74 protein-coding genes and 1 pseudogene (2 of these 75 cut by a window edge) are annotated in these 52,652 nt (G+C 60.5%); 44 read left to right on the top strand and 31 right to left on the bottom strand.

What is annotated here, in order from left to right; genetic code table 11:
- Window positions 1-67 carry the 3' portion of an endonuclease III gene (gene nth / locus KR49_RS01205; RefSeq protein ID WP_043690911.1) on the top strand. The gene continues 587 nt to the left of window position 1, outside the view, so only the last 67 of its 654 coding nucleotides appear in the window; its start codon lies beyond the left edge, outside the window; the stop codon is at window positions 65-67.
- Here the strand turns inward: nth and KR49_RS01200 are convergent, their stop codons facing one another.
- A complete protein-coding gene (locus KR49_RS01200) occupies window positions 68-352 on the bottom strand; it encodes a 2Fe-2S iron-sulfur cluster-binding protein (RefSeq protein ID WP_043690908.1) in 285 nt (94 codons plus the stop codon).
- Window positions 353-395: 43 nt separating this feature from the next.
- Window positions 396-992 (bottom strand): nucleoside kinase, encoded by a 597-nt coding sequence (locus tag KR49_RS01195; RefSeq protein ID WP_043696428.1) that lies wholly within the window; start codon window positions 990-992, stop codon window positions 396-398.
- A 153-nt stretch (window positions 993-1,145) separates the two neighbouring features.
- Between KR49_RS01195 and KR49_RS01190 the strand changes: the two genes are divergently transcribed.
- Window positions 1,146-1,391, top strand: a complete 246-nt coding sequence (locus tag KR49_RS01190) for a DUF4278 domain-containing protein (protein WP_253912784.1) — start codon at window positions 1,146-1,148, stop codon at window positions 1,389-1,391.
- Here the strand turns inward: KR49_RS01190 and KR49_RS01185 are convergent.
- The gene (locus tag KR49_RS01185; RefSeq protein WP_043690902.1) at window positions 1,385-2,092 is read right to left on the bottom strand and encodes a response regulator transcription factor; all 708 of its coding nucleotides are present in this window, start codon (window positions 2,090-2,092) and stop codon (window positions 1,385-1,387) included. The two genes, KR49_RS01190 and KR49_RS01185, sit on opposite strands and share 7 nt — an antisense overlap.
- A gap of 26 nt (window positions 2,093-2,118) precedes the next feature.
- Window positions 2,119-2,298 carry a hypothetical protein gene (locus KR49_RS01180; protein WP_043690899.1) on the bottom strand — a complete coding sequence of 60 codons (180 nt, stop codon included), beginning with the start codon at window positions 2,296-2,298 and terminating at the stop codon, window positions 2,119-2,121.
- 68 nt (window positions 2,299-2,366) lie between these two features.
- On the opposite strand from KR49_RS01180, the gene KR49_RS13705 reads away from it, so the two are divergent.
- Window positions 2,367-2,507 (top strand): hypothetical protein, encoded by a 141-nt coding sequence (locus KR49_RS13705; protein ID WP_156957070.1) that lies wholly within the window; start codon window positions 2,367-2,369, stop codon window positions 2,505-2,507.
- Between the two features lie 45 nt (window positions 2,508-2,552).
- Here KR49_RS13705 and KR49_RS13700 read toward each other — a convergent pair whose 3' ends face one another.
- Window positions 2,553-2,699 (bottom strand): hypothetical protein, encoded by a 147-nt coding sequence (locus KR49_RS13700; protein WP_156957069.1) that lies wholly within the window; start codon window positions 2,697-2,699, stop codon window positions 2,553-2,555.
- Between the two features lie 244 nt (window positions 2,700-2,943).
- On the opposite strand from KR49_RS13700, the gene KR49_RS01175 reads away from it, so the two are divergent.
- Together KR49_RS01175 and KR49_RS14170 are read left to right on the top strand one after the other, a co-directional pair.
- Entirely contained in the window at window positions 2,944-3,147 is a 204-nt protein-coding gene (locus tag KR49_RS01175) for a hypothetical protein (protein ID WP_043690896.1), read from the top strand.
- An 88-nt stretch (window positions 3,148-3,235) separates the two neighbouring features.
- A complete protein-coding gene (locus KR49_RS14170; protein WP_173402112.1) occupies window positions 3,236-3,403 on the top strand; it encodes a hypothetical protein in 168 nt (55 codons plus the stop codon).
- 16 nt (window positions 3,404-3,419) lie between these two features.
- Here the strand turns inward: KR49_RS14170 and KR49_RS01170 are convergent, their stop codons facing one another.
- Complete coding sequence (locus tag KR49_RS01170; RefSeq protein ID WP_253912783.1) at window positions 3,420-3,632, bottom strand: hypothetical protein; 213 nt, start codon at window positions 3,630-3,632, stop codon at window positions 3,420-3,422.
- 102 nt (window positions 3,633-3,734) lie between these two features.
- Between KR49_RS01170 and KR49_RS13695 the strand changes: the two genes are divergently transcribed.
- From KR49_RS13695 to KR49_RS14455, 3 genes are all read left to right on the top strand, one after another.
- Complete coding sequence (locus KR49_RS13695; RefSeq protein WP_156957068.1) at window positions 3,735-3,908, top strand: hypothetical protein; 174 nt, start codon at window positions 3,735-3,737, stop codon at window positions 3,906-3,908.
- Window positions 3,905-4,252 (top strand): ribbon-helix-helix protein, CopG family, encoded by a 348-nt coding sequence (locus tag KR49_RS12970; protein ID WP_052378122.1) that lies wholly within the window; start codon window positions 3,905-3,907, stop codon window positions 4,250-4,252. Before KR49_RS13695 ends, KR49_RS12970 begins: the two co-directional genes overlap by 4 nt.
- A gap of 346 nt (window positions 4,253-4,598) precedes the next feature.
- Window positions 4,599-4,727 (top strand): hypothetical protein, encoded by a 129-nt coding sequence (locus KR49_RS14455; RefSeq protein WP_256381026.1) that lies wholly within the window; start codon window positions 4,599-4,601, stop codon window positions 4,725-4,727.
- A 60-nt stretch (window positions 4,728-4,787) separates the two neighbouring features.
- Here KR49_RS14455 and KR49_RS01160 read toward each other — a convergent pair whose 3' ends face one another.
- Both KR49_RS01160 and KR49_RS01155 read right to left on the bottom strand, forming a co-directional pair.
- Complete coding sequence (locus KR49_RS01160) at window positions 4,788-4,979, bottom strand: hypothetical protein (RefSeq protein ID WP_043690890.1); 192 nt, start codon at window positions 4,977-4,979, stop codon at window positions 4,788-4,790.
- Between the two features lie 27 nt (window positions 4,980-5,006).
- Window positions 5,007-5,375 carry a hypothetical protein gene (locus tag KR49_RS01155; protein ID WP_043690888.1) on the bottom strand — a complete coding sequence of 123 codons (369 nt, stop codon included), beginning with the start codon at window positions 5,373-5,375 and terminating at the stop codon, window positions 5,007-5,009.
- A gap of 14 nt (window positions 5,376-5,389) precedes the next feature.
- Here KR49_RS01155 and KR49_RS01150 point away from each other — a divergent pair, with 14 nt between their 5' ends.
- On the top strand, window positions 5,390-5,776 hold the full coding sequence (locus tag KR49_RS01150; protein WP_043690886.1) for a DCC1-like thiol-disulfide oxidoreductase family protein: 387 nt from the start codon (window positions 5,390-5,392) through the stop codon (window positions 5,774-5,776).
- A 168-nt stretch (window positions 5,777-5,944) separates the two neighbouring features.
- On the top strand, window positions 5,945-6,142 hold the full coding sequence (locus tag KR49_RS01145) for a hypothetical protein (protein ID WP_156957067.1): 198 nt from the start codon (window positions 5,945-5,947) through the stop codon (window positions 6,140-6,142).
- Window positions 6,143-6,145: 3 nt separating this feature from the next.
- On the opposite strand, the gene KR49_RS01140 is transcribed toward KR49_RS01145, so the two are convergent.
- Window positions 6,146-6,418: a hypothetical protein gene (locus tag KR49_RS01140; RefSeq protein ID WP_043690881.1), complete on the bottom strand. Its 273-nt coding sequence runs from the start codon at window positions 6,416-6,418 to the stop codon at window positions 6,146-6,148.
- Between the two features lie 328 nt (window positions 6,419-6,746).
- Between KR49_RS01140 and KR49_RS13690 the strand changes: the two genes are divergently transcribed.
- Entirely contained in the window at window positions 6,747-6,887 is a 141-nt protein-coding gene (locus KR49_RS13690) for a hypothetical protein (protein ID WP_156957066.1), read from the top strand.
- Window positions 6,888-6,926: 39 nt separating this feature from the next.
- On the opposite strand, the gene KR49_RS01130 is transcribed toward KR49_RS13690, so the two are convergent.
- Window positions 6,927-7,148 carry a hypothetical protein gene (locus KR49_RS01130; RefSeq protein WP_043690876.1) on the bottom strand — a complete coding sequence of 74 codons (222 nt, stop codon included), beginning with the start codon at window positions 7,146-7,148 and terminating at the stop codon, window positions 6,927-6,929.
- 216 nt (window positions 7,149-7,364) lie between these two features.
- Here KR49_RS01130 and KR49_RS01125 point away from each other — a divergent pair, with 216 nt between their 5' ends.
- Window positions 7,365-7,544, top strand: a complete 180-nt coding sequence (locus KR49_RS01125) for a hypothetical protein (RefSeq protein WP_156957065.1) — start codon at window positions 7,365-7,367, stop codon at window positions 7,542-7,544.
- On the opposite strand, the gene KR49_RS14165 is transcribed toward KR49_RS01125, so the two are convergent.
- The 4 genes from KR49_RS14165 to KR49_RS01110 all read right to left on the bottom strand — a co-directional run bounded on the left by KR49_RS14165 (window position 7,545) and on the right by KR49_RS01110 (window position 9,460).
- The gene (locus KR49_RS14165) at window positions 7,545-7,712 is read right to left on the bottom strand and encodes a hypothetical protein (protein ID WP_173402111.1); all 168 of its coding nucleotides are present in this window, start codon (window positions 7,710-7,712) and stop codon (window positions 7,545-7,547) included. It abuts the gene before it with no gap.
- Between the two features lie 15 nt (window positions 7,713-7,727).
- Window positions 7,728-8,591, bottom strand: a complete 864-nt coding sequence (locus KR49_RS01120) for an SDR family oxidoreductase (RefSeq protein ID WP_043690871.1) — start codon at window positions 8,589-8,591, stop codon at window positions 7,728-7,730.
- A 78-nt stretch (window positions 8,592-8,669) separates the two neighbouring features.
- Window positions 8,670-9,023: a hypothetical protein gene (locus KR49_RS01115; RefSeq protein ID WP_043690869.1), complete on the bottom strand. Its 354-nt coding sequence runs from the start codon at window positions 9,021-9,023 to the stop codon at window positions 8,670-8,672.
- A 191-nt stretch (window positions 9,024-9,214) separates the two neighbouring features.
- On the bottom strand, window positions 9,215-9,460 hold the full coding sequence (locus KR49_RS01110; RefSeq protein ID WP_043690867.1) for an RNA-binding protein: 246 nt from the start codon (window positions 9,458-9,460) through the stop codon (window positions 9,215-9,217).
- Window positions 9,461-10,186: 726 nt separating this feature from the next.
- Between KR49_RS01110 and KR49_RS01105 the strand changes: the two genes are divergently transcribed.
- From KR49_RS01105 to KR49_RS01080, 6 genes are all read left to right on the top strand, one after another.
- Window positions 10,187-11,143, top strand: a complete 957-nt coding sequence (locus KR49_RS01105) for an orange carotenoid-binding protein (protein WP_043690864.1) — start codon at window positions 10,187-10,189, stop codon at window positions 11,141-11,143.
- Window positions 11,133-11,867, top strand: coding sequence for a fatty acid desaturase (locus KR49_RS01100; protein ID WP_043690862.1), 735 nt, complete (start codon window positions 11,133-11,135; stop codon window positions 11,865-11,867). The genes KR49_RS01105 and KR49_RS01100 overlap by 11 nt, the downstream gene beginning before the upstream one ends.
- Window positions 11,868-11,911: 44 nt before the next feature.
- Complete coding sequence (locus KR49_RS01095) at window positions 11,912-12,232, top strand: hypothetical protein (RefSeq protein ID WP_043690858.1); 321 nt, start codon at window positions 11,912-11,914, stop codon at window positions 12,230-12,232.
- Window positions 12,233-12,884: 652 nt separating this feature from the next.
- A complete protein-coding gene (locus tag KR49_RS01090; protein ID WP_043690856.1) occupies window positions 12,885-13,088 on the top strand; it encodes a DUF4278 domain-containing protein in 204 nt (67 codons plus the stop codon).
- A gap of 166 nt (window positions 13,089-13,254) precedes the next feature.
- Window positions 13,255-13,443, top strand: coding sequence for a hypothetical protein (locus tag KR49_RS01085; RefSeq protein ID WP_043690853.1), 189 nt, complete (start codon window positions 13,255-13,257; stop codon window positions 13,441-13,443).
- Window positions 13,444-13,471: 28 nt separating this feature from the next.
- Window positions 13,472-13,672: a hypothetical protein gene (locus KR49_RS01080; RefSeq protein ID WP_156957063.1), complete on the top strand. Its 201-nt coding sequence runs from the start codon at window positions 13,472-13,474 to the stop codon at window positions 13,670-13,672.
- Between the two features lie 20 nt (window positions 13,673-13,692).
- On the opposite strand, the gene KR49_RS01075 is transcribed toward KR49_RS01080, so the two are convergent.
- The gene (locus KR49_RS01075; RefSeq protein ID WP_043690848.1) at window positions 13,693-13,911 is read right to left on the bottom strand and encodes a hypothetical protein; all 219 of its coding nucleotides are present in this window, start codon (window positions 13,909-13,911) and stop codon (window positions 13,693-13,695) included.
- A 196-nt stretch (window positions 13,912-14,107) separates the two neighbouring features.
- Between KR49_RS01075 and KR49_RS14450 the strand changes: the two genes are divergently transcribed.
- Together KR49_RS14450 and KR49_RS01070 are read left to right on the top strand one after the other, a co-directional pair.
- On the top strand, window positions 14,108-14,242 hold the full coding sequence (locus tag KR49_RS14450) for a hypothetical protein (RefSeq protein WP_256381025.1): 135 nt from the start codon (window positions 14,108-14,110) through the stop codon (window positions 14,240-14,242).
- Between the two features lie 34 nt (window positions 14,243-14,276).
- Window positions 14,277-15,167, top strand: a complete 891-nt coding sequence (locus KR49_RS01070) for a GNAT family N-acetyltransferase (protein WP_043696421.1) — start codon at window positions 14,277-14,279, stop codon at window positions 15,165-15,167.
- Here the strand turns inward: KR49_RS01070 and KR49_RS01065 are convergent.
- The 3 genes from KR49_RS01065 to KR49_RS01055 form a co-directional block, all read right to left on the bottom strand.
- Window positions 15,137-15,403 carry a DUF3136 domain-containing protein gene (locus KR49_RS01065; protein WP_043690845.1) on the bottom strand — a complete coding sequence of 89 codons (267 nt, stop codon included), beginning with the start codon at window positions 15,401-15,403 and terminating at the stop codon, window positions 15,137-15,139. The two genes, KR49_RS01070 and KR49_RS01065, sit on opposite strands and share 31 nt — an antisense overlap.
- An 81-nt stretch (window positions 15,404-15,484) precedes the next feature.
- Entirely contained in the window at window positions 15,485-16,171 is a 687-nt protein-coding gene (locus tag KR49_RS01060; protein WP_043690842.1) for a response regulator transcription factor, read from the bottom strand.
- A 62-nt stretch (window positions 16,172-16,233) separates the two neighbouring features.
- Window positions 16,234-16,452: a CP12 domain-containing protein gene (locus KR49_RS01055; protein ID WP_043690834.1), complete on the bottom strand. Its 219-nt coding sequence runs from the start codon at window positions 16,450-16,452 to the stop codon at window positions 16,234-16,236.
- A gap of 147 nt (window positions 16,453-16,599) precedes the next feature.
- On the opposite strand from KR49_RS01055, the gene KR49_RS01050 reads away from it, so the two are divergent.
- Window positions 16,600-16,827 (top strand): DUF3136 domain-containing protein, encoded by a 228-nt coding sequence (locus KR49_RS01050; protein WP_043690829.1) that lies wholly within the window; start codon window positions 16,600-16,602, stop codon window positions 16,825-16,827.
- Window positions 16,828-17,014: 187 nt separating this feature from the next.
- On the top strand, window positions 17,015-17,242 hold the full coding sequence (locus KR49_RS13685) for a hypothetical protein (RefSeq protein WP_156957062.1): 228 nt from the start codon (window positions 17,015-17,017) through the stop codon (window positions 17,240-17,242).
- 46 nt (window positions 17,243-17,288) lie between these two features.
- Here KR49_RS13685 and rimK read toward each other — a convergent pair whose 3' ends face one another.
- The 4 genes and pseudogenes from rimK to KR49_RS01035 all read right to left on the bottom strand — a co-directional run bounded on the left by rimK (window position 17,289) and on the right by KR49_RS01035 (window position 20,158).
- Entirely contained in the window at window positions 17,289-18,239 is a 951-nt protein-coding gene (gene rimK, locus KR49_RS01045) for a 30S ribosomal protein S6--L-glutamate ligase (protein WP_371257663.1), read from the bottom strand.
- 57 nt (window positions 18,240-18,296) lie between these two features.
- A pseudogene (locus KR49_RS14550) lies at window positions 18,297-18,689 on the bottom strand (ATP-dependent zinc protease); the annotation flags it as partial.
- A 77-nt stretch (window positions 18,690-18,766) separates the two neighbouring features.
- Window positions 18,767-19,474, bottom strand: coding sequence for a response regulator transcription factor (locus KR49_RS01040; RefSeq protein ID WP_043690819.1), 708 nt, complete (start codon window positions 19,472-19,474; stop codon window positions 18,767-18,769).
- 36 nt (window positions 19,475-19,510) lie between these two features.
- Window positions 19,511-20,158, bottom strand: coding sequence for a ParA family protein (locus tag KR49_RS01035; RefSeq protein ID WP_043690816.1), 648 nt, complete (start codon window positions 20,156-20,158; stop codon window positions 19,511-19,513).
- A gap of 448 nt (window positions 20,159-20,606) precedes the next feature.
- Here KR49_RS01035 and KR49_RS01030 point away from each other — a divergent pair, with 448 nt between their 5' ends.
- Window positions 20,607-21,308, top strand: coding sequence for an FkbM family methyltransferase (locus KR49_RS01030; protein ID WP_052378121.1), 702 nt, complete (start codon window positions 20,607-20,609; stop codon window positions 21,306-21,308).
- 80 nt (window positions 21,309-21,388) lie between these two features.
- Here the strand turns inward: KR49_RS01030 and KR49_RS01025 are convergent, their stop codons facing one another.
- Window positions 21,389-21,892: a DUF411 domain-containing protein gene (locus tag KR49_RS01025; RefSeq protein WP_043690812.1), complete on the bottom strand. Its 504-nt coding sequence runs from the start codon at window positions 21,890-21,892 to the stop codon at window positions 21,389-21,391.
- 256 nt (window positions 21,893-22,148) lie between these two features.
- Here KR49_RS01025 and KR49_RS01020 point away from each other — a divergent pair, with 256 nt between their 5' ends.
- From KR49_RS01020 to KR49_RS00965, 12 genes are all read left to right on the top strand, one after another.
- Complete coding sequence (locus KR49_RS01020) at window positions 22,149-22,367, top strand: hypothetical protein (protein WP_043690806.1); 219 nt, start codon at window positions 22,149-22,151, stop codon at window positions 22,365-22,367.
- A 55-nt stretch (window positions 22,368-22,422) separates the two neighbouring features.
- Window positions 22,423-22,905 (top strand): hypothetical protein, encoded by a 483-nt coding sequence (locus KR49_RS01015; protein WP_043690804.1) that lies wholly within the window; start codon window positions 22,423-22,425, stop codon window positions 22,903-22,905.
- A complete protein-coding gene (locus tag KR49_RS01010; protein ID WP_043690802.1) occupies window positions 22,889-23,260 on the top strand; it encodes a hypothetical protein in 372 nt (123 codons plus the stop codon). The genes KR49_RS01015 and KR49_RS01010 overlap by 17 nt, the downstream gene beginning before the upstream one ends.
- Complete coding sequence (locus tag KR49_RS12965) at window positions 23,257-24,771, top strand: 3'-5' exonuclease (protein ID WP_084187912.1); 1,515 nt, start codon at window positions 23,257-23,259, stop codon at window positions 24,769-24,771. The genes KR49_RS01010 and KR49_RS12965 overlap by 4 nt, the downstream gene beginning before the upstream one ends.
- On the top strand, window positions 24,758-25,603 hold the full coding sequence (locus tag KR49_RS01000; protein WP_043690796.1) for a hypothetical protein: 846 nt from the start codon (window positions 24,758-24,760) through the stop codon (window positions 25,601-25,603). Before KR49_RS12965 ends, KR49_RS01000 begins: the two co-directional genes overlap by 14 nt.
- A gap of 100 nt (window positions 25,604-25,703) precedes the next feature.
- Window positions 25,704-26,192, top strand: coding sequence for a hypothetical protein (locus KR49_RS00995; protein WP_043690794.1), 489 nt, complete (start codon window positions 25,704-25,706; stop codon window positions 26,190-26,192).
- Window positions 26,193-26,239: 47 nt separating this feature from the next.
- Window positions 26,240-26,704, top strand: a complete 465-nt coding sequence (locus KR49_RS00990) for a hypothetical protein (protein WP_156957061.1) — start codon at window positions 26,240-26,242, stop codon at window positions 26,702-26,704.
- Window positions 26,705-26,716: 12 nt separating this feature from the next.
- Window positions 26,717-30,295 carry a TM0106 family RecB-like putative nuclease gene (locus KR49_RS00985; RefSeq protein WP_043690790.1) on the top strand — a complete coding sequence of 1,193 codons (3,579 nt, stop codon included), beginning with the start codon at window positions 26,717-26,719 and terminating at the stop codon, window positions 30,293-30,295.
- Entirely contained in the window at window positions 30,292-33,339 is a 3,048-nt protein-coding gene (locus KR49_RS14345) for an ATP-binding protein (RefSeq protein ID WP_052378119.1), read from the top strand. Before KR49_RS00985 ends, KR49_RS14345 begins: the two co-directional genes overlap by 4 nt.
- A complete protein-coding gene (locus KR49_RS00975; RefSeq protein ID WP_043690788.1) occupies window positions 33,336-33,788 on the top strand; it encodes a hypothetical protein in 453 nt (150 codons plus the stop codon). The genes KR49_RS14345 and KR49_RS00975 overlap by 4 nt, the downstream gene beginning before the upstream one ends.
- Before the next feature lie 10 nt (window positions 33,789-33,798).
- Entirely contained in the window at window positions 33,799-36,783 is a 2,985-nt protein-coding gene (locus KR49_RS00970) for a DUF1156 domain-containing protein (RefSeq protein WP_043690786.1), read from the top strand.
- A gap of 6 nt (window positions 36,784-36,789) precedes the next feature.
- Entirely contained in the window at window positions 36,790-40,020 is a 3,231-nt protein-coding gene (locus tag KR49_RS00965) for a DEAD/DEAH box helicase (protein WP_052378118.1), read from the top strand.
- 18 nt (window positions 40,021-40,038) lie between these two features.
- Here KR49_RS00965 and KR49_RS00960 read toward each other — a convergent pair whose 3' ends face one another.
- Together KR49_RS00960 and KR49_RS14355 are read right to left on the bottom strand one after the other, a co-directional pair.
- Window positions 40,039-41,238, bottom strand: coding sequence for a DNA recombination protein RmuC (locus KR49_RS00960; RefSeq protein WP_253912782.1), 1,200 nt, complete (start codon window positions 41,236-41,238; stop codon window positions 40,039-40,041).
- Window positions 41,239-41,268: 30 nt separating this feature from the next.
- Window positions 41,269-41,448 (bottom strand): hypothetical protein, encoded by a 180-nt coding sequence (locus KR49_RS14355; RefSeq protein WP_253912781.1) that lies wholly within the window; start codon window positions 41,446-41,448, stop codon window positions 41,269-41,271.
- Between the two features lie 174 nt (window positions 41,449-41,622).
- Here KR49_RS14355 and KR49_RS00955 point away from each other — a divergent pair, with 174 nt between their 5' ends.
- The 5 genes from KR49_RS00955 to KR49_RS00930 all read left to right on the top strand — a co-directional run bounded on the left by KR49_RS00955 (window position 41,623) and on the right by KR49_RS00930 (window position 45,982).
- Window positions 41,623-42,204 carry a MerR family transcriptional regulator gene (locus tag KR49_RS00955; protein WP_043690782.1) on the top strand — a complete coding sequence of 194 codons (582 nt, stop codon included), beginning with the start codon at window positions 41,623-41,625 and terminating at the stop codon, window positions 42,202-42,204.
- A 23-nt stretch (window positions 42,205-42,227) separates the two neighbouring features.
- Complete coding sequence (locus KR49_RS00950) at window positions 42,228-43,481, top strand: VWA domain-containing protein (protein ID WP_052378117.1); 1,254 nt, start codon at window positions 42,228-42,230, stop codon at window positions 43,479-43,481.
- Between the two features lie 241 nt (window positions 43,482-43,722).
- Complete coding sequence (locus KR49_RS00945; RefSeq protein WP_052378116.1) at window positions 43,723-44,553, top strand: M20/M25/M40 family metallo-hydrolase; 831 nt, start codon at window positions 43,723-43,725, stop codon at window positions 44,551-44,553.
- Window positions 44,554-45,585: 1,032 nt separating this feature from the next.
- Window positions 45,586-45,762, top strand: coding sequence for a hypothetical protein (locus KR49_RS14160; protein ID WP_173402110.1), 177 nt, complete (start codon window positions 45,586-45,588; stop codon window positions 45,760-45,762).
- A 61-nt stretch (window positions 45,763-45,823) separates the two neighbouring features.
- On the top strand, window positions 45,824-45,982 hold the full coding sequence (locus KR49_RS00930) for a hypothetical protein (RefSeq protein WP_162176145.1): 159 nt from the start codon (window positions 45,824-45,826) through the stop codon (window positions 45,980-45,982).
- A gap of 7 nt (window positions 45,983-45,989) precedes the next feature.
- Here the strand turns inward: KR49_RS00930 and KR49_RS00925 are convergent, their stop codons facing one another.
- Together KR49_RS00925 and KR49_RS00920 are read right to left on the bottom strand one after the other, a co-directional pair.
- A complete protein-coding gene (locus tag KR49_RS00925; protein ID WP_043690772.1) occupies window positions 45,990-46,874 on the bottom strand; it encodes an LOG family protein in 885 nt (294 codons plus the stop codon).
- Window positions 46,875-46,904: 30 nt separating this feature from the next.
- Window positions 46,905-48,260 (bottom strand): PhoH family protein, encoded by a 1,356-nt coding sequence (locus tag KR49_RS00920; protein WP_253912846.1) that lies wholly within the window; start codon window positions 48,258-48,260, stop codon window positions 46,905-46,907.
- Here KR49_RS00920 and KR49_RS14350 point away from each other — a divergent pair.
- From KR49_RS14350 to KR49_RS00905, 4 genes are all read left to right on the top strand, one after another.
- The gene (locus KR49_RS14350) at window positions 48,159-48,440 is read left to right on the top strand and encodes a hypothetical protein (protein ID WP_253912882.1); all 282 of its coding nucleotides are present in this window, start codon (window positions 48,159-48,161) and stop codon (window positions 48,438-48,440) included. The genes KR49_RS00920 and KR49_RS14350 overlap by 102 nt on opposite strands.
- A gap of 459 nt (window positions 48,441-48,899) precedes the next feature.
- Window positions 48,900-49,742: a DUF429 domain-containing protein gene (locus KR49_RS00915; protein ID WP_043690769.1), complete on the top strand. Its 843-nt coding sequence runs from the start codon at window positions 48,900-48,902 to the stop codon at window positions 49,740-49,742.
- A 47-nt stretch (window positions 49,743-49,789) separates the two neighbouring features.
- The gene (locus tag KR49_RS00910) at window positions 49,790-50,098 is read left to right on the top strand and encodes an Arc family DNA-binding protein (protein WP_216725504.1); all 309 of its coding nucleotides are present in this window, start codon (window positions 49,790-49,792) and stop codon (window positions 50,096-50,098) included.
- Window positions 50,095-50,526 (top strand): type II toxin-antitoxin system VapC family toxin, encoded by a 432-nt coding sequence (locus KR49_RS00905; RefSeq protein ID WP_043690766.1) that lies wholly within the window; start codon window positions 50,095-50,097, stop codon window positions 50,524-50,526. Before KR49_RS00910 ends, KR49_RS00905 begins: the two co-directional genes overlap by 4 nt.
- 17 nt (window positions 50,527-50,543) lie before the next feature.
- Here KR49_RS00905 and KR49_RS00900 read toward each other — a convergent pair whose 3' ends face one another.
- The 4 genes from KR49_RS00900 to KR49_RS00885 all read right to left on the bottom strand — a co-directional run.
- Complete coding sequence (locus KR49_RS00900; RefSeq protein WP_253912845.1) at window positions 50,544-51,161, bottom strand: hypothetical protein; 618 nt, start codon at window positions 51,159-51,161, stop codon at window positions 50,544-50,546.
- 20 nt (window positions 51,162-51,181) lie between these two features.
- Entirely contained in the window at window positions 51,182-51,586 is a 405-nt protein-coding gene (locus KR49_RS00895; protein WP_043690764.1) for a hypothetical protein, read from the bottom strand.
- A gap of 44 nt (window positions 51,587-51,630) precedes the next feature.
- Window positions 51,631-51,867 carry a hypothetical protein gene (locus KR49_RS00890; RefSeq protein ID WP_253912780.1) on the bottom strand — a complete coding sequence of 79 codons (237 nt, stop codon included), beginning with the start codon at window positions 51,865-51,867 and terminating at the stop codon, window positions 51,631-51,633.
- A 126-nt stretch (window positions 51,868-51,993) separates the two neighbouring features.
- Window positions 51,994-52,652, bottom strand: the final stretch of a protein-coding gene (locus KR49_RS00885) for an FAD-dependent oxidoreductase (RefSeq protein ID WP_043690760.1). It continues 973 nt past the right edge of the window; the window shows 659 of its 1,632 coding nt (coding positions 974-1,632); its start codon lies off the right edge, out of view; it ends in the stop codon at window positions 51,994-51,996.

Below are 52,652 nucleotides of genomic sequence, written 5' to 3'. Positions count from 1 at the left end.
GGTCTGCCCCCTCTGCAGGGAGCTGTATCCCGACCGCCGCAAACCGGTGATCACGCGAAAGGCGTGATCAGTTCAGGTCGTCTTCGGCGTTGGCCTTGATGGCGCAGTCCGCTGTGGGATAGCTGACGCAGAGCAGTGCGAACCCCTGGCCGATCTGATCGTCATCCAGGAAGCTCTGGTCGGTCTGATCCACGGATCCGCTGATCAGCTTTCCGGCGCAGGTGGAACAGGCTCCGGCTCGGCATGAGTAGGGAAGATCCACACCGGCCTCCTCGGCCGCATCGAGGATGTAGACGTCGTCAGCACAGTCGAAGCTGGCACCGCCTTCGATGCTGATCTTGTACGTGGCCATGGGACGAGGAGATCTGCCTGGTTGTTAGCCAGACCTCGGCGGATCAGCTGTCGCCGATCAGACGACCGACGGCCGTGATGCCGTGCTGCGGATCCCGGACCACCAGATCGGCATGCTCCCGCAGCGGGCGGATGAAACGGCGCTCTCCGGGCAGCATCTCCCGCAGCATCTGACGGATCACGTAACGGGGTGAGCGGTGGCGTTGGCGCACATCACGGCTCAGACGGCGGACCAGTCGGACGGGCAGCGACTCCTCGAGATAGATCAGTCCATCGAAGGGAAAACCCTGGATCAGATCCTGGGGGCCGTAGGACCCTTCCAGCACCACAAGGTCGTAGGCAGCGTCGATGACGCGACGCCCGACCGTGCGGGAACGCATGTCGTAGAGGCGAAGGCTGGCGGCCCGGCCGGATCGCGCCGCTTCGAGGTCCGAGCGCAGGGCGTCCGTATCGATGGCCTCGACCGTGTCGTAACCGAACAGCGGATGCGGGGTCCAGTCGCTGCGGTAGTAGTCGTCGCAGGCGACGGTGAGCGGAGACCGGCCGCGACCACGGAAATGGTCAACCAGTGCAGCGGCAAAGGTGGTTTTCCCGGCGGCGGAGGGGCCGCAGATGCAGAGAACGGGAATCGCGGGGTCCATGGCGCCATGCTGGCAGCCGGATCCGGACGGCAAAAAAGTAGCTGTTGCTACAGAAATGTTCTATGATCAAAGCACGTTGAGCCCCGTCCATCGGGGCTGCAGTCAGACCCGCGTCAGGCAACGGGGACGCGGGCGCTGTACAAGGAGCCTGTGATGAACACGCTTCAACTGATCAAAACCCGCACCATGCGCCGTCAGGCCGTCGAGCGGGCTCGTCTGCAGATGACGAGGGACTACGCCAACGCCGAACACACCGATGCACAGCACACCGCCGTGCGCCGGGACAGCCGCAGGACGCTCTGCTACCGGGGCGTGTCCTATGAGCCGAATCGGGATCAACAGCAGGCAACCGCCGGGCTGGAGCTGCGTTACCGCGGCATCCGTTACGGGGTCTACTGAGCCGAGATCCATCCGTGCAGAAGAGCCTGCACGGCCAGCTGAGTGCGATCACGCACGCCCAGCTTCTGGATCGCCGCACTGATGTGGGATTTGACGGTCTCCGTTGAAATCTGCAGCTGCTCGGCGATCTCGCTGTTGCGGTAGCCACCGGCGATGCAGGACACCACCTCGAGCTCCCGCTCCGAGAGGGTGTCCCTGGCCTCCAGGCGCGAGGGAGGATCGCCGACTGGCCTCAGAGCGGCACGCACCGCTCCCGGATAGAACAACCCGCCTCGGGCCGTCACCTGCAGGGCCTTAACGAAATTGCCGCTGCCGCCGCCGAGGGCCGATATGAACAGCACGCCATCGGCACCGGCCAGCATCGCCTCCTGCACCACCGCCTGCGTTTCGCGGCGCAGAAAGATCAGCAGACGGGTCTGAGGCAGAGCCTGCTTGAGACGCTGCAACAGGCGGATGCCGTAGCCGCGCTCGAGATCCTCGCTGGCCAGAACCAGATCAGGGCGATGCCGCAGCGCGTGCTGCACCCCTTCCTCCTCTGTGGTCACCGCCGCTTTGACGCCCCCGCTGAAGACCTCGGCATCCGCGACGGCACAGAGAGCCAGATGGTCGCCGAAGCAGAGCAGCACCCTCTGGCCGCGAAGCAGGTCGCGGCATTCCGCGGTGACCCTCTGCATCTCCGGCGATCCGACACGTAGATCCACGGGAGAGCCCGATGCTCATTGACGTTCTAGCGGTGGGAGTCGAGCGGAGCATCCGCTTCCTCACCATCGCGACACACAATTCCCTTCACCCGGCCACTGTGCAGCCGCCTGGCCATGGCCCAGGCATCCCGCTGGCCATTCGCCAGGATCCGGCGAATGAGCAGATCGCCATTCACCTCCAGAATCAGGTCGTAGACAGGGGGCATGGAGGCAGGTGAGGCTCTCCATCCCTGATTAATTCAGCTTCAGAGGATGCACATCCCCCAAACAGGGGATGACAGGAGAGAGCCAGCGCCGGATCGAGCAACTGAAGAAACGAGGAAAACAGAACCAGCTGGGTGAAGAACAGGAAACGCTTCACGGCTTCGACAACGACGTCTCCTCAACGTATGGAGAGGTCGGCATCCGGTTCTGAAGCCAGGCTGAGACATCCCTGGCAGACCGCTGAACCGGTTCGCGATCAGTCGTCGCTGCCGCCTTTGGGAACGAAAGCCTGCGAGGCAGCCACCAGAAGACCGGTGATCAACAGGGCCGGAAGGATCACGGCAGGACCGCCGGGAGCCGTCTGGGAGGCGAACAACAGCATGAGCCGAACAACGCAGATCACCGATCAGATTGCCAGACATCCCGGGAATCAGGACTGCGCCGCAACGGATCTGCGCACTGAGCAACAGCATCGCCACAGAGCGACGCCGACCCTTGTTAACTTTTCTTCACATACAGGCTTCCAATGACGGATTATTCCATTGCCATCGAAGCTCTGATCGCCGTAAGCCTCGTGCTGACAGGGTTGGTCGCTTACGTGCTGAGGCAACCCTCGGACCTTCCCAGCCAGCGCAAGGAGAACTGAGATGTCGATCGACGCCCGCTGCCGCGAGCAACAGAAGGTGGCAGATCGCATGTTCATGGATTTCAAGTACACACCGGCCGGCTCTCCAGAACAGGTGCGCGCCATCGGCACACTCACTTTTCTGATGAGCATGTGGGCGGATTTCTTTCTGAATTCCGAGGTGAAGCGCATGGATGCTGTGTTGGCCCTCGGCCGCAGCAACTGAATCCATCGGCCCAGCCCCCGGCTGGTCCAAATCGGTTGCATTTTGGACTCAACCTGTGACAAGACTGAAAGACGTCACTAAGCCACCTGTGGACCAACTGATCATCCATACGGTGCGTGGAAGCACGATCGAATCCCTCGGGGACGGCTGGTACTGGGCCTGCGACGCCGACCACCACTGCTGTCGCGTTGAAGGACTGTGGGAAGCGCAGACGATGGTCCGGGAAGCCGAGGTGCACAACCGCCCGCTGACGTAGGGCCTGGAGTCCGGGTTCAGATCCCGCACCCCCCCTCAAAGGTGTTGTCGTCGGAGTCACCCCGCAGGCTCTGCAGCCGGTCGAGCAGCTCCTGATCACCGACGATGACGCGGCGGCGTCCGTCCTCACCCATGTAGGTGAGCCGGCCATCCGCGTCGACGACCAGAGCCGTCATCGGCGTCACTGGATCCTCACCGTTCATGCCCGGGCGACAAGCAACGGACTGCACGATGGCAGGCCCCGAGACATCACGGAAACGATTAGGTGTAAGCACGCATGCCGTCTTGCGATGCGCGCGCTCCACTGAAGCCAGATTGCTTCCGCAGGCGCCATGACTTCCTGCCCCTGGCCCAGACGCACCGGCTGGCTGGATCGCCTGCACGACTGGTGGACGCCACCGGAGCGCATCCTGCGGTCTTCAGCACCGGTGGCGGTCGCTGAACAGGATCAAACCCGGCAGGAACTCTGGGAGACCCTGATGCGTGGTGGCATCTGGCTCTCTTGAAGCTGAAACTGCCGAGGCAGCTGCGGCGCGCCCTGAGAGAGAGGGCTGAGCAGACCGGTACCAGCCGGGGCGAGGTGGTGCTGGAAGCCCTGAAGCAACATCTCGAGACCACGCCGCCCATCGCGATGGAGGCACGGCTGCGCTGCGTGGAATCGCAGCTGGCACTGCTGCAGAGCCAGCTGCAGATCGGTGAGGTGGCGGTTGCCGGTCAGCGGGACGCAACGGAGGCCCGAAAGCAGGCTTATCAGCAGTGGTTGCGCCATTTCGAAGAGCATCCTGACGAGATCGAAAGCGGTCGCGACGCCCATGAAATGGCCGCCCTGAAAGCGGCGACGGCAGCCTGATCAGCGAAGCTTTACACAGGTTTTCCACAGGCCCCTCTCGCGGCCTGAATGGGCGCTGACACAGGACAGGGGCAAGGCAACCGAGTGTGTCGAAACCAAGCCGAAAAATTCCGGAATCAGAGCGGATCCGTACTGCGACGAAGCCTCAAAACCCCAATTCCAGTTAGCGTTTTCAGCGAATGGTACCAACCAGTGAAAAGCCAGAATGATCCAGGCAGGATCCAGTCTTCACAACAGACCGTAAGAGGCGGATTGACGAGGACTTTCTGAGATCAACGCGACAAAGGACGCGATCACAGCACACAGTCATGTGGAAAAACTGTTACGACTGAAACCTGATGCTTCTGTGCGTCCTGCCCATGGCGTGTTGCGAGCGTTGCAGCAGCGACGGCAGCCTTCACTACCGGGTGTCGACAACAGCGAGACCGGAGTGGCATTTCGTCTGCCCTGGCTGCTGGCCAACGACGAGCCTTGAGGAGGGATATCACTACGGAGGAACCCGCAGGCGGACCCGACGCCGGAGACAACGGCGACCTCAGCAGGCCACCACGGGATAGAGAAACAGCTCGCCCTGAATCACGCCGCAGGCTGGCCGACGCGTCTGCCGACGACGCGGGGGATGCACCGTCACAGGGGAGAGCTCTGCGAGAACCTTGCGGGGGCGGATCTGGGATGCACGCATCCATTCCTCGGCACGGAATGTGGCGTAGGGGGAGCTGGGAGCCATGGGAAGCGCTGGACTGATACACCTGTTCTAGTGCGTTTGTACTGGTGCGTCAACGAGGGGCTCGCAGGCGTGTTCGATCACGTCACCACGCCGTTCCAGGAGCTCCGGAGCTTCGCCGACCGGTTCACGCCACCACCAGCGGCCATCCGTGTAGCTGGGCGGCCCCGCATTGTTGGTGCGCGGAAGCTGAAGGGTCGTTCCGCGCCAGGTCAGCAGAATTCCATCCCCCGGCAGGGTGCCATCGCTGGAATTGGGAATGCCACCGGCAAGACCGCGCACATCGACCGCCCCCGCGACACGCTCGAGCTGGAGCCGATCCCCGTCACAGAGCCAGTCGGCGGAGACCGGCAGGGCCCACAGGATCAGCAGCAGGGCCGCAACGAGCAGGTGAAGCACGACAGACTCCGGTGATGCCACTCACCCTCGTCTACGACGGCGGCTGCCTCTTCTGCCGCAGCTTCGCCCTCCGCAGTGAGCTGCTCGGCGGCCTGCCGGACCTGAAGATTCTTGATGGCCGGGCCGATGATGCCCTGCGGCGGACGCTCGAAGCCAGAGGGATGCGCCTGGCGGATGGTGCCGTGCTGATGGAGGGGGAACAGGCCTGGCACGGAAGCGCTGCCATCGCCGAACTGAGCCGACGGATGCAGCCGAGCGATCCGCTGCTGATGGTGCTGCGGGATCTGTTCCGTGATCGCAGCCGCGCCGAAGCGCTGTATCCGGGACTGCTGCTGGCACGCCGACTCGCTCTCGGCCTGCGAGGACTGCCCGTGGACCCGGATCAGCAGCCTTATGGATGACATCTGAGACCAAGCACTGGCACGCGAGGGGCATCCGGGCCTACGGTTGAGCCATCACTTCAGATTTCCTTAAGCATCGACTTCGATCCCTCTGTTCCTGATGCCCTGAGCCATCTGCAGCTCAGCGCCCTGCTCAAGGCAGCTGAGAGGGGTGCTCAGGAGCGTGAGATGGGGGTTGATGAGGATGATCTGCTGAGGGCAGCCCTGTCGGCCTGGGCTGACCAGACCAGGGAACTGCTGCAGTGGCTGGAGCTACAGGGCGATTCGGTGGGCAAAACGCGCACAACGAAGCAGGTGATGGCACTGGGCAGCGTGCGTACCCACATGGTGATGAGCCTGAAGGCTCTCAGGTATTCCGAAAGCTGAGACTCACAGACCGCGATGGCGGTCACAGACCTCTTCCAGAACGGCCAGGAACTGCTCCGGCTCGGGTTGCTGATCGATCGGGAAGCGCATCGCCGTGTTCACCGTGAAACTGATCCAGGCCTCTGCCTCTGGTCCGCCGCCGGCCATGACGATGTCGTAGCAGGCCTGGAAATCGGAATCGGGAGCGAGATCCCGGGCAGCATTGATGGCGTCGTAGAGGCGATCCAGACCGGACACCTGCGGATCAGCGAAAACAGCGCGGATCTGCTCGATCATCCACTCACACCTTCCAACTCCGGCTCTGCTTGTCCGGAGCTCAGGAGCTGGTCTTCAAAATCCTCGAGTGTTGCCTTCATCTCGAGCAACAGAACTGCGAGAGACACACCGAAGTCACGACAGAACGTCTCTGACACTGAAGCCATTCAGACCACACAAGATTTCTAAAAGTTGGGCGGTGCGATCTGTGGATGCTCGCAATCGGTGTTCACAAACCCGGATCGCCGTCCCTGGCTTCAAGCCACAAGTGGAGCAGCCTCTTCGTGCTCAGAAAGCCCCAGCTCGTTCATGCGACGGAGGATGCCATCACAATCCCTGCAGCGGCAGGGTGGCATACCAGCATCCACACGGTGAATCAGAAGTGGAAGGATCTGATCCTCGTCGTCGTAAAAAAGGACCATTCGTGCTGACGCTGTTGGTGACCGTTCTGATGGATGCTGAACAGAAAAAAGGTCACCGACAACACTGAACCGAGCGAGAGTTCGACTCTCCTGACACGGTCAGATTTTCAGGATTCGACAACAACGAGTTGCTGAACATTCAGGCCGGCTGAGCGTGCGTCGGCCATCAGGCTATCGACACAGTCAGACGAGAAACTTGCCTGACCCGCCAGCAGGGTGTCCCATTCAGCGCTGGGGAAATGGGTCTGCAGCCAGAGGGCACCAACCACACTTCCGATGCTGAGACGGTGGAGACCGGCGACATCACAGGGTGTGGTGATCAGATCCAAAACGGATTGAGTTCAAACTGAAACCATGAGAACTCAGGGACGGGCTGTCAACTGTTCCAGTTGCTACAAAAAACCTTTTTCATGCCCCGGGCCTGCCGACTGGCGCCGGAAACACAGCTCTGGTGAGCCGATCACACCTTCACAGAAAAAACTCAGATCCGTCCAAGGACATTCCCTGTGCTGCGCGTTACACCTTGATCAGTGAAGGAATCCGTGATGGCGCGTTTCAACCTGAGCCTGATCACTGACCATCTGCCCCGCATCGGTCGGCGCCGCACAGCGCCGGTGGCCGATCCACGGACCAGCGCACCGGTGAACAAACCACCCCTGGACTACTGGGCGATGGACTGTGCCACCCACCCCTGGAGAAAAGGCTGCAAGGACTTTGACGTCTGATCAGATCAGCAGTCCTCCGGACGGAGCAACCGGCCCTCGCAGCCCTGGCTGCTCAGGTTGCTGCTGGGGCACGACCCGGTAACGGATGCGAACCCTGACCCTGGAACCGCAGGTGACCAGCAACGCAAGGGTCAGGATCACCGCCAGGCCGATCAGGGGTCTGCTCAAAGGACCAACAGCGAACTACAGAGCAGGAACCTGCTCAAGCATCGAGGCGACCCGGGGCGTGAATCCCATCGCCCGGAGCCGGGCATTGCTGACACGGGCATTAAAGACACGGGTGTCCGGACGATCGTGGTTATCCCAGATCACCGGGGGCAGGCCATCCTCATCGCAGAGGGCATTGGAGAGTTCGCGTCGGGTCATCTGCATGTCGTCAACAAGGTTGTAGAGCCCCTGCAGACGACGCTGGAAGGCGAAATCCACACCACGGATGATGTCCATGAGATGCACCCAGGCATTGATGTGATTGCCGTTCTTGGGAACCTGCCGTCCGGAGGCACGACGGATGTAATCCGCGATGTTCTTGCCCGGGCCGTAGATCCCGCCGAGACGCAGAACGCTGGCCTGCACCGAGGAGGAGTTCAACGTGAGGACTGTTGACTCGGCATCCGCCAGCAGGGCGTTGGTGGGGTTGCTGAGATCGGGGGGTGTGAGCTCGTTGACCACCTGTCCAGCTTTGTCGCCGTACACACCGGCGCTGCTGAGGTAGGTCACATGCAGTGACTGTGTGCTGGAACGCTGCTGGATCGCTTGAACCAGGGCGGGAATCGCCTCGCCGTAGACCGCCTTGTACTGATCTTCCTCGTAGGTCGACGTTGTGGGTGCCATGGCGATCAACAGGCCATCCAGCTGGTCGAGGAAGCTGGTGTCGGCGGATGGATCCCCGGCCTTGAAGATGCGGGGATGGTCGACCACGGCGCAGAGTTCACCCAGGCGATCCGGGCTTGTGGTGGTGCCGGTGACCTCGATGCAGTTGTTGCGCATGTGCAGAGCGACAGCACTGCCCACATACCCACAACCGATAATTCCGAAACGTCCCGACATGCCCTGGTCAAACACCTTTCACACAACGTAACGAGTCAGCCTGCCGAATGGTGTATCAACGCCGTCAGGACCGACAGCTCAAAGCAGAACCGTGAAGAACCAGGCGATCAGCGCGATCAGCAGACCTGCACCGACGATGGCGCCGGTGACGATGAAAGCGCCGGCGGCGAAGCCGACGTGGGTCATGGTGCGCGGGAACAGGAGGTAAAGCGTGAGACCCAGGGCCAGCGGCCACATGGGGGGCAGCAATACACACACACCGGCCAGAACGGTGAGCTTGGTGCGCAGCTGCTTCTGCTGCTCCTCGTTCTGCAGTCGCTCAGACTCCTCTCGCTCCAGCTCCAGACGTTCCTCATCACTGAGCCAACGGCCGTGATGGCGGGCGACATGAAGGTCGCGCTCCAGTTGCTGAGGCGTGGTGGTCTCGGACATGACTCCAGAGTATGCACATTTCATCGGCAGGCCTGTGCGCTCAGGCAACAGCAGACGTGTGCTGGGGTCATGCCGACCTGCTTGTTTGCGGAGAGGGGAACTCCCCCGGATGGGATCAGCTTCCGCGGATGCCTACGAAAAAACATCCCCCGATCGGGGGATGTTGCATGAACCCGTTCGAACGAACGGCGTCAGCGCTTCGGCTCAGCCTTGCGCACGGTGATGCCGCGTCCCATCCATTCAACGTTCTGCAGATCGTCGATCGCGGAGGTTTCATCCGCCTCATTCGCCAGGTCGACGAAGGCGAAGCCACGCTTGCGGCCGGTCTCACGGTCCAGGGGCATGGAGCACTTGCTCACTTCGCCGTACTGGGTGAACAGATGGATGAGGTCCTCTCTCTCAGCGTCCCAGGAGAGATTTCCAATGAAGATCGTCAAAAAATTCGGCCAGAAAGGCGGTCCGTACCACCTTCTCACATGGTGGTGTCCGACCGTGACCACGGAGGCAGGCACGCCACCCCAAGACTCGATCGGCGGCACCCATCACGGCAATGCGCCTTAACACCGATTGTCTTTGTCGCCTGGAACACCAACACTGTGTTCATCGAGATCGGAGGAGCCATGACGGCCGACACTCCACCTGAGCACATCCCAGAAGCAGCCTGACTTTCCGGCCCCTGCTCCAACAGTTTCCACCCATGCGTGGGCCTTTCGTCTGCGACGACACAGCTGTGCGTCCGACCAGTCGACCATCCTCTGCACCGCCAAAGACCAAGGTGCCCTGAAGGATGCCGGCCCAACCTCTGGACTCCCTGGCCCCAGGCGCCATCAAGCCAGACGCTTCGACCGTTTCTTCAGTCCATTTGCTTGAGGTTCCAACACCCTTGAAGCATCACTGATTAGGTCGATTGCTATGCACAAACGAGCGAGATAGGCCGTCCTTCCCATCCGGGAGGGGCGGCCTTCCCCTTGGGAACGATCAGAACCGCAGAGCACCAGGCGGAGCGGACGTTTCGCAGCCTGACGAGTGCAGACCGGGAGCGACCCGTCGGATAAAACGGACAGGCTTATACCAGATCACAGCCGCAACAGAGCAAAGACACGCCAGGTACGCGCAAACCCGACACATAGTGTTACGGTTCAGCCGCTCTGTGCCCTCCGCGGATGTTCACGCTCGACAAAGCTCGCCAGATCTTCCCGGACACGTTGACCGCGGATGCCGTTCCGGCGATCACGGCGCGCTTCAAGCTGCTGAGCGCGGAAGACCAGCTGGCTCTGATCTGGTTTGCCTATCTGGAGATGGGACAAACCATCACGGTGGCGGCCCCCGGCGCAGCCCGCATGGCTCTGGCTCGACCGACGCTGGACGAGATCCTGGCGATGAGCTTCGACGAGCAGACCAAGGTGATGTGTGACCTGGCCGCCAAGATCAACAGCCCGATTTCGGCTCGCTACGCCTACTGGTCGGTGAACGTGAAGCTCTGCTTCTGGTACGAACTGGGCGAATTCATGCGTCAGGGCAAGGTGGCGCCGATCCCTCAGGGATACAGGCTGTCTGCCAACGCCAATTCCGTGCTGGAGGCCGTCAAGAAAGTGGAGCAGGGCCAGCAGATCACGTTGCTTCGCAACTTCGTGGTCGACATGGGCTACGACCCTGACGTGAACGACAGCGATGTGGTGACCGAGCCGATCGTGGCTCCCACCCCGGAGGATCAGCGCGAGGAGATCTTCATTCCCGGGGTGCTGAATCAGACCATCCTGAGTTACATGCAGCTGCTCAACGCCAACGACTTCGATCAGCTGATCAATCTCTTCCTGGATGACGGCGCGCTGCAGCCCCCGTTCCAGCGTCCGATCGTCGGACGCGACGCCATCCTCAAGTTCTTCAAGCGGGATTGCCAGAACCTGAAGCTGATGCCTCAGGGCGGATACGGCGAGCCGACCGAGGGCGGCTTCAACCAGATCAAGGTCACCGGCAAGGTGCAGACGCCCTGGTTCGGACGCGAGGTGGGCATGAACGTGGCCTGGCGCTTCCTGCTGGATGAAAACGACAAGATCTATTTCGTGGCCATCGACCTGCTCGCCTCCCCGGCTGAATTGCTCAAACTGGGTGGCAAGTGAGTTGAACCGTCAGGGCCAGCAGGGTCTCGCCCTGGCTGGTCTGATCGGATCAGCCTGGCTGCTGACGCTGGCCTTCAGCCTGAACCTGTCGCTGGATCAGATCCCACCGCTGCTGCTCGGCGCGGTTGTCCTGGTCAGGGCGTTTCTGCACACGGGACTGTTCATCGTGGCCCACGACGCCATGCACAACAGCCTCGTTCCAAAACAGCCTGGGCTGAACCGCCTGATCGGCAGGGTCTGCCTGTTTCTGTACGCGGGCCTGTCCTACAGGCTCTGCTACCGGAACCACCGACGTCATCATCAGGCACCTGAATCCGATCGGGATCCTGACTATCAACGCTCCACCAATGACGGCATCTTCAGTTGGTATGTCCACTTCATGGGCAACTATCTGAGCTGGAAACAATTGCTGAACCTGGGTGGCTTCTGGTTCGTTCTCTTCAACCTGACGCGCCACCATCAGACCGATCATGCACTGCCATTACTGCTGTTCTGCGTTCTGCCACTGATCATCAGTTCATGTCAGCTGTTTCTGGTGGGAACCTGGATGCCACACCGGAGAGGAGTGACGTCACAACCGGGCATCACCTCTCGCAGCCTGGCGCTCAATCCTGTCTTGTCTTTCGCAGCCTGTTACCACTTTGGCTATCATCGTGAACATCATGATTCGCCATCCACACCCTGGTTTCAGCTGCCACTGCTTCGGGATCATCATCGCTCTTGATCGACCCTGATCACATCTGATTCCCCCTCACCACAATCTTTTTCATGTCGGCAACAGACTGGACACTCGAAGAACAAACCGTTGCCCGACATGCCTTTGAGCTCGGCAAGCATCGTTCGATCACTGCCTTGATCAACACATTGCAGGAGCAATCAAGCCAGCTTGATTCAGCAGAATCTGTTTGGAAACTACACGACTATCTCAGTACTGAACGTTATCAATACGAGGGACGCTCTGAATTTGAAGAAGGCAACGTGCTGTTCGTACTGGCCGACATGATCAAACAGAAGCTGATCGCCATGGATGATCTCCAGGGACTGGATCAGAAGAAGGTGAGCAAAATCAAGGCGATGTCGATGTTCTGAGCGGCTGATCCCAGTCGCTCGAGGCACGCCGTCTCCAACTTCGGCGTTCCGCTGCCTCGAGGCAATGCGCCTTAACACCGATTGTCTTTGTCGCCTGGAACACCAACACTGTGTTCATCGAGATCGGAGGAGCCATGACGGCCGACACTCCACCTGAGCACATCCCAGAAGCAGCCTGACTTTCCGGCCCCTGCTCCAACAGTTTCCACCCATGCGTGGGCCTTTCGTCTGCGACGACACAGCTGTGCGTCCGACCAGTCGACCATCCTCTGCACCGCCAAAGACCAAGGTGCCCTGAAGGATGCCGGCCCAACCTCTGGACTCCCTGGCCCCAGGCGCCATCAAGCCAGACGCTTCGACCGTTTCTTCAGTCCATTTGCTTGAGGTTCCAACACCCTTGAAGCATCACTGATTAGGTCGATTGCTATGCACAAACGAGCGAGATAGGCCGTCCTTCCCATCCGGGAGGGGCGGCCTTCCCCTTGGGAACGATCTTGAGAATTCGGTATCAACCTGAACGACTATCCAACCGCCCAAAGTCTTATAAAAGGGTCGTAGCAACAGCTACACACGTTCACTTCGCAATCGCTGCGAAGCGCAGTTCGACTCAGGCCATGGAACGGGGACCTGAGCTTGCTTCGAGGAACTCATCATGTCCGCTCTGCTTTATCGCGGTGCCGAGTACAACCAGCAGGTTTCTGCTGATGCCTCCGCACCGGTTCAACTCACCTATCGCCGCAGCAGCTATCTGAGCAACAGAGCTGCCGGTGGCAACCCAGCCACCCCTCTCACCTACCGCGGCAACACCTACGTCCGTGGCGTGTCCTACGAGGAGATGGCTGCCAACTGGTGCTGATTGCCCAGACCCAAACCTTGCAAACCGGGCCGACATCGGCTCGGTTTTTTTGTGCACTTCCGGCTTCATGCCAAGGGGTTTTCAGGCTTCAATTCGAAAGAAGGGCTGTTGATTGCAACTGTTCACACGAGCTTGCGGGCATCGTGAAGAGAGATGAACACGAAACATGAGCGGATTGAGTGGAACCAAGGCTGACGATTTCATCAACGCCGCCCGCGCCCGCGGGGAAGCGGCCGTGAAGGACAAACAACCAAGACTCACCCGGCTTGAAACGGCGTTCCGCCATGCGGCACTGAAACGGCGGTCCCAGGATGAGCGCCGGCGTGCGGGCCGCATGAGTAGAACCGCTGAGTGACCTTTGCGGTGAGCCGACCATAGTGATGTTGACCCAAGGCTACGAGGCCCCCGCGAGACAACTCATCAGTCACATCGCAGAGCTGCAGTCGCGGTTAGCTCACCCGCATCACTGGACGGAAGGAGAAAACATCAAAAACGCCGAAAAGCTCCGGCAGCTGGAGTTCGAGCTGAGGCGGCGTCAGGCCATGGGGGAAGAGAATCCCATCGAGACTTACGGCATCAAATAACAGATCGAGCCGAACGCGATTCAGGTCTTATGGAGCTGCAAGAGCAGCTTCGCCGCCAGGATTCTGGAAACACGCCGCTTGACCAGCAGGTCGCAGATCCAGTCGAACAGGGGAGGCGCATCCTCCACCGTGGCGAGTCGCTGTTCGAGCTGCTTCAGTTCCTGGCGCCCCTGGCAACCCCGCAGTGCATCAATCAGGGTGTCCTCGGTCGGCTTGACAGACATCGGTGTCATGACCATGTCGATCCTGTTGCTCCTTCTTAATTGCTAAGTCATTGAGGGCCTGTCTGTCATCAATCCGTCAGAACATCAGAAGCGGAGGCAACACAACTTGCCTGTGTAAGCCAACAAACATCCAGCAAGCAAGGTTGTCCCCAGATGGGGATTGGGCCTCAGGACTCAGCCGGAGTAGACAGAACCAGTTCGAGGCAATGCCATGAAACTCGACTTGGCTCAGGCACAACCGATGGGAAGCCTGATTGTTGAGGGAACCCACCAACCCTTCCATGCTCTGGCCTGTGCACTGCGGCCAAGCACGATCCGGATCGCACGGCCGAGAAGCGACAAGTGAGCAACAACGGCCAACGCTTGGTGTGAGTGCTGCCGTGAAGTCGTCCCTGGAGATCCGAGCCTTTCAGGACACGGACCTGAACTTCATCACCCAACTGGCGCGTCAGGAAGATTTCGCTCCAGGTGTTGGCGACATCGCGATCTACGCCAACACGGGAAACCAGGGTGTGTGGCTGGCATGGCAGAACGACGAGCCCGTGGGCTGCATCGCCGCCGTGAAATACAACCCTGATTACGGCTTCATCGGTCTCTTCGTGGTTCACCCGGACCATCGCGGCCGTGGTGTCGGCAAGCGATTGTGGGAACACGCACTGACGTCTCTCGCTGATGTGACCTGCATCGGGCTGGAAGCCGCACCGGCGATGGTGGAGTTCTACCAGCGTGAAGGGTTCCGAAGGGATTCCATCACCACGCGGCGGCAACATCTGTGCCTGGAGGAGTCATCGACCCATCCGAGCAGCCGGTTGCTGCATCGCAACGACATCACGGTTGTTCCCCTCGGGAACATCTCGATCGATGCCGTTCAGGCCTATGACGAACGCCATGAAATCAGCCCGAGACCTCACTTCCTGGAACAGTGGCTGAATCACCGGGCAGGGGATGTGTTCGTGGCCATGGATGCAACGCAGCAATGCCATGGCTACGTGCGCATCCGCCCATGCCTGCTGCCCATCGGGCAGGGCTGGCGCATCGGCCCTCTGCTGGCGGAAGAACCGGGCATCGCATCCCTGTTGCTGAGCAATGCCATGGACCGGCACAAGGGCATCATCCTCATCGACACCCCAGGCCACAACCGATCCGCCCGAACCGTGGCGGGCGCCAAGGGGTTCCGGCGGATGGGAGCCACCCATCGCATGTACAGGGGCAGCCTGGACAACGGCCATGATCAGAACATCTACGGTCTGGCATGCCTGGAGCTGGGCTGAACGGCAAGGCGACGCCGGCGGGCCTGGTGAAGCGAGAGAAACAGGCTGCGTGGATCGCAGTAGCGATCCGGCATGGCCTGATGCAGACGATTCAGACGACGCCAGCAGACGCTCTTGCAGGCTTCGCTTTCCTTCACTCCATCGGCCACGAGATAGTCCATGGCACGGATGTAAACAGCTTCGGTTTCACAGAGCTCAGCAATGGTCGGTTCATGGGTGAATGTGATAGCCGTCATGAGCTCCGTGGGGTTGATTGTGTTGCATTAACGCGTCTCCGTTCCAACGGGATCTACCCCCATCTGGGGTGAATCAATGGCTCAGATCTGAACCATTCCGCAACGCATTCCCTTCAGCACCGCCTGCACTCTGTTATTCACCTCAAGCGTGCGCAGCAGGCGCTTGGTGTAGGTGCGAGCGGTTTCTTCGGTAACCACAAGATCCTCGGCGATCTCCCGATCGGACATGCCGCGGGCAAGACGATCCAGCACTTCATATTCCCGGGGGGTCAGCCTCGGGCAGCTCAGGTAAGGAAGCTCGTCAGAGCGCAGCGAAGGGCTGCGATAGGAGTGATGTCCCATCACGGCCAGCACGGCAGCTTCCAGGGGTTTGCGATCTTCGATGATGTCAGCTTCAGCGACAACAGCCTCAAGCCAGGGGGCAGCGTCGTACTCCACCGGGATGGCATCGCTCAGAGCCAGAACAACAACCTTCAGGTCCGGCTGCTTTTCCCTTGCTTTGCGAACCAACTCAAAACCATTGCCACGTTCCAGCAGATCCGTGCACAGAAGCAATTCAAACTGGTCCTGATCGAGATATGTCAAGCAGGACTCTTCATCGGTCACAGCGCACCCGATCTGGGCCCGTTCCGTGAGACTTTCACAGAAGCAACGCAGAAAAAACCGCCCCTTCATCGCCAGCGCAATCCTGCCTGTGATCGCCACAGACAACAGCGGCTCATCGTCAACCGACCTTGGCTGGTGCTGGAGATACGGCGTCAGATCCATCCCAGAGCTCCTCCCTCTGCCCATCCTTGCCAGGCAGAGGAATCATTCCGGAATCGCCGTTGTCAGTCGTCATAGACGCGACATTCAGGGGCGTCTGGGTTGAGATCGCAATGCACCTCAAGCGAGGTGGGATCCTTGTGATCATCGGGGTGATGGCTGCGGTAGGTCTCAAGCCCCTCCAGTTCCGTGGCGTAATGCCGTGCCTTGGCCTCGTCTCCGCTGGCCTGGGCTCTGGCCAGTTCCTCGCGGTCCTTGGCGATATGGGTTTCGATCGTGTCCACCCGTGGTTCTGCAACTCGAGGTCATACAACCTCGATGGGGGCTGTGCTCACTACCCCCATCCGGGGACAGAACGAATGTCCCCAAATGGGAGGCGATGCGATCCGGCATGGCAGCGCACAATGACGCAGCAAAAACGAAGGTGCTGCATGACAACATCAAGCCTGAGCATCGGTGAGCTCGAGGCCAGCTACCCGCTGTACTGCAAGGCACTGAAGATCCTGATCCGGCAAGGCAAAACAGGCAGGGAACTTCAACGAACCGTCTGCTGGGACCGGCTGCGCTTGCTTCACCGTTCCCTGCCGCGGCAGTACAAATCGCCGGAGCGGCTGATGTTGATGATTCAGACGGATCTCTCGAAGAAGGTCGCCGCTTAGGCCCCGTTGATCGGCCGAACTCAACGACGAGCGCGTTTGATGATCACAGGCTTCAGCGGACAAGCCAGGGCGTGAAACGGCTGATGATGGCCTTCCAGGATCATCGTGCCGATCGGGTAGGCGTGGGCGAGTTCAATTTTCATTGGATTGACGTGCCGCAGGATCCAGTGCCTGCAACGCACTCACCATGCCTCGCCCCCGGCGGGTCGACCACCCCTATCCGGGGACAACCCGGATCGGATCCACAGGCACCGAGCAAGCAATTCGCCAGCTCAGTTCATCGGAAAGCCATGAAAGTCGTCAAGGCTCCCAATGTTTCTGTGGCTTTTTCACCAAGCGCCATGAAATCGAAATCATCCAAATCACCAACACCAGCAGTGCCAGCATCGAGAGGGGTATCTATGTCAGAACATGAATAATCTGATCGGGATCAGGTCCAAACGATTCCGGCAGGATCCAGATCAGCAAGCGACCCGAGGTTCCGACAGACGTGTACGGATCCAGCCGAGTTTTCGCTCGATTTCCTGAATCATCAAGCCGGCCAGATCCTTGCCTGTGGCTGTTTCAATGCCCTCCAGACCAGGACTTGAATTCACCTCCAGCAGCAGAGGGCCCCGCTCCGAGCGAATGATGTCAACTCCGGCTACATCCAACCCGAGTGCACGGGTCGCCGACACAGCCAATTTGCGTTCTTCCGGGCGGATGCGCACGGCCTGTGCCGACCCACCTTGATGAATGTTGGAGCGAAAATCTCCGACCGCCGCCGTCCGTTCAATCGCCGAAACAACTTTTCCGCCGATCACGAAACAACGCAGATCCTTACCACCGGCTTCCTTGATGAATTCCTGCACCAGAAGGTTGGCGTTCAGGCTTTTCATGGCGTTGATCACACTCTCCGCCGCTTTCTGGGTCTCCGCCAACACAACACCACGGCCCTGGGCCCCCTCCAGCAGCTTGAGGATCAACGGGGCACCACCCACCATCTTGATCAGGTCCTTTGTGTCGAGTGGAGAGCTGGCAAAGCCTGTGACCGGCATGTTCAGGCCGTGCCGCACAAACAACTGGGACGCCAGAAGCTTGTCGCGTGAGCGCTTGATCGGTTCTGCGGCATTGAGCACGCGAATGCCCATCGCCTCGAACTGGCGTGTGATCGCACAGCCGTAAAAGGTGACGCTGGGGCGAATCCGCGGAATCACCGCATCGATGCGCTCCAACACATTGCCTCCCCGGTAGTGCATCTCGGGATTCTGAGGATCCAACCGCATGTAGCACTGCTTGACATTGAGGAACTCCATGCGGTGGCCCCGTTCCTCGCCAGCCTCCAGAAGACGGCGGTTGCTGTACAGCTCCGGATCCGAGGCCAGCAGAGCAATGCGAAGCCCATGGCGTTCCGTGCGCAGAGGGGAGTACATCGCCTCGAGCTGGTCCGGGGGAACATCGCCGAGCTGGTGGCTGCCCTCGGGATCCACCAGCACGCGCCCCACCATGGCTTCACGGCCGAGCAGCATTCGGTAACCCATCGCATCGCGATTGGTGAGGGTCAGCTCAATCGGCCAGCTCTCCTTACCGAGCACCAGCTGCTCTCGGATCACATAGCGGGTTTCGCTGATGCCACTGGTGTTCCGCACGCCACGCTGTTCGAGCACCGGAGCCTCGTGGCGGATCACCACGGAACGGTCGTTCTGGAGCGGATGCACTTCAAAACTGATCCAACGGGCTTCATCGCGCTGAAACGGCACGATGTTGAAGGCATGCAGAGATGAAGTTGCGGCACCGGAGTCAACCCGTGCCTTGATCGCCGGCAGACCAAGCCCAGGCAGGGAACACCACTCCTCGCTGCCAACAATGATTTTTCTGGTCAAGGCCGCGAACGGTCCTTATCGATAGAGAACAAGAAATCCTAGGCCTCATTCCGCTGTTCACGGCTGCTGCCAATCCCTTAATTCAGCGGATCAATCAAGCCGTAGAGCATGGCCGTGACGGCCATCTGGGTGCGATCGCGGGCACCGAGCTTGTCCATCGCATTGCCCACGTGGGTCTTCACCGTTTCCACGGACACGCCGAGCAGATCGCCGATGGCGTTGTTCGTGAGGCCGCGGGCCACCGCTGCTGCCACCTCCAGCTCGCGAGGGGTGAGTTCCTCCACCAGCGGCGGCAGCTCCGGCCGGGGGGCGGCAGCCGCGATGCGACGGATCTCGGCGGGGTAGTACACACCGCCCGTGGCGATGGTCTGCAGCGCGCCGATCAGATCACCATGGCCGGTGCCGAGGCTTGATTTGAAGATCACCCCATCGGCGGAGGCCAGCATCGCCTCCTGCACCACCTCCTTGGTTTCGCGCACCAGCACGATCAGCAGCTGACAGGTGGGCAACTCCGCCTTCACGCGCCGCAGCAGGTTGACGCCGTAGCCGATCTCCAGATCCGAGCTGCAGATCAGCAGATCCGGCCGGATGCGCAGCACCAGCTCAACGCCTTCATCTTCGGTGGTGGCGGCCCCCACCAGGGAGGAGCGGATCGGATCCGCCAGGGCAAACGACGTGAGCGAGAGACGATCCCCGAAGACGACAACCAGGCGGCGATCCTTCAGCAGCTGGCTGGCCTGGGCCAGCGCCTGCTGGATCGAGCGGGATTCGAGCCGGAGCTCCATGGCCGGGAGGTCAGTGACCGTTCTCTAGCGGGGAACTCAGGCGCTGAGGGCTTCCGGTGGTGCAGCTGCCAGAAGGGCACTGATCTGTTGCGCAGCAGCGCAGTAAGCGGTCCATCCCGCCATCCGGCGCAGGTCAGCTCGGCCGCGATGGTCCACAGCATCCGACACGCAGACGCCCTCCACTTCCGCCTTGTCAAAGGCCGCCAGCAAGGGGATTTCCGCTTCAAGCACGTCGACGTCGAAACCTTCCATCGTCTGGCGGGCGTCCTGAGCAAGGCGTTGCTTGCGGCTGTCGACCTTCACCAGCAGGGCGGCATGGGCGATGCCAGCGCTGCGCAGAGTTGCGGAGAGTTCAATCGTGAGCTCGACCGAGCGAGCCTGCGGTGTGGTGGGCAGCAATACCAGATCGGCTCCGGCGGAGAGGTTGCGCAATTCATCGTCGTTGCTGCTGGCCTGACCGTCGGTGATGATCACCTGGGCAGTCCGGGTGGCTTTGGCAGCGGCTTCCACCGGCACCACATCGAAGGGGAGCATGCCGCGGGCGGCATAGGCGGTGGCTGAGCGATTGCGATCGGCATCCACCACACACACCGCAAAGCCCTGGTTGGCCCAAACACTGGCCAGATGGATGCTGGTGCAGGTTTTGGCAACGCCCCCTTTCTGCCCGAAAACGGTGAGGAACATTGTTTTTGGAAAAAATAGAAACGTCGGTGCAAACGGTCCAATCGATATCAGCAAAGACACACGTCCGAATCCTCATTCGGATTCGGGGGAGGCTCAGCGAAGAGGCGTTCAGGAAGCTAACGCCATGCCTCAACAGGCAAAGAACGAACCCTTGCTTTGCTCATCACTCGATAAGCATGATCAAAACATTGGTGGCAACAGGCACATTTGCCGCGATCACCCTCAGCAACATGTATCGGCTCAGCGGTGCTGGGGAGGTCGGCGATCGCGCCGTAAGATCCCCATCCGACGGCCCACCCCGATTGACATTCCCATCCCGCAGAGCAGTTGCAAACATCTCCTGCGCTTAACGGCGCCGTTCCAAGCCACTCGCCGATCAACTGAACGGTGTTGCTCCTGAGCTTTTGTTGGCTCCTGCTCCTACCCATTCACAACTCGGAGTTCAAACATGATCAAGCGTCTCGTAAGGGACCTTCTCGCGCGCCGAGGTCTCGCGCTGCAGTCCATACGTTCCTTCAATGTCTTCGAGGCTCAGATCAAGAAGTACCTGCACCCAAGCTTCACCTTCGTGCAGGTGGGCGCCAACGACGGCAAGCGTTTTGACCCAATCAACAAGTACGTTGTTCAGTATCAGTGGCGTGGACTCGTCATTGAGCCCATTCAAGAGTATTTCGATGAACTGTGCACGACTTATCGCAACCAGCCGCAGGTTGAATGTTGCAAGTATGCGATCTTCTCAGAGGAAAAGCCAGTAACGCTCTATCGCGTTAATCCGCAAGCTTCGCTGCCAGAATGGACAAAGGGCATCGCGTCGCTTGACCCGCAACACTGTTCCAAATCGGAAACTCCAGCGAGTGTGATGATCGCTGAGGAAGCTCAAGGCATTCCGTTAGCCACACTTCTCCGGAACAAGGGATTGGAGAAACCCGACCTCATTGTGATCGATACAGAGGGATATGATTATCACATACTCAAGATGATTGACTTCGAAAGGAATGCTCCACGACTCATCCGCTTTGAGCATGGCCGACGGCATCAAGTGATGTCTCGCGAGCAGCTTTCTGACGCGATTGAAACTCTGATGGGCTACAACTACGACATCTTCATTGAGAGGTACGACTGCGTCGCAGCAAAAAGATTGGAAAGCTGACATACCCCCAGCTCCACAGCGATGCATGAAGTGGTCTCAACAGCACATTCGCAACCCAACTGAGGCTCACAAGCGAACGCTCAGAAACGATCGAACACCGTTGTTGATCCGTCGTGGGCGATGGCCATCACCGCAAATGGATCCGCCTTCCTTCCCTTCACCTCCATGCCAGGCGAGCCGATCGGCATCCCCGGCACCGCCAGGCCACGGATATCGGGCCGTTCGGCCAGCAGGCGTTGAATCGATGTGGCCGGCACGTGGCCTTCAATCACATACCCCTCAACGATGGCGGTGTGGCAGGAGGCCTGGTCTGAGGCGATGCCGTTGGCCTGCTTCACGCGATCCATGTCTTCCCTGATCTGATCGTTGATGCGAAATCCCGCTGCGGCGATGTGTTGCCCCCACTGGGTGCAACAGCCGCAACTGGCTGAGCGGTAGATCGTCATGGCCGGACCTGTCGCCTGAGACGTGGACGGCATCACGGACGGGCCCTTGGCATCGCCGTGGGCGAGCAGCGGACCGGGAGAACACAGCAGCAACGCCGACAACAGTGCGCCACAGGGGGCCAGGGTCTTCCACTCCATCCCTGATCGATCAAAGCAACACCACGATTCTCGCGAACGGCGCATGCATGCGGCCTGGTGCACACAATCCGGCACAGCAGCGTCGGCAGCTTTCGCTGTTCTCGATCAAACCGGAGATCGAAGCGTGATGAGAAGACATGCCATGAGGGCTGGAGATGTTTTCAGCCAACCCTCAGCCGTTGCTCCCCCTTTTGGGGGAGGACGCAACAGGAGGTTCAGCCAACGATGGAGAGGAGCCACAACAACACGGATACCCATGCATCCCGTTATCGATCCCCTGCTGATCCTGCAACTGCTCGGCGCTGTGCTGATCGTGTTCACCCTGCCCGAGGGCAGCGAAGCCCTGCAGCCCGACGAAGCATCGATGCCGAGAGCTCACGAGCCGTTTCAACTCAGTGACGGCAACACCTATGTGGAACACGCCGGGATGGCTGTGGAAGTCCACAGGATCCAGAGCCTGAACATCACCGGCTGAAGAACAACATCCCCAGATCACACCGATACACCAACCCTCAAGGACCAACCAACCGATGCCAACGCTGTATCCACCCACCGGCCATTTCCCGGCCAGTCCGCAGAACCTCGAACGCGAAACACTGGATGAGGCCTACACCGAATTGCGTGTTGCCTACCGCGGCCTGATGGTGAGCCGCGGCGTGTTCCGAGGAAAGGCCGAACAGAACCGGGCAGCGATGCAGGAGCTGGAAACCAAACTGCGAGCCATCGCCGAACGGGAAGCCTCCGTGCGCCAGGAGGCCTACGAAATGCTGGAGATCGTCACCAACGTGGTGGGCGAACTGGAAGATGCAGGCGACGACCTGGTGAATGAATTCGGCCTGTATCAGAAAGGGAAAAGCACGTACCAGGGCGGCAGTTTCATTGGGCGGCTGATCAAAGCGGTGACCACCTTCATCCGCCGCTGGACCGGGACAAAGCAACAGCTCGCCGCCATCGTGGAACAACAGCAAGCGGTGCAACTCAGCCTGGAGGCAACCGATGGGCAAGATCGCTGAAGCGCTGCGCGCCAATCTCAAAGCGGTTGCCGCATCAGATGCCCGCAGCCTCAGGGAACTGGATCAGGAGCTGTTCAATGCCAAAGCTGCGGTGCGCAGCACCCCGCAAATGCAGGGACGGGAACAGCTGAAGACACTGCTGGGCCAGGGCAGCTTTCAACAGCAGACAGTGGCCACCCTCAAACGCCTGTGTAAAGAGAACGGCATCCGCGGATATTCGAAGCTGCGCAAGGCGGAGCTGGCGGCACGGCTGACGGCTGAAGGAGTGAGTCCACCGCCAAGGACGCTGGATAGCTTCACCAAGAAGGAGCTGATTGCACTGGTACGGCAACTCATTGGAGAAAACCTGACATGAATACGTCGCTGCAGGGTCTGATCGCAATCGCTTCTGCCGTCAGCGCAGGTGTGTTGATCCGCTGGAGGCTGCACGTTCACCGACGAACGCTGACCAGCCACACCCCACCGGTTGCGCAACAGCCATCGACGCTGGTGCCAGCACCGATAACGAATCGAAGCCCCCGGCAGGAACGGCGAACGCCCCTCGCTGTACGGATGCTTTACCGCAACAGCCGTGGAGAAGAAGCCTGGTATGAAGGCACTCTGCTGAGCCGCAAGCCAGTCGACGATGGGCAATCCACCGTGAATGTGCGGCTGGACGGCGAGAGCTTCGTGAAGGGGTTCCTGATGGACAGGATGCAACGCCTCCAGCTGCGGGAAGAGAACAGCGTGATCGAGGGCGCAGCCTCGATCAGGGAAACACTGATCGCTCGGCTGCCACTTGCCAGAACGCGGAAACCTTCCAGCAAAGCCAGAGCAACGCCAGACCAACCGCTTGCTCCGTCTGCGCCAGTGCCGAATGACGCAGCACCTGCCACGGCCGTCACGCCGATCGAGACTGTCGATCAGCTGCTGCCTCACGGAGCCAGGGGCTTTGCAGTGTTTGATCTGGAAACAACGGGGGTGGACACAACAAGAGCCCGCATCGTGGAGATCGGAATCGTGCTGCTGCGGTGCGACGGATCGTTGGAGGAGGAATGGCAGAGCCTGATCAATCCTGGTGAGCCGATCCCCAACAGCAGCATCCACGGCATTGATGACGACATGGTGCAGACGGCCCCGACGTTTGACGAACTGGGTCCGGTGATCGCCGAGAAACTGGCCGATCGAGTGCTGGTGGCGCACAACCTTCACCGATTCGACTTGCCGATCCTGCAGCGCCACTTCCAGGAGCTGCCCGGTCTTCCGCTGAACCTGGGTGACGGCATCGACACCATGCCGAAGCCGCGACGAAAACTGCAGCAGATCTGCAGCGAGCACGGCATCCGACTCCACGCTTCGGAGGCCCACACCGCCCTCGGCGACACCCGGGCGTTGGCCGCCCTGCTGCAGGCACTGCCAGGACATCTCAAGGCTGCTCAATCGAGCGTGCGGCTGCTCTGTTCACTTCCGGAGCGAACAACCGACAGGAGCCTTCAGCGCAGCGACGTTGCCAGGAGTGGCGCAAGGCCATCGCGGCACGTGGAACCTGCGACCGGTGGACAGGGCTGGAAGCAGACCAGCATCGAACTTCAGCCGGGTCTGACATTCATGGCAACAGGACCCCAATCCACAGCCCGCGATACCGAAATCAGACGAGCTGAATCCCATGGCAAAAACCTGGGCCTCACCTACCGGAAGTGCAACACCATCCCGAAACGTGATCGGCCGGCATTTCTGCTGAGCACAAGCCTCAGCCTCAACAGCACCAAGATGATTCAGGCCAGGGAAAAAGGATTCCCGGTGGTGCTCACCCGTGATCTGATGCGCAGCCGCCAGGGGGCCACGGTGACTGCCCATCAATGGCAGCTCGTCGATGAGCAGCCCTGAGAGCAAGAGCTGCGTCTGGATCGTTTTGGGGGCGTTGGTCGCCCTGCCCATCCTGATTGCACTGTGGCCTCTGTTTCTGATCGGCGGTCTGCTTGCCCTCGGAGTGTGGGGAGTCATTGCCTATCTGGATCTGATGGTGGTGCAGGACGCGACGGCCTGGGCGGATCCTCTCCTCGGCCGAATCTGCAGGCTGGGCCACCACCACGGGCTGATCAAGCAACTGCAGGTGAGAGGAGAGTGGGGGAAACGGCAGCTGGTTCTGGACCTGAAGCTGCTGGAAGGCGATGACACGGACGCACGCCTGTTCGACAGAGACATCCATCTGCCCTTGTCTCAACATCCGGGCTCAATGGCCAATGTGGGCCTCGCCGCGAGCCTCCGTCGGCGGATGCGCGAGCAAGATTTCGAGCTCATCAATCATCTGGCGGTGGAAGCCCAGGCGATGCAGTCGGCCATCGGCTGGATCGAGGAACTGAACTGGAGCCGCCAGGCGCTGACCACACTCGGGCAGATGGAGATGGATGTGCAAGAGACCCTCGACCTGGCTCCTGGCAATGCCCTGCTCGAGCCGGCGATTCCACAGCTGCAGGAGGCTCAGCGACGCATCCATGCGGAACGATCGCAGATTGAGGAAGGTCTGGATGAGGCACTGGATCGATCGCAACAGCTGGCGGAATTCCTGACGGTGCCAGCGTCGGTGCGTCGAATGCTCAATTTTGATCCCACCAGCTTCGACAACAGAACACGACTGAAGGACCTGCGCCGGTCCTTTAACGACCTGGTGCTGCTGAATGACACGTTCCGGGAACTCTCGGAGCAGAAACTGGTCTGACTTCTCAGCCCTTCTTCAGCTCTTCTCACCCATTCGGGGGAGGCAAAAACAGATCAAAACTCAGACAGTGACAAGGAACAGCATCGCTGAGTTAGCACCCATGCCTGAAGAGACAACAGCCGTAGACGTCACGGCGATCAGCGTGAGAGAAAACGGATCGTTTCAACAATCCGTGGAATGCAGGGGAATCAGGTCCACCAGCGACTTTCCTCGCGATATCTCCGGGCTGAGCCCTGAGCAAGTGGAGCACCACTACAAGGCAATGCGCAACAGCCATGCCTCGTTGATGCGCTCACGCGGGCAGCTTCAACGCCGCTCAAGAGAATTCAGCGAAGCCCGGCTGAACTTTCTCAATACCCTAAAAACATATGAAGAGCGGCTCGTCGCCATTGGCGACGAGAAAGCCGAAGCCATGCAAATGGCCAAGGAGATGCACCATGAGCTTGAGGCCTTCGAAAGCAAACAACAGGCACTCGATCAACTTCTGAAGGACTTGGAGGTGGCCAAAGAAGGAGCGGGATTTTGGTCGATCCTGCAGATCACACAGCTGATTGATCGCATGAAGCTGTTGCTGCGCGGGAGCAATTAAGCATCATGGGAGACCTCAGCAGCCGCTTCGCAACGCTGATGGCCCGCATGGCCAAGAGCGATGCTGACCTGTACCGCACGATCGGCGAGCAAAATGCCCACGTGCGACAGATGGTGGATGAGCTAGTGCCACCGGATAACCAAACCACAGACACTCAGAGAGACTTACTGCCAACGGCTGGGCTTCTTCCGGAGCCGGAATGCGAGCAAGCCCTACTCAAGAGGCGTTTCGGGAAAGTAGCGGAGGCACAAGCCTGGATCGAAGAGCAGATTGGGCCTGGCCCCAAAAGACCCAGCTGGGCTGTGATCATCCAAACCTGCAAAACAGGATCTTGGCCAGCCAAAACCACCCGCGCGGCAGCGCGCTCCAAAGCCCTCACCGCTGAAGAGCTCGATGCAAGCTTGATCAGCTTGGAACAACGCTTGGATCAACGCCTGAAGCGGATGGAAGCGATGTTGTTGCTTCTCGCAGACGAACACAAAGCAATGCTCAGCCCCTCAGATGTGAGGTGAAATGTGGTGACCATGCCCACCCGCCTGATTACTCCAAGCCAGCTGTCGCTGTTCAGCATCAGCCCGGTGATCGGAGCCTGGTGGCAAGAGCTGGAAGCTCGCAAGCTGTTTGAAGACAGCAAACCAGCGGTGAGTGAGCTGGATCAGCAGCTGTTCGCCGATGGCCTCCGCCACGAGCAGGTGCTGCTCAAGAAGCTGGAGAAGGAAGGGCACAGGATTGCCCGTTTACCGGGGAAGCAAAGCGACGCCGATTACGCCGCCACCCAGGCTGCAATGGCCGACGGGGTCGACTTCATCCACCAGGCCTCGCTATGCCATGGCGGCATGCGCGGCAGTGCTGATCTGTTGCGCAGGATCGATCGTCCATCCGCCCTGGGCGATTGGAGCTACATCCCGATCGAATGCAAGCTGGCGAGCAAACCCAAAACCACCTTTCTGGTGCAGGCCTCGGCCTACTGCGAACTGCTCACTCCGCTGCTGGGGCATCGCCCCGATCAGTTCGAGCTGTACCTGGGCGGCGGCAAGTTTCAGCGCTACGCCACCGATCAGTTCTGGGCCTGGTACCAACTGCTGCGTCAACGCTTCGCGGCGTTTCAAGCAAGCTTTGACCCCAGCCAAGTGCCGGCGGATGCCCCTGGGGATCACGGCGGCTGGACGGCCTTCATCGACGAACGGCTCGAGCAGCAGCGGGATCTGATGCTGGTGGCAGGCATGCGCCAGAGCCAACGCCAAAAACTGCGCGCGGAAGGCATCAGCACGATCGAGCAGCTTGCGGCGTTGCCGGCGGGCAGCAGCGTGAAAGGGCTGTCGGGCGAGGCCTTGCATGAGCTGCGCCAACAGGCCGAACTGCAACTCACCCCGGTGGATGCCAACGGCCGGCCGGCTTATCGGCTTCGACCATTGGTGGAGGGCAAAGGTTTGGGAGCACTGCCGGCAGCGGATGCCGGAGACATCTGGTTCGACATGGAGGGCATCCAGGATTCCGTGGCGGGAACCAAGCTCGAATACCTCTTCGGTGCTTGTTATCGAGACAACCCGGAGGACAAGCCCCGCTTCAGGGTCTGGTGGGCCCACAGTGAGGCCGAAGAAAAAACAGCCTTTGCTGCCTGGGTGGATTGGGTCGAAGGGCGGCGCCGGAGCCATCCGGGCCTGCACGTCTACCACTACGCGGCCTACGAGAAAACAGCGATGCGGCGGCTGGCGCAGCAGCACGCCACGCGGGAGGCGGAGATCGACGCCTGGCTGCGCAGCGGCCTGCTGGTGGACCTGCTGCCGGTGGTGACCAGCGCAATCGTGCTGGGTGAACCGAGCTACTCGATCAAGAAGGTGGAGCACCTTTATATGGAGCAACGCCAGGCGGGGGTGACCAACGCCGGCGATTCGGTGGTGGCCTACCTGCACTGGCAGCTCTCCGGCGAGCCGGAGATACCCGGAGAAGCACCGGAAGCCAGCCCCAAGCTGCAGGCCATTGAGGACTACAACCGCGAAGACTGCGAAAGCACCGTGTTCCTGCACGACTGGCTGCTGAAGCTCAGGCGTGAGAAAGGTCTGCCAGAACAACCCCTGCAGCAGCCCCAGGATGACGCTGATCAGGAGCCAAGGGAACCGCAACCGTTGGAGCTGCTCAGCCAAGAGCTGCTCGCGGAGATCCCTGATCACCTGGCAGATGAGGGTGCACTGGGGCCACGCGGGATGAGCTGGCGGGCCCACAGGCTGCTGGGTCAGCTGCTGCCGTTCCATCACCGCGAAGCGAAGGTGGGCTGGTGGGCCTATTTCGATCGCCGTTCGAAGGCCGAACTCAGCCCAACGGAGCTGATCGACGACGGCGAAGCGATCGCCGACGCCCAATGGGTGGGGATGGACGAACGCCCCAGTGCCCGCACCGGTGCCGACATTCACCACTTCCGCTTTGACCCCAGCCAACCGCTGAAATTGCATGCCGGCGATGGCGACAGCCGGCTGACGGTGGAACTGCCCGCCACTGGCCTGAAGCTGGATGTGGATGCGCTCGATGCCGAACGGGGAACGCTGAGCCTGAAGCTGCCCTGGAGCAAGCGCGATCAACGCCTCGCCAACGGCGAGGGCGAGGGCATCCCCAAAGACGCCACCTCGGTGATCAAGGTGCCGGCCGACATCAGCAAACCCCTGCGCGAACGGCTGGAGGAGCAGGCCATGGCGTGGGAGCACGAGCACCAGCCGATCCCACCGGCAATCCTGCAACTGCTGGAACGGCACCCCCTGCCGGCGCTGCAAGAGCTCAATGCAGCCATTGCCGAAGATCCCAACGCCGTTGCCGATGCCCTGGCGAGTTTTCTGCAGCAGCACTCCGGCATCAGCCTGGCGCTGCAGGGGCCACCGGGCACGGGCAAAACCACCGTCACCAGCCAGGTGATCGCTCAACTGGTGGCATCAGGCCAACGGGTGGCGATTAGCTCCAACGGCCACGCCGCCATCAACAACCTGCTCAAGAAAGCCAAGAGCACCTGCAGCGCTGCAGGGGTGGCAGGTGAAGTGGTGAAGTGCAGCAACTCCAAAGAACAGGCATTGGCCGATGCCGGCATCAGCGTGGTGAAGCCCGGCCAACTCACGGAGGCCATGGCGGTGGTGGGCGGCACCACCTGGATGTTCTGCAAAGAGGAGCTGGCGGATCAGTTCGATTGGTTGGTGGTGGATGAGGCGGGGCAGATGTCGCTCGCCAATCTGCTGGTGATGGCGCGCTGCGCCCGCTCGATCCTGCTGGTGGGCGATCAACAGCAACTGGCCCAGCCTTCCCAGGCCGATCACCCCGGGGAGACAGGCCAGAGCTGCCTGGAGTATTGGATGGAGGGCGCCTCGGTGGTGCCAGACAATCGCGGCGTATTTCTCTCCACCAGCTGGCGGATGGAACCGAGCCTCACGGCGATGGTGAGTGCGCTGTTTTACGAGGGCCGGCTGCAGGCCAGCCCCGCCAATTGCGCCAATCGCATCACTTGGGCCAAACCCTGCCAGGGCAGTGATGGGCAGCTATACCCAAATCAAGGCCTGGTGTTTGATCCGGTGGCGCACAGCGGCAACAGCGTCTGCAGCGAGGAAGAAATCAACCGCATCGAAACACTGGTGGATGCCCTGCTGGGGGGCCACTATCAACACGCCAAAGCCGGAGGTATCGCAGAAGGCACCCTCACGCCAGACAAGATCCTGGTGACGGCTCCCTACAACGTGCAGGTGAACCGGCTTCAGCAACGGCTGACGGGCAAAGCCCGGGTGGGCACGGTGGACAAGTTCCAGGGCCAAGAGGCCCCGGTTGCCATTCACTCCTTAACGGCGAGCAGTGGTGATGAAGCACCCCGAGGGCTGAGCTTTCTGCTGGAGCCCAACCGGTTGAACGTGGCGATCAGCCGCGCCCAATGCCTCTCGATCGTGGTGGGTTCACCCAGCCTGGCTAGCGGCGTTGCCAACACGGTGGCGGAGGCCGAGCAGATCAATCGTCTTTGCCGAATTGCCACCTCTCTCTCCCCCATTCAGGGGATGGCAAGAGCCACTACTGGATCTGAAATAAACAACAGGAACACAGAACCTGATTTGCTCTTTCAGAGCTCAGTGCCGATATGAATACGCCAACCATTTACGAGCTCTGCCGGCCACGGGCCGACGTGCTGGAAGGGCGCATCCGCGATGAGGACTTTGCGGCAGACCTCAGCCAGGTGCTGAAGGGCACGGCACCGGAGCTCTACAAGAGCCCGGCCCTTTTCTTCGCGAACACTCATCCCACTAAGGGCCTGCGGGATCTGTTCTTGGCGGTCGTGGACAGGCTCACCAGCTCCGGCAGCCAGTTGGGCAGCATCCTCCGTCTCGATACCAGCTACGGCGGCGGTAAAACCCACGCCTTGATCGGCCTGAACCACATCCTCACGGCGGCTGATCAGATCCCGAATCTGGCCGAGTTCATTGATCCAGCCCGCCTGCCCAGCCAGAAGGTCACGGTGGCTGCCTTCGACGGGGAGAACGCCGACCCGATGAATGGCCGCCGCATGGAGGGCAACGTTCTTGCCTTCACTCCTTGGGGCGAGTTGGCGGTGCAGCTAGCTGGCCCGGCGGGCTACGAGCGCATCCGTAACAGCGACCGTCTTGGAGCGGCTCCTCCGGGCGCTGAAACCCTGCGGGAGCTGATCGGTGATCGACCGGTACTAATCCTGATAGATGAGCTTTCGATCTATCTGCGCAAGATCAAGGGCCCTGCAGCTGGTCAGGCAGCAGAGCAGCTCACCCCCTTCCTCACCGACCTGATCAAGGCGGTGAACTCCTCCCCCCAGGCAGTGCTGGTGTTCACCCTGGCTCTTGGCAAGGGCGGCCAGACGGTGGATGCCTATGGAGAGGAAAACCAGCGGATTGATCGGATCTTCTCTGAGCTGCAGTCAGTTACGGGCCGGCAGATCACGGCTCTTACCCCCACCAGCGAAGACGAAACGGTGCAGGTGCTGACACGCCGCCTGTTCGAGTCGATCGATCGCAGCCGAGTGGAGGAGGTGGTTCAGGCCTACCAGGACCTCTGGAGCCGCACCGCTGAGGCCCTGCCGCCGGTGGGGCAAAGCGATGACCGCGCTGCCAATTTGCGCAAGGGCTATCCGCTTCACCCGGAGCTGATCGACACCCTGATGCAGAAGACCTCCACCCTGGAGAACTTCCAGCGGGTCCGTGGCATGTTGCGGCTGCTTGCTCAGACCGTCGGCCAACTCTGGCGCGACCAGCCGCGGGGCGTCACGGCTGTCCATCTCCACCACATCGATCCGGGCAATGAGCGGATTCGACTGGAGCTCTCCACCAAGCTGGGCTTGCAGGCCTTTATCCCGGCGATCCGGGCAGATGTGTCCACCACACAGGACGAAGGAGGCAATGCCCTCGCCCAGCGGCTGGACTCCCAGGAGTTCACAGGGATGGAGCCCTACGGATCAATGGCAGCGCGCACGGTGCTGTTTCACTCCCTGGCATTCAACGAACCGCTGAAGGGCCTTAGCCGCCTGGAGCTGAACTACAGCCTCTATGCCCCGGCGGTAGATCCGGCTTTTGTTGATAAGGCGGTGCGCCTCCTCCAGGAAGAGTCGGAGTATCTGGACGACAGCGGCACCAGCAAGCTGCGCTTCCTCACCGACGCCAACCTCAACCAAATGGTGAGGAAACGGGAGGGGCAGTTCGATCTGGAAAGCGTGCGCGAGGAGCTGAACCGACGCATCGGCACGATCTTCGCCAAGCAACGGCTGGAGCCTGTGCTGTTCCCCTCCAGCCCGGCTGAGATCCCTGACGACACGGATGGGCCATACCTGGCGGTGATCCACTGGGAAGGCCACACCGTGAAACAGGCGAGCATCCAGCTGCCGGAACTGGTGCAACGGCTGTTCAAGGAGAAGGGTGACAACGCCAATGTGCGCCTGAACCGCAACAACTTGGTGTTCGTCTGCGCCGATGCCCTGCAGGTGGACGACATGTTGCGCAAGGCCCGCACCTACCTGGCGCTGCAGCAGATGCAGCATGGGGATTTATTCGCGAGCCTCCAGTCACACCAACAGGACCAGGTGAAAGAGCGCTACGGCCAGGCGCAGCAGGGTTTCGCCCTGGCAGTGCAGCAGTGCTACCGGCACGTGTTCTATCCCGAGCGGGGCCAGTGGCCTGAGGTGCCCCTCACCCACGCTGCGATCACTGTCACCAACGCCAGCAGTGAGCCTGGCGTCGGCCAGAAGCAGGTGGAGCGAGTGTTGCGGGAAGCCCGTGAGCTTGTGTTGGCGGATGACGCGCCGCCGGCCCCGAACTACATGGCCGATAAGACACCCCTCAAGCGCATGGGGGTGATGAGCACGCGGGATCTGCGCAACGAGTACTACCGCGATCCAGCGCTGCCGATCCTGCTGGGCGATGAGGTGCTCAAGAAGTGCCTCCGCATGGGCTTGGAACAGGGCCTGTTTGTTTACAAGGAAGGTGATCGCCTCGAAGGCCAGGGCTTACCACCCGGGTCCATCTCGATCAATGAGGACGGCAAGATCTACATGATGGACAAGGCGCTGGAGTTGAGCGTCTGGCCTCCCCCGGTGGCGCCCGGACCAGGACCAGGACCAGGACCAGGACCGGGACCGGGACCAGGGCCGGGACCAGGGCCGGGACCAGGACCGGAACCGGGACCGGGACCGGGACCAGGACCGGGAGCAGGGCCGGGACAAGCCCCTGGGGTGATCGAGCGTACCGACAACGTGAAGACAGCCCTCACCCAGCTGGCCCAGCAGGTGAGCAGCTCGGGCCAGGGGATCAAGAGCCTCACCTGGCGGATGAACAGTGGCGATGGCTTCCTTCCAATGGCTCTGCTCAAGGCCGAGCCTGACGCCACGGTGCGGGTGGAAATGATGGAAGGCGGCTGGAGCAGTGGTGACGGTAATGCCGAATGGAGCTTCGAGTTCAACGGCACCCCCGAGGAGGCCACCCATCTGCGGGGCTTCATCGAAGGGCAGTGGCGCCGAGGCGGGGAGAAGTCGCTCGACATCACCTACCAGCTCCAGTACGAGACCCCCCTGCGTTGGGATGACGACGGTGAGGCCTGGATCACCCGCCTCACCCGAGCAGGTCTCAGCGCCCAGACCGCCACGATCCGCCTGGAGCTCACCAACCCATGACGCAGGCGATCGCTTCTGGCTGCCCGGCCTACGAACTGCGCAGCAAGCAGCGCGGGCCAAGTGATCTGGAGCTGGAGGTGTGGCAGGTGCCCAGCACAGCCACTCCGGAGCTCAAGGAGCCCAAGCGTGTCGCTGGATTGAGTGGTCACAAACTGCTCATCGTTGAAGGTTCTGTTCTTCGGAAGTTGAAAGCCGAGAAGGTGAGTTTGGCCAAGCTCAAAAAGGGCGAGAGCCGGCGAGACGCCCTCTCTGAAGATTTGGCGATGGCGATGGGTTTGCTGTTCAAGCTGTTGGCTCCCATGCGCAACGTTTCATCCATGGAGAACTGCGCACGTGGCATTGATGCCATGGCCCGCGAAGAATCTGCTTATTGGCTGGGCATGGCGATGCACCGCAAGAATCCTCGCCGGGTGTTGGCGGCATTACGACTTCTTCTCTCTGCGAACTGAGCTCAGAACCATGACCAAACGTCTGATCGAAGAGTGGCTACCGATCGCTGAACTTGGCGAAGAGAGCATGCGGGAGCGGCGATCAATGACGGCCCTCCCGCCAATCAATTACTTACATGTGTGGTGGGCGCGGCGGCCGCTGGTGGCCTCTCGGGCGGCGGTGCTGGCGTCATTGCTGCCGGCGGATGCTGATCGGAGCACGTTCATGCACATGCTCGGGATACACGGGGATCCAGTTGCCGCGAAAAGGCGGATCGCTAAAGCCAAGAAGACTGGGGAGGATCTCGGTCTGAACGTGTACGGCTATCCCAGGGCATTCCAGTACAGACCCAGCGAGAAGGAGGAGTTCTGGTTGCTGGAAGAGACTCAAAAACTTGGGGTCGAACACCCCACCGTGCTCGACCCAACTGCCGGCGGTGGGTCCATTCCGTTTGAAAGCCTGCGGCTGGGTTGCAAGACCTTGGCCAACGACATCAATCCTGTCGCCGTGTTAGTGCAGAAAGCTACCTACGAGTGGCCATCGCAGCACGAACGGGCGTTGCTCGATGAGTACAACCGGCTGACTGGCCGTTTTCTGGAACTGGCAGAGCCCCGTTTCCAGCACCTCTACCCTCCTGAGCCACCTGGCACACAGGTGCATGGCTACCTCTGGGCACGCACTGTCCATTGCCCCTATTGCGCCGGCAAGGTGCCCCTGTCGCCCAATTGGAAGCTTGCGCCAGATGGCACTGGCGTGAAGTTGGTGCCCCACCTGGGCGAGGGCCCGGGGGACACGAGTCGCCATTGCAGCTTCGAGATCGTGCGCAGTGTTGGCGAGCAGAGCGAGGGCACGGTGAAGGGTGGTGCTGCTACCTGCCCTTATCCCGACTGCGGCCGCGTGATCGTCGGCGATCAGGTAAAGGCTCAGGCCCAGGCCGGAGGCATGGGTGAGCAGCTTTTTGCGGTGGCCCTCAAGCGCAAGCTGCCTACCGCTTACACCAAAACTGGCAGGCCTAAAAAAGACAAATGGGAACAGTGCTACCGCGCCCCACGACAGGAGGACGACAACAGCGCCGCGATCGACGCTGCCTTGGCGGAGAAGCTTCCGGAATGGGAGGCGCTGGATCTGGTCCCGAATGAGAATTTCCCCAAGATCTGCACCGACGATCGCCCCATCCAGTACGGCATGCCCTTATGGCGCGATCTGTTCTCGCCCCGCCAGCTGCTCTGCCACGGCACAAGCGTCGAGATCTTCCGGGAATTGGTGAATGAAGAATCGGCGAAAGCTGGTGGATTATCTGATCTGAACCGAGCGGCTCTGGGGTATGTCGCGCTGGCCCTTGACACCGTTATTAACTACAACGCGAGATCATGTCGGTGGGACTCAACAACTTCGAGGGTGCGGTCGGTTTTTGATCGCCACGACTTCGCTTTTGTTGCGTCCTACGCAGAAATGGCCGCGCTTGTTACGGGCTTTGGTTACGAGTGGGCTTTCGAAAAAACTAGGCGTTGCATAAGTGAGCTCACTGAGCTCATCGCTCCATCCAATGGGGCCGTTGTTGATGCAGGCCCATTGTTTTCGGCCACTACTCCTTTAGTTCAGACCAACACCTCCGATTCTCCGATGGTGATCTCCTGCGGATCTGGTGATTCGTTAGCTCATCTCGATGCCGGCACGGTGGATGCGGTGGTGATGGACCCGCCTTACTACGACAACGTGATGTATGCCGAGCTGAGCGACTTCTTCTATGTCTGGCTCAAGCGCACTGCTGGCCTGCTCTACCCCGAGCTGTTCATGGCGCCTCTCACCGATAAAGACAACGAAGCCGTTGCCAACCCCGCCCTACACAAGGGCAAGAAGGGCGCGAAGGCTCTCGCTGGCCTCGACTACCAGCAGAAGATGGCCGAGATCTTCGCGGAGTGCCGCCGCGTCCTTAAGGATGACGGTGTGATGACCCTGATGTTCACCCACAAGGCCACCGGCGCCTGGGATGCACTCACCAAGGGCCTGATCGATGCCGGCTTTGCCATCACGGCTTCCTGGCCAATCAACACTGAAGCCGAAGGCTCACTCCACATAAAAGACAAGTCGGCCGCCAACAGCACGATCTTCCTTGTCTGCCGACCGCGACCTGAGCAGAAACCAGAAGACGGGGTGCAGTACTGGGAAGACCTTGAACCCCGCGTGAAGGCTGCTGTACGCCAGCGCATCGAGCAGTTCCAAGCCGGTGGCATTCGCGGTGTTGACCTCTACCTCTCTTGCTTCGGTCCGGCGCTGGAGGAGTTCTCCCTGCACTGGCCGATCAAGCGCGGTCAGCCCAAGCCAATACAGGAGAAAACCAAGAAGCGTGGCCGTGCTCAGCTGACCCTCGATGAACTGCTCAAGGAAGACGACCCCTACGCCGTCACCCCAGAAGACGCTCTTGATGCTGCTCGCCGAGAGGTGAAGGCCTGGCGGATGGAGAAGCTCACCTCCGGCTCTCGTCGCGCTCAGCTTGATCCGCTCACCGAGTGGTTCGTGCTGGCCTGGGATGCCTTTGAGGCCCCGCAGTTCCCGTTCGATGAAGCCCTGCGCCTCGCTCGCGTCGTGGGTCTCGACCTTGATAACGACGTAGTGGGTGTGTTGGCCGAGAAGAAGACCAGCAACCTGATCCTTTGGGACAGCTCCACCCGCGCCACCAAAGGCAAGCTTGGCTCCCCTGATGGAACCCGCTCCTGGATCGATGCCATCCACCACTGCGCCCACCGCGCCCGCAGCATCGACCTCAACGCTGCCAAGCAGCTTCTCGATGACAACGGCCTGGCCAATAGCGCCGACTTCCTCACCGCCCTGGAGGCCGTGCTGGAGGTACTGCCCATCTCCGCTCGCTACACCGGCTTCGATCCCGTGAAGGCCGCTGCGCCTGCCGCGTCGGACTTTGAGGCCCTGGAGAACCTGCGTCGGCTTGCCTTGGCGGAGGAGGTGTCGGCACCGAAGCAGCTGGAAATGGTGCTCGCGGAACTGGCTGAGGTTTAGGCAGCCATGGCCGGCCTTGCCGATCACACCTGGAAAGGGCGTTTCAGCAGCTCCCTGGAGAGCCTGCTGGAGGGCTTCTACAAACCGGCCCTGATGGATGCCGTGCGCTACTGGCGCGTCACCGGCTACTTCACCAGCCGCTCCCTGCTTCAGGTATTGGAGGGGGTGGAAAACCTGGTGGCTGCGTCACCTGATGGCCTGGGCCGCGGCCAGATGCGGTTGATCACCGGCGTGTTCCTAAGCGAAGCCGACATCGCTGCTCTGGCAGCCGGAACTCCCTCTGAAACTGTTCTCACCGATCACCTCTCAACCCACTTCCCCTTCGAGGGTGTTGAGCCGGGTGGTCAAGGTGACGTCGCTCTAGGGGCCGAGCTCCTGGCGTGGCTGGTGAGCCGGGGCCACCTGGAGATCCGCGTAGGGCTGCCCCTCATCGACGGGCACATCGTCAATGACGGCGCGATCTTCCACGCCAAAGAGGGCGTGGTGGAAGACCTCCACGGCGATCGCCTGGGCTTCAGTGGCAGCGTCAACGAAACCCCCAACGGCTGGACCAGCAACTTCGAAACCATCCAGACCTTCTGCTCCTGGAAGCCCGGTGGTGTCGAGACCATTGATGATCTGGAGGCCGGCTTTCTGCGGCTCTGGGAAAACCAGGACGCCGGCGCCCGCACCTTCACCCTCCCTGAGGCAATCCGCCAGCAACTGGCCATCTATGCGCCGTCTGAGCAGGCCCTGCCCCGTCGCCTCAAACCTTTCCTCAACGATCTGCCAGCACCAGAGCCAGAGCCCGTCGTTGAGATCGTTCCCGACATCGATGAACGGCGCCGAATCGTGTGGAGCTACGTGCTGCAGGCCGCCGCCAGCGATCTGCCCGGAGCCGAACGGGTCGGTGAAGGCACCAGTGCTGTCACTCCTTGGCCCCACCAACAGCGCGCTTTCCAGCGCCTCTGGCAGCAGTGGCCGCCCAGGCTGCTGATCGCGGATGAGGTGGGCCTCGGCAAAACGGTCCAGGCCGGCCTGTTACTCCGTCAGGCTTGGTTAAGCGGCCGGGCCCGTCGCATGCTGGTGATGGCACCTGCGTCGGTGCTCAAGCAGTGGCAGCGGGAACTGCGCGAGAAGTTTGGCCTCGACTGGCCCATCTACAGCGGCAAGACACTCGACTGGCAACCCACCCGTTTCCGTCCCACTGGGCTCTCCAGGCCGGTGGACCGGAACAGCTGGACAGCAGAGCCCTACGTGCTGGTCTCCAGCCACCTGATGCGGCGGCGCGAACGCCACAAAGATCTGCTGGAAGCCGAGCCCTACGACCTGGTGGTGCTCGATGAAGCCCACCACGCCCGAACCCGTCGGGAGAACAGCAGCAGCGGTGGCGAGCGCCTCCGCCCCAACACCCTGATGCAGCTCATGCAGCAGCTGCGCCAGCGCACCAATGGCTTGCTGCTTCTCACCGCCACACCCATGCAGGTGAATGAGCTGGAAGTGTGGGACCTGCTCGCCCTGCTAGGCATGCCCCCCGAGTGGACCGAAGACGCCTTCGAGAGGTTCTTCGAGTGGGTGGAAAAGGAGAACCCGGATGAGGCAACACTGGCCTACCTGGCTGGGTTGTGGCGCAGCAGTGTGTCGGCGTTTGGCGAGGCACCGGGCAATGCCATGCCGGAAGAGCTGCGTAGGTCGCCGCTGCGCAAACGCAAGGCCCTGCGCGCCCTCAATGACAGGGACCCCCTCTCCCGCCGCAATCTCAGTGTCGAGATCCGCCAGGCCTCGCTGGCTATGGCGAAGCGCTGGACCCCTGTGCAGGGGCTGATCTCCCGTCATAGCCGCAACCTGCTGAGGGCCTACAAGCAGCAGGGATCGATGGATCTGGCCATCGGAACTCGCCACGTGGACGACCGCTTCCTGGAGAGCACGCCGCAGGAGCGTGCGTTGTACGACGCTGTGGAGGACTTCATCTCCACCCAATACGCCCAGGCAACAGGCCAGAAGAAATCGGCAGTGGGCTTCGTGATGACGATCTACCGCCGCCGCCTCGCCAGCAGCGTGGCCGCCCTGGTCTCCACCTTGGAGAAGCGCCTGGCTGGCCACCAGCAACAGCTGGAGGAAGACGCGGCGGCCGCAGAAGACGACGACATCAGCGGAGAGCAGACCTTCGACCTGGAGGGCATGCAGAGCGCCTTCCAGGAGCCCTCGCTCCAAGGGGAACTCGAAGCCATCGGGGTGCTGCTCGATCAGGCCAGGCCCCTGGTCGGCCACGACAGCAAGGGGGCCGAGTTCCTCAAGGCCATCGAGCAACTGCAGGCCCAGGGCTACAAACAGGTGATCGTCTTCTCCCAGTACACCGACACCGTCGATGCCCTCAAGCAGCTGCTGATCAGCGCAGAGCGCACCAGCCTGATGGCCTTTACCGGCCGCGGAGGAGAGATCCTGCAGAGGGGCGGGGTCTGGAAAGCCCTGAATCGCGAGGCCACCAAACGGGGCTTCAAGGAAGGCAAAGCCGAGATCCTGCTCTGCACCGATGCAGCAGCCGAGGGCCTGAACTTCCAGTTCTGTGGCGCACTGATCAACTACGACATGCCGTGGAACCCGATGCGTGTGGAGCAGCGCATTGGCCGTATCGACCGCATTGGCCAGACCCATGAGCAAATGCAGATCGTGAACCTGCATCTCGATGGAACTGTGGAGGCCGATGTGTATCGGGCGCTGAAAGGTCGAATTGCGATGTTCGAGCAGGTGGTGGGCAAGCTGCAGCCGATCCTGGCCAAGGCCTCCAGCTCCATCTCCCAGGCCACCCTCGTTAGCCGTGATCAGCGTGAGAAGGCGAGGGCATCAGCGGTGGCAGCTGTTGAGCAGGAGTCCGAGATCAAGGGCCTCGATCTTGATGATGTCCTTCAGGACCTTGATGCCATCCGTGAAGTGGTGAACAGCCTGCAGCATTCACCGCTCACCCTGGCTGATCTCGAAGCGATCCTCAGACAGCCGTCGCTGCTGCCACCGGGCTGCAGCGCTCGTCCGATCGGTGAATACGACTTCGCCTGGACCCAACCCGGCCTCGACGAAGAAATGCGCGTGACCTGCAATGCCTCCTATTACGAGGACAACAGCGACAGCTGCGAGCTGTGGGTGCCGGGGAGTCCGTTGTTTCCAACAAAGGCTATGGAAGAGCTCGCGACAGGGGAAACATCAATAAGTAGAGAAGAGCTCTTGCAAACGATTTCGGCAGCATCAGGTCAGTCGACGTAACGCCAATAACGGCTGAGATCACTCCCCCGCCTGAATCTCCCGCACCACCTCATCGATCTGATCGCTCAGATCAATTTCACCGTTCTGCCCTGCCAGTTCCGCAAAACGCCGGCCCTGCGGCAACAACCGGCTCTGCGCTGAACCCACCGCTGCATTGAAGCTCTTGTTCAAGCGGTTCAGTTGGCTACCGATGTCGTTGAACTTGTCGATGAAGGTGGAGAAGCGCTTGTGCAGCTCCACAGCCTGCGCCTGAATATCATCGATATTTTTGGCGATCTCCGCCTGCTGAATTGTCATCGCCAATCCCTTCAGGATCGCCAGCAGGCTGGTAGGGAACGTGAGGATGATGTTCTTGCTGAAGGCGTACTCCAGCAGCTGCGGATCCCGCTCCAAGGCCATCGAGAGGGCACCTTCCACCGGGATGAACAGCACCACCCCATCCACCACCTGGCCCAGGGCACTGAGCTTGCCGGCGTAATCCTTCTTGTTCAGCAGATCGATGTGGCTGCGCACCTTCTTCAAGTGCTCATTGAGTGCTGCGTCCCGCTGGGTTTGATCAGTGGCCTGCAATGCATCGAGATAGCTCTCGATCGGTGCTTTGGAATCCACGATCAAGCGGCGTGAGCCTGGGATCGTGATCACGCAATCGGGCCGATAGGCACCTTCATCGGTGCCCACATGCACCTGCTCATCGAAGTCGCAATAGGCGATCAAGCCCACAAATTCCAGGATCCGGCGCAGGTTCACCTCGCCCCACTGCCCTTTCACATTCGGAGAACGCAGCGCCGAGGTGAGCTGCTGGGCTGCGCCTTGCACGTCTTCACTGCGCTGACGCAGATCGCGGGTGGTTTCCGCCAGCACCGTGAGCTTGGCGTTGGAATCCTTCTGCAATGCCTCCACCTGCTGGCGCAACTGCAGCACTTCCTTGGCAAATGGCTCACTCACCGTTTCCTTGGTGCTCTTGAGCAATGCTTCGCGGGAGCCATCCAGCATCTGGCCGCTCAATGAGCGGAACTGGGTGAGCAGATCAGATCGGGCCTGCTCGAGGAACTGGGTCTGGCTCTCCTGACTGCGCAGCTTCTCAGCCACCTCCGCCATCGTTGCCGTGAGCTTTTCTTTCTCACGGCGCAGCTGATCCATGGCGGCCAGTGCGGAGTCATGGCCAGCCTTGAGCGCATCCCGCTCTTGGCTCACTCCCTCTAGTTGCGTGCGGCTCACCGCTGCCTGTTGACTGGCCTGTTGGGCCTGCTATTGCGCAGCGCGCAGCTCTGAACTCTGCGCTTCCAGCTGCTGGCTGAATTGCGCCAGCCCCTGATCGGCCTTCAGCAGCCGCTCCTCCAGCAAACGCGCTTCACCGGAGCCAGCACTGCTGCGGCCCTTGCTGAACACCCGGCTGTGGATGAAGCCAGCAATCAGCCCTGGGATCACCCAACTAAGGGATCATTCCGGCCGCAGAAATCCCCCAACTGAGGGATACGACATGAATCACAAAGGCCGAATCTGAAGCTCCCGTCACCGTTCACGCCCACCCAGAAGCAGCAGCGGAGCAACGCTCAGCCTTTACTCATTGACAGTTGCACTGCAAGTGCACATGATCAAGAGATGGATCCAAATCCCTTCAGCTACAGCCTTGATCAGCTGCTCGCGCAAGCCAGCGACCAACTTGGGGAAGTCCTCAACCCACGCACCATCCGCCTCTATGCCACCGAAGGACTCATTGATCGACCCGGTCGTGATGGCCGCCACGCCGTGTACGGCGAACGCCAGTTGCGGCAACTGCTGCTGATCCGCTCCCTGGCCCAGCGCGGTCTCAGCCTCTCCGCCATCGCACCACTGGCCGCCGCAAGCGATAACGACATCGATGCGCAACTGGCTGACCTGCTGCCAGAAGCCCCCGCTGCCATGGCAGCTGCCATGTCTTCCCCTTTGATCGAAGAGAACAAAGCCCTCGCCTACCTGCAGGAGCTACCCGCAACCTCCTCCCTGAGCCGCTCGCCTTCGCGCCGCCGCCTGTCATCGATCCCAACCGGATCCAGCCATTGGCAGCGCTTCGAGCTCGCGCCAGGCGTCGAACTGCATCTCAGTGATGACGCAGCGATCCCACCGCCAGGTCCACGCCGCCAGCGCTGGCTGCAACAGCTAAATCAATCCCTGTCGGACCAGATCGAGCAAACCAACCCCTGAGCCCAACCGCAACGACAACCTCAATGCCAACCCCAACACTGCGTTTCCGCCCCCTGCGCCCCGCCGTCGCCGGCGATGCCGCCAGCAGCCTGGATCTGTTGATCAGCGTGGTGCCAACACCAGCACCAACCACCAGCACCAGCCGCCCACCGCTGAACCTGGCCTTGGTGATCGACCGCTCCGGCTCAATGGACGGCACACCCCTCAGCCAGGCCCGCAAAGCCGCCCGCTTTCTGGCGCGCGAGCTCAGCCCCGCCGATCGCCTAGCCATCGTGGTCTTCGATCACGAAGCCGAACTGCTGGTGCCCTCAATGCCGGTGCATGATCCGGAGCTGTTCGTGCATGCCATCAACACGATTCGGGCCCGTGGCATGACCGACCTGCAACAGGGATGGCGCACGGGGGCGATGCAGGTCGCCGAGCAGCTCAACCCCCAGGCACTCAATCGGGTGCTGTTGCTCTCCGATGGCCACACCAACCACGGGATCACGGAAGAAGAGGCGATTGCCCAGCAGGTGCAGGGCCTCAGCCAGCACGGCGTGAGCACCAGTGCCTTCGGGCTCGGTGATGGTTTTGATGAAGACCTGATGGGTGCCATCGCCAGCGGTGGCGACGGAACGCTTGCCTTCATCGACGACCCCAAACAGCTGCCGGATCTCTATGCCAACGAGCTCTCCGGCCTCACCAATACCGCAGCGCAGCGGATCAGCCTTGGCATCCGCACCCGCAATGGCGCTGAACTGAACGACGTTCTCAACGACCTCCCGCAAACCGCCTTCGGCAACTGGCAGCTGCCCAACCTCAGGTTTGGAAAGGAACTGCACGTGGCGGTGAAGATCGAACTGCCGGCCTGGACTGCGAATGCAGACATCGCCAGCCTGCGTCTGGCCTGGGAGCAACCCGGCGAATCCGAACGCCACAGCCAGGTTGAGATGCTCAGCCTGCCGGTTATGCCCGCTGCTGAGATCGCCGAGATGGAGGTGGACCCCGTTGTGGCGGAACAATTCGCCCTTCTGCAGGCCAACCGCGACCGTCAGCGCGCCATCGAGGCCATAGATGCCGACGATCTTGAGGGTGCTGAGCAATGCCTGACGGCCATCGACGAGTCTCTGGCCTCCATGCCCTGCAGCGCCGCGATCAACACCGAACGCCACGCCATCCAGCAACGCCGCGCCATGCTCCACCAGGATCGCAACCTCAGCCGCAAGAACCTGCGCCGCGAAGCCCTGCGCTCAAGCGTGAACGTGTGGGAGGAGAGCGAAGATTCCCCTAACTGAGGGATCAGTCAATGCGATCAGATCCCTCAACTCAGGGATGTATTTCCGCTTTCACTTCAGAACAGTGGAGCCATGCCTGCTGACAACACTGCTCCGATTCGCAAACGCTTGGCAGCAGAAGCCAAGGGAGTTGCCACCGCCCCCATCAAGCTCGCGGTATCGCGCGAGGTGCTGAGGCGAGTGCGCGAGGGGGAGTTGCCGACTCCTGGGCAAGAGGAGAATCGGATCGCAGACTGACGGCATGGCAGCGCTGACTCCAACAAGCCTTCAAGACCTCACCACCATCGCGATCCCGCGGCACGCGCGCTGGGATCCGCTGGGTCTGATGACGGTGCGCAGCCATGTTCGTGAATCGCTTGCCTCCATCGGACCTGTCGAGGAGCATCGCTTCATCAGCAACAGTGAAGACGGTGTCAATTTCATCCTCAAGCTGCCCGGACGTCAGCCGACGCTGAAGCCCCTGCTGGTTGGAGCGCACTACGACGGCCCGCTGCATTCCATCGGTGCCGACGACAACGCCAGCGCAGTGGCCGCATTGCTTGAACTCGCACGCCGCTGGTCGGCCCATCCACCGCGGCGACCGGTGTGGCTGGTCGCCTTCGATCTGGAGGAATGGGGAATGCTCGGCAGTGCCGCACTGGCCGAGAAGCTCCGCACAGACCAACAGCCCCTGAAGCTGATGGTGAGTTTGGAGATGCTGGCCTACACCAGCGAAGAGCAGAACTACCCCCATCCCGCCATGCGGGCTGTGTACGGCGACCGCGGTGATTTCATTGCACTGGTGGGCAATGCGGGGCCTGCGTTGATGCTCACTCAGCTCACCCATGCCATGGGCCAACACGTGATCACCAAGGCGCTGCCGGTGCCCAGAGCAGGCCGTGATGTGCCGGATGTGAGGCTCAGCGACCACAGCCCCTTCTGGGATCGCGGTTACGACGCGCTGATGGTGACGGACACGTCGTTCATGCGGAATCCGAACTACCACCAGATGAGTGACACGATCGAAACCCTGGATCTGCCGTTCTTGGCAGCCGTCATCGATGGCCTTGATTCAGCCCTGTCTGAGCTTTGAACGGATCAACCACTCAGCTATCTCTCCCCTGAGTGGAGAACGCAGAGACCAAGCAACCAAAGAAGGATGAAGCCACTCGGTGACATCAAAGCCGGACTCAGGGCCATCCGAGCTGACAACAATGGCTTCGCGCAAGCTGGTGGGAGAGACGCTCGATGGCCGAACTGTTGGTCTTGGTGATGGCGGGAAATCAGCAGGCCTGATCAACCAACTCCAAGGAACGAATCAAGGCACCAGACGCCCTTGGTGTCATTGGGCACTGCACCCTTGCCGTGGCGCCAGCAGATTGATGCTGTTGCTTGAGAGCTGTGGCCGGCCAGCTGCGACGATCCCTGCTTCAACTTGGTGACCGAGTCACAGGCCGGATGCCGCGGTGGCCGGAAGGATCCTGGCCCGATGCCATGCAGCGCAGCCCTCGCCGGGTTCGCAGCTCCGCCAAGGATGCGATCAAAAACATCGCCCAAGCAGCTTGGGATCTGGGGCGCCGGGCTGCACACCAGGGGATGCAATCAATCAAAAAGGACGGCTACCGATGACTGGAGGCTTGTTTCTGCTGTCCGTTCTGCTGTTTGTTGCAGGTATCTCCTTGATCAGCCTGGGCTGACCGAACACAATCACGGGCCAAGATCGAAGGGATCAATCTGAGCTCAGACCTGCAGAACCATCAGGATCTCGAGGTCGGCAAGGCTGAGGTTTGCAGCTCGTGGACCAGAAGATCCGTAGCCAGCATCGTCAATGCAATACCCATGAGAGCGAGGGCCATTCCCTGGTTGCTGTCTGACGCAACAGCTACATTCCGAGATAATTCTCGATGTTTTTCCCAGGAGAAATGCATCAGAGCCAGGCCTACAAAGGTTTTCTAAAGCCATAAGCCTTGGCGATCCGAGTGATCAGCCGCATTCAGAAATGTTCTGTAACGGAGGAAATGTATTGGGCTGATCATTCTTCCTTCCAATCGGTTGCAAACACTACATTTTTGATTTGCTGCAGCAGAAGTTCTGGGGTACGTTCCGCTCACGACGCCACAAGCTGATGGAACCGATTGCGTTGACTCTGGGCCAGAAATTTGAAATCGAAAAATTCTCACGCGAGATCGACAACTCGGATGATGTGCCAGCCCTGCGCAGCATCGCCAAAGAACTGTTGGTGGCATGGAAACAACAGCAAGCCGCATCAGCCTGGATCGTGCGCCAATCCCAGGGCCTCTGAATTCAGTTCCTCTCCACCCGAGTGAGCCATGGAAGACAATCAAATAATCACCACCATCTCGATGGAAACGGACGCTCTGCGTGTTCTGCACAGGGTTGTCTCCGAGGCCTACATCAACTGGCCCGGCGGTGACGCCAACGAACAGGCCTGTTTGTGGAACATGAAGACACAGCTCTATGCAGCCTTGATGGACCACCTGCTCGAATCGGGTTCCATCTGAGTCTTGTTCAGCTTTTCTCAGGCTCAGCCAGCGTCTGGCTGCGGATGAAGTTCCAGGCCTCCTCTGCCGTGTCTGAAAAATGAATCAGATCGAGATCATCATTTGAAATCAAACCCATCTCGGCGAGGTAGTCAAAGTTCACAAGTTTGGTCCAGAACTCTGTACCGAACAGCACGATTGGCATGCTCCCCTTGGTGCCGACCTGCCGCAAGGTGAGGAGCTCAAAGAGCTCATCAAGCGTGCCAAAGCCCCCTGGAAACAGGATGGCCCCGACGGAACGCATCACAAAGTGAAATTTGCGAAGTGAAAAGTAATTGAACCGGAAACAAAGATCAGGCGTGATGTAGGGATTGGGGTGCTGTTCAAACGGGAGAGTGATATTGAGCCCGATGGAACGGCAACCGGCTTCAAAGGCGCCACGGTTGGCTGCTTCCATGATTCCCGGCCCACCGCCGGTCACGATCACATGCGATGCGCATCCATGGCATTGTTTGTGATTCGCCTGGCCATGCTGGGAGGCTAGGCGGGCAAATTCTCGGGCCAAATCATAAAAACGAGACAACACGACGCGGTGTTCAGCGTGGGCGACTTGTCGCTTCAACGTTGATGAGCCTGGGTTTTCGCTCAGGCATCGCTCTGCTTCCTCCAATCCCTTGAGTGCAGTCTCTCGATCGACAATTCTGGCGCCGCCAAAAACAATGATGGTTGATTCCACACCAGCTGTTTCCAGATCCAGATCAGGCTTGGTGATTTCAAGCAGCATGCGCACACCGCGCATGGCATTGCTGTTCAACAAATCAGGATCTTCATGGGCAATTCGGTAGGTCGATGATTTCAGAATGGCATCCAGATTGGCTTGCTCGCCATTGGATTGATCATTGAATCCAGGCATGTGTTGAAAAAATCAATTGTTCGTCTTCAATCAGAGGATGTTGGCAGCCAGTTCAGCCAGTTCACTCCGCTCTCCCTTTGTGAGGGTCATGTGTCCCACCAGAGGCTGACCCTTGAGCTTTTCCACCAACCAGGTGAGACCGTTGCTTTCTGCATCCACATAGGGGTTGTCGATTTGATAGGGATCACCGGTGAACACAACCTTTGTTCCTTCACCCACCCGCGTGACGATCGTCTTCACTTCCAGGGGAGTCAGGTTTTGCGCCTCATCCACCACCAGAAACTGATTGGGGATCGATCGACCACGAATGGTGTTGATCGCTTCTACCTCCAACAAGCCCATGCCTTGAAGGTCAGCCCAGGCGTTGCGTGGTTCCCGATGCCGCTGTATTTTCGTCTGGTCAGCATCCTCACCAGGTGAAGCACCGGTGAGGAAATCGATGTTGTCGATGATCGGCTTCATCCAGGGCCCGAGCTTCTCCTCAAGCGTGCCGGGCAGATAACCAATGTCTTTTCCGAGTGAGATCGGCGGACGCGTCACCAGAAGGCGTGCGTATTGATGGGTATCAGCCACCTGGTGCAAGCCGGCAGCCAGGGCCAGCAGCGTTTTGCCTGTGCCTGCCTTGCCCACCAGAGTCACCAGGGCGATGGATGGATCCAGCAGCAGATCAAGCGCGAAGCTTTGCTCGCGGTTTCTCGCCTTGATGCGTCCCAAATGAGCCCGATTCAGCCAGTGCAGCGGCTTGATGGTGTTGCTGTTGCCTTGATGCCGGGCAAGCAGGCTGTGGCTGTCGTTGTGCTGATCCACCATCACGACGCCTTCATTGGCCTGGAGATGCTGCCCCTCGGCATCTGTTACTGCTGACAGTGAAAGTTGCTCCTCGTCATGCAGGTTCTTGATCGTCTCCGCATCGGTGCTGAGTTCACGGAAGCCCGTGTACAAATCATCAATCGAGACATTGTCGTTGATGTAGTCCTCCGCTTGCAGACCCACCGCATCGGCTTTGATTCTCAGATTGATGTCTTTGCTGATCAAGACGACCTCTGGCGCCTCTTTCAGCCCGCTGCATCGCATCTGCTCCAGGGCCACCGCGAGAATGTTGTTGTCACCACCCCCACCCTGCAACTCTGCCGGTAATTCATTGAGGGCTTGGGTCTGGCAGAAAATCACTTGCAATATTCCCTGATCAGATCCCTGGATTGGAACGCCATCAGCGAGGCTTCCGCGAGCGCGATAGGAATCCAGGAGCCTTGAAATCCGCCGGGCATTCCTGCCTTTTTCAGAGTGATCTTTTTTAAAGCGATCGATTTCTTCCACCACCTGCATGGGGATCACAACCCTCAGATCTCCGAAGCGGTGTGGAGCCTCAGGGTCATGGAGAAGCACATTCGTGTCGAGTACGACAATTTTGTTTTTCATGAGATTTTACGTTTGAATACTCAACGCGTCATGACGTCAATGAATGCGGTTATCAGCAAAAGTCTTGCACCATTTTGCTTTACCCTGGCAAAGGCGATCTTCTGGCTTCCAGTCCGATTGCAAGCCAAGCAAGAAACAGCTTCTTGACAAAATCCCAATAACAACCCCAGGCAGATCAGCCTGGAGTTGTTGTATGGCATGAAGGCAATTCGTTGCATTGCCCCGATCGTCTCAACGCGGAAATCAGTCCTGCGCTCAGTCGTCGTAAATCTTGCATCCAGGTGCAGTCGGTGATTTGTCGCAACGCTCCTCCCAGTACAGATCGTGCTGAGACTTCATTGCTTGCCTGGGTTCATCAGCCTGACTGGGCTGAGCCTTGTCCAATGCATTGAGTGGGATGCATAGATCAAAAAAACCTGAACAGATCGTGACCATCTCTCTCCGTATCGCTGATTTATCTCTACTCCTCTGCTCTCGAAAATCAATAGGTACTTCATGCATTCCTTCACATGGAGGAAGGCGTGATGGCGCCTGGCCACCTCGGGACGCTGCAAAGTGTTGGAGCAGTGGCCACCGACTCACCACTCATCAATCCCTGGGCCCTGGATGGCCAACCAACCTGATCCAGACAACGGCCACTGCGTCCTGGGCATCGACGCTGCCTGGACGGCCCACAACCCCAGTGGTGTGGCCCTGGTGCAACAGGCTGCTGAGGGTTGGCGATGCCTGGCGCTGGCCCCGAGCTACGACGCCTTTCTCGCCCTCTCCGCCGGCCAAGCCTGGAATGGGAGCCGGAAAGCGCAGGGCAGTGAACCCAACCCCGCCGCACTGCTGGCGGCCTGCCGCCGACTGGGCGGATTGCCGGTGGACTGCGTGTCGGTCGATATGCCCCTGGCCACCACACCGATCACCAGCCGCAGGGCCGCCGACACCGCCATCGCCAGCCGCTTCGGGCCGAAGGGTTGCGCCGTGCACAGCCCATCAGCCGAACGTCCCGGTGCCATCGCCGATCAACTGCGCAAACGCTTCGCCGAACTCGGCGTTGCCCTGCACACCACAACTACGGCTCGCCAAGGACCGGCCCTGATCGAGTGCTACCCCCATGTGGCCTTGCTGGCCTTGCTCAACCGCAACTACCGCGTGCCCTACAAGGTGAGCCGCTCGGCGCAGTACTGGAGGGCGGAGCAACCACCGATTGCCGAACGGATCAGACGCCTGATGGCTGAGTTCACCGCCATCCACCAGGCCCTCAGCCAGCGCATCAGCGCCATTCCTCTCAGCCTGCCTCAGCCCTCCGAGGTGACAACACTGGCTTCGCTCAAGCCAGTGGAAGACATGCTCGATGCCCTGATCTGCGCCTGGATCGGCATCGAACACCTCGAAGGCCGAACCACTGGCCTGGGTGATGCCACCGCTGCCATCTGGGTGCCGGCAAACCTGATGGAGTGAGACAGCCAGGGCATGAAGGCATGGCAGGGAGCAACCGATCAAACCCCATGGCCATCGCTAGCGTTGACAGCAATGACAGCACTGCAGGCAATCCTCGCCCCATGGCCACCCTGACGATCCGCAACCTCGACGACGCCGTGCGCGATCGACTCCGGCGCCGCGCCGCCGAGCACGGGCACTCGATGGAGGAAGAGGTGCGCCAGATTCTTCGCCAGGTGGTTGAACCCGCGAAACCAGCGGCAACCACAGAGGGGTTGGGATCACGCATCCACAACCACTTCGCAAGCCTTGGGAGCCTCGAGCTGGATCTGCCCTCACGAAACGACAGCCCATCAGCGCCGAAGCTTGAGCCGTGATCATTCTCGACACCAATGTGCTCTCGGAACTGATGAAGCCAGAGCCGGCAGCCTCCGTGATGGCTTGGGCCGATCAACTCAGTGCCGAAGCCGTCGCCATCACAGCCATGAATGAAGCCGAAATCCTGCACGGCATCGCCCGCCTGCCCGACTCCCAGCGCAAGGAGCAACTCCAGCGGAGCTGGAGCAGCCTCGTTGCTGAGGTACTCCAGCTCCCAGTGCTTCCGTTCAACAGCGCAGCAGCGCACTGGTATGCAGCCCTGGTGAGCCATCGCGAGCGCATGGCACGCCCGATCAGCACCGCCGACGCCGTGATCGCCGCCACGGCTCTCGCCCATGACGGACAGCTGGCCACACGCAACACCGCTGACTTCGACGCCCTTGGCCTGCCGCTGATCAACCCCTGGGCCAGAGCAGGCACGTCGTGAAGCATCACTCGGCATCCTCAGTCCAGCGATGGCGGCGTGAACGTGTCGGCCACCGCCACGATCCAACGGGCTGCCGCCGCCGTCACCTGTTCCTTGGTGACGTTGAACCCCAGATCGTGGCCCTGCGCGAGCAGATCAGGAATGATCGTCTGCCAGGCCATGCCGGCGGCACTGGCGTTGAGATCACCGATCAGCACAAAGGCCTTGGCCGCACCGGTCACCGCAGCGGTGTACTCGGCATTGGCCGACACCTTGCTGCGGTACCAGTCGCTCACCTGATCACGCTGGGCCTTGCTCAGAAACGGCGGTGCCCCCACCAGATAGGCATCGAGCACCAGCATCGGGCTGGGCACGCTCTGGCCGGGGTGCTTGAGCGCAAACCAGGCCTGGCCGATCGAGGCGGCATCGGGCCAATGGCAGAGCAATGCGGCGTCCTGGCTGTCGAGTGAGCGCTGGTCTGCCAGTTCATCGATGCGCGCGAGCAACTCCGGGCCGGAGACCGGTGGCTCGGTGCGGGACTGTTCAGCCCGGGCTTCGTTGATCGCCTCGGCCACCGCCGCTTCGTTCTGGCCCAGCTGCTCCAGGGCCCGCTTGAGGTTCACATCAGGATCAGCTGGGCTGGCCAAGGGGATCACGCAGGGGTGAATCCACGATGTCATTGATGATCATCACGCCGGCTCAGGCGAGCCCCATCCCACGACGCTCTCGACAGGATCTCTCTCAGCCGATCAAGAACGGATTGCTTGTCGTCGTTCCACGCAACCTGATTCACAGCGATCAGATACTCATGCTGCACACCGGTTCCCCGGATTCGTGACGCGGCAATGGCCAAATCGTCATAACCAAACGGGAAAGACGCATCAGGCGGGCAACCAAGAATGCCCTCGGAAACGAACAGCAGAAAATCAAACAGCACCGGGCTAAAATACTCATCGTCCGCCCTCAGATCACCGCAGGACACCATCTGGTCTCTGGTCTGCGGCGTATACGTGACGAACGAAAAGCACAGCGGATGGCCCGTGTTCTGAAGGTACAAGCCTCTGAAACGTTGGCGATTCATCGGCTGGGGTTACTGCCGTGGCACTTGTGGGGGTGAACGCTAACTCAGTCTTGATCCAGCTCGTCGTCTGGAACGTAGAACGGTTCATCCATTCCAGGCTCATTGTTCTGCAGAACAAAATCCTTCAGGCAATCGTCGCTTTCAAACACGAACAGATCGTCTTGTTCCGGATGGACACCTCTCATCTCGGGATGACGATTCACAAGACGCGTGATCTTGCGGCGCTCCCGCACAAAACCCGATCCCTTTTCAACCAGATAAACCATCAGCGCGAGGTCCACCAGAACAAGCGTGACCATTTCCAATATCTGCATCACTCACAACCCTTCACTGAATCGACGCTAGCGAGAGATGCATGAATGGCACTCAGCAAAAACGCCTGAAACCGACAACCGGTACTCGCCGGCTCATCCGGACCCCGCCAGCCAGGGCCAGCGCAGACCCACCGCCTCCAGAGGATCCATCACCAGCTTGTTGAGGGCCCGGCCGAGCACCACCTGCGGTTCATCCGGGCGGATCGGAATCACCCGGTGTTCGCCGGAGCCCGTTCCGCGCACAACCCCGCGCCGCAGCAGCGAATTGGCCGCCTCCAGGCCACACACATAGGCCCGTTCCTGGCAGAGGCCCTTGGCGCCGTGCTCCCGCTCCCCCATGCGCACCCAGTCGCCGGCGCACACCACCGTCGCCATGGAGGTCTCCAGCGGCGGGCGTTGCTGAAAGCTGCCCGGCGAGAACAACGACACCGATCCCGGATAACGCCGCACCTCCTGATCCACCACCTGCGCCTCCCGGAAGGTCGGCTGCGCCAGGGGCAGCAGTTCCTGCATCAGGCAGTCGACGATCGCCTGATCGCTCAACTCCGCAATGGCACTGGCGTTGTAGAAGTCGCTGGCGATCACCGACCCCTGCACCGGTTGATTGCCCCAGAGCTCCTGCAGCGTTTCGCCCTGCAGCTGATCCAACATGAAGAAGGTGCCCCCGGCACCGCGCAGAGCCTCGAACCGCGAGAACACATTGGCGGGATCGGCAACGGCAACCGTGCGATCCAGCCACAGCCGCACCGACA

Origin of the sequence: Synechococcus sp. KORDI-49, from assembly GCF_000737575.1 — a bacterium.
Classification (GTDB): domain Bacteria; phylum Cyanobacteriota; class Cyanobacteriia; order PCC-6307; family Cyanobiaceae; genus Parasynechococcus.
This window is presented reverse-complemented; position numbering and strand designations above follow the sequence as displayed.

What these genes read in the sequence shown, in the direction of transcription:
- KR49_RS01200 (WP_043690908.1), bottom strand. Translation starts at nt 352, where the DNA reads ATGGCCACGTACAAGATCAGCATCGAAGGCGGTGCCAGCTTCGACTGT.
- KR49_RS01195 (WP_043696428.1), bottom strand. Translation starts at nt 992, where the DNA reads ATGGACCCCGCGATTCCCGTTCTCTGCATCTGCGGCCCCTCCGCCGCC.
- KR49_RS01190 (WP_253912784.1), top strand. Translation starts at nt 1,146, where the DNA reads ATGAACACGCTTCAACTGATCAAAACCCGCACCATGCGCCGTCAGGCC.
- KR49_RS01180 (WP_043690899.1), bottom strand. Translation starts at nt 2,298, where the DNA reads ATGCCCCCTGTCTACGACCTGATTCTGGAGGTGAATGGCGATCTGCTC.
- KR49_RS13705 (WP_156957070.1), top strand. Translation starts at nt 2,367, where the DNA reads ATGACAGGAGAGAGCCAGCGCCGGATCGAGCAACTGAAGAAACGAGGA.
- KR49_RS01175 (WP_043690896.1), top strand. Translation starts at nt 2,944, where the DNA reads ATGTCGATCGACGCCCGCTGCCGCGAGCAACAGAAGGTGGCAGATCGC.
- KR49_RS13695 (WP_156957068.1), top strand. Translation starts at nt 3,735, where the DNA reads ATGACTTCCTGCCCCTGGCCCAGACGCACCGGCTGGCTGGATCGCCTG.
- KR49_RS01160 (WP_043690890.1), bottom strand. Translation starts at nt 4,979, where the DNA reads ATGGCTCCCAGCTCCCCCTACGCCACATTCCGTGCCGAGGAATGGATG.
- KR49_RS01150 (WP_043690886.1), top strand. Translation starts at nt 5,390, where the DNA reads ATGCCACTCACCCTCGTCTACGACGGCGGCTGCCTCTTCTGCCGCAGC.
- KR49_RS01145 (WP_156957067.1), top strand. Translation starts at nt 5,945, where the DNA reads ATGGGGGTTGATGAGGATGATCTGCTGAGGGCAGCCCTGTCGGCCTGG.
- KR49_RS01140 (WP_043690881.1), bottom strand. Translation starts at nt 6,418, where the DNA reads ATGATCGAGCAGATCCGCGCTGTTTTCGCTGATCCGCAGGTGTCCGGT.
- KR49_RS01125 (WP_156957065.1), top strand. Translation starts at nt 7,365, where the DNA reads ATGGCGCGTTTCAACCTGAGCCTGATCACTGACCATCTGCCCCGCATC.
- KR49_RS01120 (WP_043690871.1), bottom strand. Translation starts at nt 8,591, where the DNA reads ATGTCGGGACGTTTCGGAATTATCGGTTGTGGGTATGTGGGCAGTGCT.
- KR49_RS01115 (WP_043690869.1), bottom strand. Translation starts at nt 9,023, where the DNA reads ATGTCCGAGACCACCACGCCTCAGCAACTGGAGCGCGACCTTCATGTC.
- KR49_RS01105 (WP_043690864.1), top strand. Translation starts at nt 10,187, where the DNA reads ATGTTCACGCTCGACAAAGCTCGCCAGATCTTCCCGGACACGTTGACC.
- KR49_RS01095 (WP_043690858.1), top strand. Translation starts at nt 11,912, where the DNA reads ATGTCGGCAACAGACTGGACACTCGAAGAACAAACCGTTGCCCGACAT.
- KR49_RS01090 (WP_043690856.1), top strand. Translation starts at nt 12,885, where the DNA reads ATGTCCGCTCTGCTTTATCGCGGTGCCGAGTACAACCAGCAGGTTTCT.
- KR49_RS01085 (WP_043690853.1), top strand. Translation starts at nt 13,255, where the DNA reads ATGAGCGGATTGAGTGGAACCAAGGCTGACGATTTCATCAACGCCGCC.
- KR49_RS01075 (WP_043690848.1), bottom strand. Translation starts at nt 13,911, where the DNA reads ATGGTCATGACACCGATGTCTGTCAAGCCGACCGAGGACACCCTGATT.
- KR49_RS14450 (WP_256381025.1), top strand. Translation starts at nt 14,108, where the DNA reads ATGAAACTCGACTTGGCTCAGGCACAACCGATGGGAAGCCTGATTGTT.
- KR49_RS01065 (WP_043690845.1), bottom strand. Translation starts at nt 15,403, where the DNA reads ATGACGGCTATCACATTCACCCATGAACCGACCATTGCTGAGCTCTGT.
- KR49_RS01060 (WP_043690842.1), bottom strand. Translation starts at nt 16,171, where the DNA reads ATGGATCTGACGCCGTATCTCCAGCACCAGCCAAGGTCGGTTGACGAT.
- KR49_RS01050 (WP_043690829.1), top strand. Translation starts at nt 16,600, where the DNA reads ATGACAACATCAAGCCTGAGCATCGGTGAGCTCGAGGCCAGCTACCCG.
- KR49_RS13685 (WP_156957062.1), top strand. Translation starts at nt 17,015, where the DNA reads ATGCCTCGCCCCCGGCGGGTCGACCACCCCTATCCGGGGACAACCCGG.
- rimK (WP_371257663.1), bottom strand. Translation starts at nt 18,239, where the DNA reads ATGTACTCCCCTCTGCGCACGGAACGCCATGGGCTTCGCATTGCTCTG.
- KR49_RS01040 (WP_043690819.1), bottom strand. Translation starts at nt 19,474, where the DNA reads ATGGAGCTCCGGCTCGAATCCCGCTCGATCCAGCAGGCGCTGGCCCAG.
- KR49_RS01035 (WP_043690816.1), bottom strand. Translation starts at nt 20,158, where the DNA reads ATGTTCCTCACCGTTTTCGGGCAGAAAGGGGGCGTTGCCAAAACCTGC.
- KR49_RS01030 (WP_052378121.1), top strand. Translation starts at nt 20,607, where the DNA reads ATGATCAAGCGTCTCGTAAGGGACCTTCTCGCGCGCCGAGGTCTCGCG.
- KR49_RS01025 (WP_043690812.1), bottom strand. Translation starts at nt 21,892, where the DNA reads ATGGAGTGGAAGACCCTGGCCCCCTGTGGCGCACTGTTGTCGGCGTTG.
- KR49_RS01020 (WP_043690806.1), top strand. Translation starts at nt 22,149, where the DNA reads ATGCATCCCGTTATCGATCCCCTGCTGATCCTGCAACTGCTCGGCGCT.
- KR49_RS01015 (WP_043690804.1), top strand. Translation starts at nt 22,423, where the DNA reads ATGCCAACGCTGTATCCACCCACCGGCCATTTCCCGGCCAGTCCGCAG.
- KR49_RS01010 (WP_043690802.1), top strand. Translation starts at nt 22,889, where the DNA reads ATGGGCAAGATCGCTGAAGCGCTGCGCGCCAATCTCAAAGCGGTTGCC.
- KR49_RS12965 (WP_084187912.1), top strand. Translation starts at nt 23,257, where the DNA reads ATGAATACGTCGCTGCAGGGTCTGATCGCAATCGCTTCTGCCGTCAGC.
- KR49_RS01000 (WP_043690796.1), top strand. Translation starts at nt 24,758, where the DNA reads ATGAGCAGCCCTGAGAGCAAGAGCTGCGTCTGGATCGTTTTGGGGGCG.
- KR49_RS00995 (WP_043690794.1), top strand. Translation starts at nt 25,704, where the DNA reads ATGCCTGAAGAGACAACAGCCGTAGACGTCACGGCGATCAGCGTGAGA.
- KR49_RS00990 (WP_156957061.1), top strand. Translation starts at nt 26,240, where the DNA reads ATGGCCAAGAGCGATGCTGACCTGTACCGCACGATCGGCGAGCAAAAT.
- KR49_RS00985 (WP_043690790.1), top strand. Translation starts at nt 26,717, where the DNA reads ATGCCCACCCGCCTGATTACTCCAAGCCAGCTGTCGCTGTTCAGCATC.
- KR49_RS14345 (WP_052378119.1), top strand. Translation starts at nt 30,292, where the DNA reads ATGAATACGCCAACCATTTACGAGCTCTGCCGGCCACGGGCCGACGTG.
- KR49_RS00975 (WP_043690788.1), top strand. Translation starts at nt 33,336, where the DNA reads ATGACGCAGGCGATCGCTTCTGGCTGCCCGGCCTACGAACTGCGCAGC.
- KR49_RS00970 (WP_043690786.1), top strand. Translation starts at nt 33,799, where the DNA reads ATGACCAAACGTCTGATCGAAGAGTGGCTACCGATCGCTGAACTTGGC.
- KR49_RS00965 (WP_052378118.1), top strand. Translation starts at nt 36,790, where the DNA reads ATGGCCGGCCTTGCCGATCACACCTGGAAAGGGCGTTTCAGCAGCTCC.
- KR49_RS00955 (WP_043690782.1), top strand. Translation starts at nt 41,623, where the DNA reads ATGGATCCAAATCCCTTCAGCTACAGCCTTGATCAGCTGCTCGCGCAA.
- KR49_RS00950 (WP_052378117.1), top strand. Translation starts at nt 42,228, where the DNA reads ATGCCAACCCCAACACTGCGTTTCCGCCCCCTGCGCCCCGCCGTCGCC.
- KR49_RS00945 (WP_052378116.1), top strand. Translation starts at nt 43,723, where the DNA reads ATGGCAGCGCTGACTCCAACAAGCCTTCAAGACCTCACCACCATCGCG.
- KR49_RS14160 (WP_173402110.1), top strand. Translation starts at nt 45,586, where the DNA reads ATGGAACCGATTGCGTTGACTCTGGGCCAGAAATTTGAAATCGAAAAA.
- KR49_RS00930 (WP_162176145.1), top strand. Translation starts at nt 45,824, where the DNA reads ATGGAAACGGACGCTCTGCGTGTTCTGCACAGGGTTGTCTCCGAGGCC.
- KR49_RS00925 (WP_043690772.1), bottom strand. Translation starts at nt 46,874, where the DNA reads ATGCCTGGATTCAATGATCAATCCAATGGCGAGCAAGCCAATCTGGAT.
- KR49_RS00915 (WP_043690769.1), top strand. Translation starts at nt 48,900, where the DNA reads ATGGCCAACCAACCTGATCCAGACAACGGCCACTGCGTCCTGGGCATC.
- KR49_RS00910 (WP_216725504.1), top strand. Translation starts at nt 49,790, where the DNA reads ATGGCCATCGCTAGCGTTGACAGCAATGACAGCACTGCAGGCAATCCT.
- KR49_RS00895 (WP_043690764.1), bottom strand. Translation starts at nt 51,586, where the DNA reads ATGAATCGCCAACGTTTCAGAGGCTTGTACCTTCAGAACACGGGCCAT.